Source organism: Streptomyces sp. NPDC101165 (assembly GCF_044768135.1).
Lineage (GTDB): Bacteria > Actinomycetota > Actinomycetes > Streptomycetales > Streptomycetaceae > Streptomyces.
Genome location: NZ_JBIWPG010000018.1, coordinates 145,369 through 200,341 on the forward strand (window position 1 = coordinate 145,369; position 54,973 = coordinate 200,341).

General features: G+C 72.2%; 54 protein-coding genes and 3 pseudogenes (1 of these 57 cut by a window edge). 30 read left to right on the forward strand and 27 right to left on the reverse strand.

The window, feature by feature from the left end; all coding sequences use genetic code 11:
• Positions 1-145 precede the first annotated feature (145 nt).
• Complete coding sequence (locus ACIRVH_RS33355; protein WP_403961058.1) at positions 146-430, forward strand: DUF6332 family protein; 285 nt, start codon at positions 146-148, stop codon at positions 428-430.
• On the opposite strand, the gene ACIRVH_RS33360 is transcribed toward ACIRVH_RS33355, so the two are convergent.
• The 3 genes from ACIRVH_RS33360 to ACIRVH_RS33370 form a co-directional block, all read right to left on the reverse strand.
• On the reverse strand, positions 391-1,056 hold the full coding sequence (locus ACIRVH_RS33360; protein ID WP_403961061.1) for a response regulator: 666 nt from the start codon (positions 1,054-1,056) through the stop codon (positions 391-393). The two genes, ACIRVH_RS33355 and ACIRVH_RS33360, sit on opposite strands and share 40 nt — an antisense overlap.
• Complete coding sequence (locus tag ACIRVH_RS33365; RefSeq protein WP_403961064.1) at positions 1,053-2,273, reverse strand: sensor histidine kinase; 1,221 nt, start codon at positions 2,271-2,273, stop codon at positions 1,053-1,055. Before ACIRVH_RS33365 ends, ACIRVH_RS33360 begins: the two co-directional genes overlap by 4 nt.
• Positions 2,274-2,364: 91 nt before the next feature.
• Positions 2,365-3,015 (reverse strand): TetR/AcrR family transcriptional regulator, encoded by a 651-nt coding sequence (locus ACIRVH_RS33370; RefSeq protein WP_403961066.1) that lies wholly within the window; start codon positions 3,013-3,015, stop codon positions 2,365-2,367.
• Between the two features lie 166 nt (positions 3,016-3,181).
• Between ACIRVH_RS33370 and ACIRVH_RS33375 the strand changes: the two genes are divergently transcribed.
• Positions 3,182-4,237, forward strand: coding sequence for a medium chain dehydrogenase/reductase family protein (locus tag ACIRVH_RS33375; protein WP_403961068.1), 1,056 nt, complete (start codon positions 3,182-3,184; stop codon positions 4,235-4,237).
• 29 nt (positions 4,238-4,266) lie between these two features.
• Here the strand turns inward: ACIRVH_RS33375 and ACIRVH_RS33380 are convergent, their stop codons facing one another.
• Positions 4,267-4,956: a TetR/AcrR family transcriptional regulator gene (locus tag ACIRVH_RS33380; protein ID WP_403961071.1), complete on the reverse strand. Its 690-nt coding sequence runs from the start codon at positions 4,954-4,956 to the stop codon at positions 4,267-4,269.
• A gap of 149 nt (positions 4,957-5,105) precedes the next feature.
• Between ACIRVH_RS33380 and ACIRVH_RS33385 the strand changes: the two genes are divergently transcribed.
• Complete coding sequence (locus tag ACIRVH_RS33385) at positions 5,106-5,561, forward strand: nitroreductase family deazaflavin-dependent oxidoreductase (protein ID WP_403961074.1); 456 nt, start codon at positions 5,106-5,108, stop codon at positions 5,559-5,561.
• On the opposite strand, the gene ACIRVH_RS33390 is transcribed toward ACIRVH_RS33385, so the two are convergent.
• On the reverse strand, positions 5,551-6,792 hold the full coding sequence (locus ACIRVH_RS33390) for a geranylgeranyl reductase family protein (RefSeq protein ID WP_403961076.1): 1,242 nt from the start codon (positions 6,790-6,792) through the stop codon (positions 5,551-5,553). The genes ACIRVH_RS33385 and ACIRVH_RS33390 overlap by 11 nt on opposite strands.
• A gap of 131 nt (positions 6,793-6,923) precedes the next feature.
• Between ACIRVH_RS33390 and ACIRVH_RS33395 the strand changes: the two genes are divergently transcribed.
• The 3 genes from ACIRVH_RS33395 to ACIRVH_RS33405 all read left to right on the forward strand — a co-directional run bounded on the left by ACIRVH_RS33395 (position 6,924) and on the right by ACIRVH_RS33405 (position 10,287).
• Positions 6,924-8,279, forward strand: a complete 1,356-nt coding sequence (locus ACIRVH_RS33395) for a dipeptidase (RefSeq protein WP_403961079.1) — start codon at positions 6,924-6,926, stop codon at positions 8,277-8,279.
• 234 nt (positions 8,280-8,513) lie between these two features.
• Positions 8,514-9,230 (forward strand): MBL fold metallo-hydrolase, encoded by a 717-nt coding sequence (locus ACIRVH_RS33400; RefSeq protein ID WP_403961081.1) that lies wholly within the window; start codon positions 8,514-8,516, stop codon positions 9,228-9,230.
• 10 nt (positions 9,231-9,240) lie between these two features.
• Entirely contained in the window at positions 9,241-10,287 is a 1,047-nt protein-coding gene (locus tag ACIRVH_RS33405; RefSeq protein WP_403961084.1) for a protein kinase family protein, read from the forward strand.
• Between the two features lie 134 nt (positions 10,288-10,421).
• Here the strand turns inward: ACIRVH_RS33405 and ACIRVH_RS33410 are convergent, their stop codons facing one another.
• A complete protein-coding gene (locus ACIRVH_RS33410) occupies positions 10,422-11,477 on the reverse strand; it encodes an NUDIX domain-containing protein (RefSeq protein ID WP_403961087.1) in 1,056 nt (351 codons plus the stop codon).
• A gap of 143 nt (positions 11,478-11,620) precedes the next feature.
• Positions 11,621-11,812: a hypothetical protein gene (locus ACIRVH_RS33415; protein ID WP_403961092.1), complete on the reverse strand. Its 192-nt coding sequence runs from the start codon at positions 11,810-11,812 to the stop codon at positions 11,621-11,623.
• 207 nt (positions 11,813-12,019) lie between these two features.
• Between ACIRVH_RS33415 and ACIRVH_RS33420 the strand changes: the two genes are divergently transcribed.
• Positions 12,020-12,373, forward strand: a complete 354-nt coding sequence (locus ACIRVH_RS33420) for a hypothetical protein (protein ID WP_403961095.1) — start codon at positions 12,020-12,022, stop codon at positions 12,371-12,373.
• Positions 12,374-12,582: 209 nt separating this feature from the next.
• Positions 12,583-14,607 carry an NPCBM/NEW2 domain-containing protein gene (locus ACIRVH_RS33425; protein ID WP_403961098.1) on the forward strand — a complete coding sequence of 675 codons (2,025 nt, stop codon included), beginning with the start codon at positions 12,583-12,585 and terminating at the stop codon, positions 14,605-14,607.
• A gap of 466 nt (positions 14,608-15,073) precedes the next feature.
• Here the strand turns inward: ACIRVH_RS33425 and ACIRVH_RS33430 are convergent, their stop codons facing one another.
• A complete protein-coding gene (locus tag ACIRVH_RS33430) occupies positions 15,074-16,027 on the reverse strand; it encodes an ROK family protein (RefSeq protein ID WP_403961101.1) in 954 nt (317 codons plus the stop codon).
• A gap of 287 nt (positions 16,028-16,314) precedes the next feature.
• Between ACIRVH_RS33430 and ACIRVH_RS33435 the strand changes: the two genes are divergently transcribed.
• On the forward strand, positions 16,315-17,301 hold the full coding sequence (locus tag ACIRVH_RS33435) for a LacI family DNA-binding transcriptional regulator (protein WP_403961104.1): 987 nt from the start codon (positions 16,315-16,317) through the stop codon (positions 17,299-17,301).
• Between the two features lie 7 nt (positions 17,302-17,308).
• On the forward strand, positions 17,309-18,049 hold the full coding sequence (locus tag ACIRVH_RS33440; protein ID WP_403961107.1) for a hypothetical protein: 741 nt from the start codon (positions 17,309-17,311) through the stop codon (positions 18,047-18,049).
• A 144-nt stretch (positions 18,050-18,193) separates the two neighbouring features.
• On the opposite strand, the gene ACIRVH_RS33445 is transcribed toward ACIRVH_RS33440, so the two are convergent.
• Positions 18,194-19,723, reverse strand: a complete 1,530-nt coding sequence (locus ACIRVH_RS33445; protein WP_403961110.1) for a reprolysin-like metallopeptidase — start codon at positions 19,721-19,723, stop codon at positions 18,194-18,196.
• 232 nt (positions 19,724-19,955) lie between these two features.
• Complete coding sequence (locus ACIRVH_RS33450) at positions 19,956-21,254, reverse strand: DUF6986 family protein (RefSeq protein ID WP_403961113.1); 1,299 nt, start codon at positions 21,252-21,254, stop codon at positions 19,956-19,958.
• Positions 21,255-21,448: 194 nt separating this feature from the next.
• On the opposite strand from ACIRVH_RS33450, the gene ACIRVH_RS33455 reads away from it, so the two are divergent.
• Positions 21,449-22,354: an endonuclease/exonuclease/phosphatase family protein gene (locus ACIRVH_RS33455; RefSeq protein ID WP_403961116.1), complete on the forward strand. Its 906-nt coding sequence runs from the start codon at positions 21,449-21,451 to the stop codon at positions 22,352-22,354.
• A 57-nt stretch (positions 22,355-22,411) separates the two neighbouring features.
• On the opposite strand, the gene ACIRVH_RS33460 is transcribed toward ACIRVH_RS33455, so the two are convergent.
• The 4 genes from ACIRVH_RS33460 to ACIRVH_RS33475 form a co-directional block, all read right to left on the reverse strand.
• Entirely contained in the window at positions 22,412-23,374 is a 963-nt protein-coding gene (locus tag ACIRVH_RS33460; protein ID WP_386575116.1) for an electron transfer flavoprotein subunit alpha/FixB family protein, read from the reverse strand.
• A gap of 56 nt (positions 23,375-23,430) precedes the next feature.
• Positions 23,431-24,219 carry an electron transfer flavoprotein subunit beta/FixA family protein gene (locus ACIRVH_RS33465; protein ID WP_403961120.1) on the reverse strand — a complete coding sequence of 263 codons (789 nt, stop codon included), beginning with the start codon at positions 24,217-24,219 and terminating at the stop codon, positions 23,431-23,433.
• 218 nt (positions 24,220-24,437) lie between these two features.
• Positions 24,438-24,947: a flavin reductase family protein gene (locus ACIRVH_RS33470; protein WP_403961123.1), complete on the reverse strand. Its 510-nt coding sequence runs from the start codon at positions 24,945-24,947 to the stop codon at positions 24,438-24,440.
• Between the two features lie 253 nt (positions 24,948-25,200).
• Positions 25,201-25,614: a thioredoxin family protein gene (locus ACIRVH_RS33475; protein WP_403961225.1), complete on the reverse strand. Its 414-nt coding sequence runs from the start codon at positions 25,612-25,614 to the stop codon at positions 25,201-25,203.
• A gap of 75 nt (positions 25,615-25,689) precedes the next feature.
• Between ACIRVH_RS33475 and ACIRVH_RS33480 the strand changes: the two genes are divergently transcribed.
• Both ACIRVH_RS33480 and ACIRVH_RS33485 read left to right on the forward strand, forming a co-directional pair.
• Positions 25,690-26,106 (forward strand): DUF4395 domain-containing protein, encoded by a 417-nt coding sequence (locus ACIRVH_RS33480; protein ID WP_403961126.1) that lies wholly within the window; start codon positions 25,690-25,692, stop codon positions 26,104-26,106.
• Positions 26,107-26,295: 189 nt separating this feature from the next.
• Positions 26,296-27,024, forward strand: coding sequence for a lysophospholipid acyltransferase family protein (locus tag ACIRVH_RS33485; RefSeq protein WP_403961129.1), 729 nt, complete (start codon positions 26,296-26,298; stop codon positions 27,022-27,024).
• Positions 27,025-27,080: 56 nt separating this feature from the next.
• On the opposite strand, the gene ACIRVH_RS33490 is transcribed toward ACIRVH_RS33485, so the two are convergent.
• The 5 genes from ACIRVH_RS33490 to ACIRVH_RS33510 form a co-directional block, all read right to left on the reverse strand.
• On the reverse strand, positions 27,081-27,791 hold the full coding sequence (locus ACIRVH_RS33490; protein ID WP_403961132.1) for a B3/4 domain-containing protein: 711 nt from the start codon (positions 27,789-27,791) through the stop codon (positions 27,081-27,083).
• A gap of 10 nt (positions 27,792-27,801) precedes the next feature.
• Positions 27,802-28,395: a transglutaminase domain-containing protein gene (locus tag ACIRVH_RS33495; protein WP_403961134.1), complete on the reverse strand. Its 594-nt coding sequence runs from the start codon at positions 28,393-28,395 to the stop codon at positions 27,802-27,804.
• Between the two features lie 78 nt (positions 28,396-28,473).
• Entirely contained in the window at positions 28,474-29,544 is a 1,071-nt protein-coding gene (locus ACIRVH_RS33500; protein ID WP_403961137.1) for a threonine aldolase family protein, read from the reverse strand.
• Positions 29,541-30,332, reverse strand: coding sequence for an SDR family NAD(P)-dependent oxidoreductase (locus ACIRVH_RS33505; RefSeq protein WP_403961140.1), 792 nt, complete (start codon positions 30,330-30,332; stop codon positions 29,541-29,543). Before ACIRVH_RS33505 ends, ACIRVH_RS33500 begins: the two co-directional genes overlap by 4 nt.
• The gene (locus ACIRVH_RS33510) at positions 30,329-31,726 is read right to left on the reverse strand and encodes a DUF6421 family protein (RefSeq protein WP_403961143.1); all 1,398 of its coding nucleotides are present in this window, start codon (positions 31,724-31,726) and stop codon (positions 30,329-30,331) included. Before ACIRVH_RS33510 ends, ACIRVH_RS33505 begins: the two co-directional genes overlap by 4 nt.
• 405 nt (positions 31,727-32,131) lie before the next feature.
• Here ACIRVH_RS33510 and ACIRVH_RS33515 point away from each other — a divergent pair, with 405 nt between their 5' ends.
• A complete protein-coding gene (locus tag ACIRVH_RS33515; RefSeq protein WP_403961146.1) occupies positions 32,132-32,815 on the forward strand; it encodes a glycerophosphodiester phosphodiesterase in 684 nt (227 codons plus the stop codon).
• 27 nt (positions 32,816-32,842) lie between these two features.
• Here ACIRVH_RS33515 and ACIRVH_RS33520 read toward each other — a convergent pair whose 3' ends face one another.
• Positions 32,843-33,382, reverse strand: a complete 540-nt coding sequence (locus ACIRVH_RS33520) for a GNAT family N-acetyltransferase (protein ID WP_403961149.1) — start codon at positions 33,380-33,382, stop codon at positions 32,843-32,845.
• A 71-nt stretch (positions 33,383-33,453) separates the two neighbouring features.
• On the opposite strand from ACIRVH_RS33520, the gene ACIRVH_RS33525 reads away from it, so the two are divergent.
• On the forward strand, positions 33,454-33,846 hold the full coding sequence (locus ACIRVH_RS33525; RefSeq protein WP_403961151.1) for a VOC family protein: 393 nt from the start codon (positions 33,454-33,456) through the stop codon (positions 33,844-33,846).
• Between the two features lie 43 nt (positions 33,847-33,889).
• On the opposite strand, the gene ACIRVH_RS33530 is transcribed toward ACIRVH_RS33525, so the two are convergent.
• A complete protein-coding gene (locus ACIRVH_RS33530; protein WP_403961153.1) occupies positions 33,890-34,720 on the reverse strand; it encodes a class I SAM-dependent methyltransferase in 831 nt (276 codons plus the stop codon).
• Positions 34,721-34,904: 184 nt separating this feature from the next.
• On the opposite strand from ACIRVH_RS33530, the gene ACIRVH_RS33535 reads away from it, so the two are divergent.
• Positions 34,905-35,669, forward strand: coding sequence for a VOC family protein (locus ACIRVH_RS33535; protein ID WP_403961155.1), 765 nt, complete (start codon positions 34,905-34,907; stop codon positions 35,667-35,669).
• 78 nt (positions 35,670-35,747) lie between these two features.
• Here the strand turns inward: ACIRVH_RS33535 and ACIRVH_RS33540 are convergent, their stop codons facing one another.
• Together ACIRVH_RS33540 and ACIRVH_RS33545 are read right to left on the reverse strand one after the other, a co-directional pair.
• Complete coding sequence (locus ACIRVH_RS33540) at positions 35,748-36,407, reverse strand: MarR family winged helix-turn-helix transcriptional regulator (RefSeq protein WP_403961157.1); 660 nt, start codon at positions 36,405-36,407, stop codon at positions 35,748-35,750.
• Positions 36,404-38,070, reverse strand: a pseudogene (locus ACIRVH_RS33545) (FUSC family protein). The gene ACIRVH_RS33540 and the pseudogene ACIRVH_RS33545 overlap by 4 nt, the downstream one beginning before the upstream one ends.
• 179 nt (positions 38,071-38,249) lie before the next feature.
• Here ACIRVH_RS33545 and ACIRVH_RS33550 point away from each other — a divergent pair.
• The 6 genes and pseudogenes from ACIRVH_RS33550 (at position 38,250) to ACIRVH_RS33575 (ending at position 42,373) form a co-directional block, all read left to right on the forward strand.
• Positions 38,250-38,810, forward strand: coding sequence for a DUF5134 domain-containing protein (locus ACIRVH_RS33550; protein WP_403961160.1), 561 nt, complete (start codon positions 38,250-38,252; stop codon positions 38,808-38,810).
• A gap of 100 nt (positions 38,811-38,910) precedes the next feature.
• The gene (locus ACIRVH_RS33555) at positions 38,911-39,843 is read left to right on the forward strand and encodes a M56 family metallopeptidase (protein ID WP_403961163.1); all 933 of its coding nucleotides are present in this window, start codon (positions 38,911-38,913) and stop codon (positions 39,841-39,843) included.
• A gap of 211 nt (positions 39,844-40,054) precedes the next feature.
• Entirely contained in the window at positions 40,055-40,369 is a 315-nt protein-coding gene (locus ACIRVH_RS33560; protein ID WP_403961166.1) for a CU044_2847 family protein, read from the forward strand.
• Positions 40,370-40,439: 70 nt separating this feature from the next.
• A pseudogene (locus ACIRVH_RS33565) lies at positions 40,440-40,847 on the forward strand (phosphatase PAP2 family protein); the annotation flags it as partial.
• Positions 40,848-40,857: 10 nt separating this feature from the next.
• Positions 40,858-41,547, forward strand: a complete 690-nt coding sequence (locus tag ACIRVH_RS33570; protein WP_403961169.1) for an HAD family hydrolase — start codon at positions 40,858-40,860, stop codon at positions 41,545-41,547.
• 160 nt (positions 41,548-41,707) lie between these two features.
• Complete coding sequence (locus tag ACIRVH_RS33575; protein WP_403961174.1) at positions 41,708-42,373, forward strand: TetR/AcrR family transcriptional regulator; 666 nt, start codon at positions 41,708-41,710, stop codon at positions 42,371-42,373.
• A 36-nt stretch (positions 42,374-42,409) separates the two neighbouring features.
• Here ACIRVH_RS33575 and ACIRVH_RS33580 read toward each other — a convergent pair whose 3' ends face one another.
• Complete coding sequence (locus ACIRVH_RS33580) at positions 42,410-42,910, reverse strand: DUF6214 family protein (protein ID WP_403961177.1); 501 nt, start codon at positions 42,908-42,910, stop codon at positions 42,410-42,412.
• 195 nt (positions 42,911-43,105) lie between these two features.
• On the opposite strand from ACIRVH_RS33580, the gene ACIRVH_RS33585 reads away from it, so the two are divergent.
• The 3 genes from ACIRVH_RS33585 (at position 43,106) to ACIRVH_RS33595 (ending at position 46,441) form a co-directional block, all read left to right on the forward strand.
• Entirely contained in the window at positions 43,106-44,446 is a 1,341-nt protein-coding gene (locus tag ACIRVH_RS33585; protein ID WP_403961179.1) for an FAD-dependent oxidoreductase, read from the forward strand.
• Between the two features lie 134 nt (positions 44,447-44,580).
• Positions 44,581-45,942 carry a nucleobase:cation symporter-2 family protein gene (locus ACIRVH_RS33590; protein WP_403961182.1) on the forward strand — a complete coding sequence of 454 codons (1,362 nt, stop codon included), beginning with the start codon at positions 44,581-44,583 and terminating at the stop codon, positions 45,940-45,942.
• Between the two features lie 280 nt (positions 45,943-46,222).
• Entirely contained in the window at positions 46,223-46,441 is a 219-nt protein-coding gene (locus ACIRVH_RS33595; RefSeq protein ID WP_403961185.1) for a hypothetical protein, read from the forward strand.
• A gap of 46 nt (positions 46,442-46,487) precedes the next feature.
• Here the strand turns inward: ACIRVH_RS33595 and ACIRVH_RS33600 are convergent.
• Positions 46,488-46,964: pseudogene (locus ACIRVH_RS33600) on the reverse strand (GDSL-type esterase/lipase family protein); the annotation flags it as partial.
• Between the two features lie 121 nt (positions 46,965-47,085).
• Positions 47,086-47,844, reverse strand: a complete 759-nt coding sequence (locus ACIRVH_RS33605) for a PaaX family transcriptional regulator C-terminal domain-containing protein (protein WP_403961187.1) — start codon at positions 47,842-47,844, stop codon at positions 47,086-47,088.
• A 71-nt stretch (positions 47,845-47,915) separates the two neighbouring features.
• On the opposite strand from ACIRVH_RS33605, the gene ACIRVH_RS33610 reads away from it, so the two are divergent.
• Positions 47,916-49,580, forward strand: a complete 1,665-nt coding sequence (locus ACIRVH_RS33610; RefSeq protein WP_403961190.1) for an acyl-CoA dehydrogenase family protein — start codon at positions 47,916-47,918, stop codon at positions 49,578-49,580.
• A 189-nt stretch (positions 49,581-49,769) separates the two neighbouring features.
• Positions 49,770-51,746, forward strand: coding sequence for a HEAT repeat domain-containing protein (locus ACIRVH_RS33615; RefSeq protein ID WP_403961193.1), 1,977 nt, complete (start codon positions 49,770-49,772; stop codon positions 51,744-51,746).
• Between the two features lie 92 nt (positions 51,747-51,838).
• Here ACIRVH_RS33615 and ACIRVH_RS33620 read toward each other — a convergent pair whose 3' ends face one another.
• Positions 51,839-52,426, reverse strand: a complete 588-nt coding sequence (locus ACIRVH_RS33620; protein WP_403961228.1) for a hypothetical protein — start codon at positions 52,424-52,426, stop codon at positions 51,839-51,841.
• Positions 52,427-52,698: 272 nt separating this feature from the next.
• Between ACIRVH_RS33620 and ACIRVH_RS33625 the strand changes: the two genes are divergently transcribed.
• From ACIRVH_RS33625 to ACIRVH_RS33635, 3 genes are all read left to right on the forward strand, one after another.
• Complete coding sequence (locus tag ACIRVH_RS33625) at positions 52,699-53,784, forward strand: WD40/YVTN/BNR-like repeat-containing protein (protein WP_403961195.1); 1,086 nt, start codon at positions 52,699-52,701, stop codon at positions 53,782-53,784.
• 140 nt (positions 53,785-53,924) lie between these two features.
• Positions 53,925-54,602, forward strand: coding sequence for a uracil-DNA glycosylase (locus ACIRVH_RS33630; RefSeq protein ID WP_403961198.1), 678 nt, complete (start codon positions 53,925-53,927; stop codon positions 54,600-54,602).
• Positions 54,599-54,973: the 5' portion of an N-acetylglucosamine kinase gene (locus tag ACIRVH_RS33635; protein ID WP_403961200.1), read on the forward strand. The gene runs 600 nt beyond the window's last position; only the first 375 of its 975 coding nucleotides appear in the window; the start codon lies at positions 54,599-54,601; its stop codon lies off the right edge, out of view. The genes ACIRVH_RS33630 and ACIRVH_RS33635 overlap by 4 nt, the downstream gene beginning before the upstream one ends.

Genomic DNA, 54,973 nt, shown 5'->3' on the forward strand with positions numbered 1-54,973 from the left:
GGGGGGGGGGGGGGCCGCGCGGGGGGCGCGGCCCCCCGGGGGGGGGGGGGGGGGGCGCCGGCGGGGGGGGGGGGGGGCCCCCCGGGGGGGGGCGGGGGGGGGGGGGGGGGGCCCCCCCCGCCCCCACGTCTGTGAGACTGGCCGGATGGACACACACGGGGGACGGCGCAACAAGGCCGAGCAGGACGCGGCCACGGTGGAGATCGGATACGCACTGGTCAGCGCCACCTTCGCGGCGGCCGTGGTGTTCGGGGCCGTCGCCGGTCCCGCGCTGCTCTTCGATCTTCCGAAGCTGCTCGGTGCCACCTTGCTGCACCTCGGCCTGACGGTCGCTCCGGTGGTCTTCCTGGCCCGGGTGGTGAGTGTGCTGGTCCGCTTCCGGCGGGAGCGTCAGCCGAGCCAGCCGGGTCGTACCAGTCCCGACTCGTAGGCGAGGACGACGAGTTGGGCGCGGTCCCGGGCGCCCAGCTTGACCATCGTGCGGCTCACATGGGTCTTGGCCGTGAGCGGACTGACCACCAGGCGGCGGGCGATCTCCTCGTTGGACAGGCCGATGCCCACCAGCGCCATCACCTCCCGCTCCCGCTCGGTGAGCTGGGCGAGGGTGTCCGCCGCCGCGGGCTCCTTGGAGCGGGCCGCGAACTCGGCGATGAGCCGGCGCGTGACACCCGGGGACAGCAGCGCGTCCCCCTCGACCACCGCCCGCACCGCACGCACGAGTTCGTCCGGCTCGGTGTCCTTCACCAGGAATCCGGAGGCGCCCGAACGGATCGCCTCGAAGACGTACTCGTCGAGTTCGAAGGTGGTGAGCATGACCACCTTCACGTCCTTCAGCTCCGCGTCCCCGGTGATGCGGCGGGTCGCGGCCAGGCCGTCCAGCCGGGGCATGCGGATGTCCATCAGGACGACGTCGGGCCGCAGTTCGCGCACCCGGCGCAGGACCTCCTCGCCGTCGGCCGCCTCCCCGGCCACCTCGATGTCCGGCTGTGCGTCGAGCAGCGCCTTGAAACCGGCCCGCACGAGCGACTGGTCGTCGGCGAGCAGTACCCGGATCACTGGTCCTCCCTGGTGTGCAAGGGCAGTACGGCGAGCACCCGGAAGCCGCCGTCGGGGCGCGGGCCCGCCTCGATGGTGCCACCCAGCGCGGCGGCCCGTTCCCGCATGCCGGCCAGCCCGTTCCCGCTGCCGCCGGCGTCGGCTCCGGTCGCCGGCCCGTCGTCGTCGATGCGCAGCCGGAGTTCGCCACCGCCGTGCTCGAACCGCACGCGCGCGTGCCTCGATCCGGAGTGCCGCACGACGTTGGTCAGGGCCTCCTGCACGATGCGGAAAGCCGCGAGGTCGGCGCCGGGCGGCAGGTGCGGAGCCTCGCCCCGGACGTCGACCGTCAGTCCGGCGGCCGCCGCCTGTCCGACCAGCTCCGGTAGCCGGTCCAGGCCCGGCGCGGGGGTGCGCGGCGCGGCGCCCGGTGCGCGCAGCGTGTCGAGCACCTGGCGCACCTCACCGAGGGCCTCCTTACTGGCCGCCTTGATGGTGGTGAGCGCGGCGCGCGCCTGTTCGGGGTCGCTGTCCAGCAGCGCGAGGCCCATGCCCGCCTGGACGTTGATGACGGAGATGCTGTGCGCGAGTACGTCGTGCAGCTCGCGGGCGATCCGCAGCCGCTCCTCGTCGGCGCGCCGCTTGGCGGCCTGGGCGCGGTCCGCGCGCTCGCGCGCCCACTGCTCGCGGCGTACCCGGGCGAGTTCGCAGACCGCGACGATGGCCAGCACCCAGGTGGCGACGACGATCTCCTGCCCCACACTCGCCGCCGTGTCCCCCTTGGGCGGAAGCCACCGGTAGAGCCAGAGCGCGACCAGGGCGTGCCCGGCCCACAGCAGGCCGAGGGCGGCCCAGGCGGCCCGCCGGTGCCCGGCGACGACGGCGGTGAAGCAACTGACCGCGACGGCCAGGAAGACCGGGCCGTAGGGATAGCCCGCACTCAGGTAGACCAGCGCCGCAGCCGCCGTGCCGAAGACTACGGCCACCGGGTGGCGGTGCCGCCACAGCAGCAGGAGCGAGGCCAGGAGCAGCAGCACGCGCGCGTATCCGTCGAGCGGTTCCCGGTGCGGCTGCGAGTGTGCGGCGAAGTTCGAGCCGACGAGGACGAACGCGGTGATCAGCGCCGTGGAGCGCCAGGGCAGGCGGGCGGGGTGCGGCTCCGGTTCGTCGGGCCGGTGCCCCCACGGTGGCCCGTACCGCCACCACTGCGAGGGACCGCCTCGGCGCTGCTCTTCCATGCCCGCCACGCTAGACGCCGACGGGCCGCGCGGACGTCAGCCGGGCGAGGTGATCACGGGTACTCCCCGGGGAGTACGACCGCCCGTGCGCTCAGCGCCCACCGGTCAGGCTCTCCACCTCGGCGGTGAACAGCAGCTCGGGGTCGAAGCCCATGCCCGTGAAGTGGCCGGCGAGTTCGAGGGAGAGCATCCCGTGCAGCCGGGTCCAGAAGGCCAGGGCACGGCGCAGGACGTGCGGCGGGGCGGCGTGGTCGCCGGCCCACCGGCGGTGGTCGGCGAGGTGGGTCTCGAGCGCGTCGGGTGACGCGGTCCCGGGCTCCTCGGCCGCGCACGCGTCGAGCAGGGCCGCCATGATCTCCTGGGCGATCGCGGTGGTGTCCTCCGGCGCCTGGTAGCCGGGGATCGGCGTGCCGTAGACGAGGAAGTAGCGCTGGGGGTCCTCCAGCGCCCAGCGGCGCAGCGCTGCGGCCAGGCCGGGCAGCCCCGAGCCCGCGTCGGCCGCGGCGCGGAAGGTGTCGGCCAGGCTGCGGTAGGCGTCCCGGACCAGCTCCGTGATCAGGTCGTCCCGGCCACCGAAGTACCGGTAGAGCGCCGGGCCGCTCATGCCCAGTTCCTTGGCGATGGCGTTGAGGGACAGCCCCGACGCCCCCGCCGTGGCGATCTGCCCCCAGGCCCGCGCCTTGATCTCCGCCCGCACCTGGCTGCGGTACCGCTCCCGGGGACTTGCCGCGCCTGCCGCCATCGCCCTCACGCTCCTCGTCTTGGGAGTTTCAACCTATCACTGCCGAGAGAGGGCGTAACGAAGTTGCGGGCGAGAGCTTGACACCGAAGGAAAGGAGGGTCATTTTAGTTATAGCTTCTAACGCAAGCGAACAGATCTAGCACCCTTCTCCGACCCGGAGGTCGTCATGGAAAGCGTCAACACGGACAGCAAGGAACTCGTCGAGGTCGTCCTGCCGGGCACGGTCGAGCCGGAGGAACTGCAGCTCCGACGCCGGGACATGCCGCTGCCGGGAGCCGGGCAGATCGTGGTGCGGGTGGAGGCCACCGGCGTGTCCTTCGCGGAGCAGCAGATGCGCCGGGGCCGCTACTACGACCAGCCGCCGTTCCCGTTCGTGCCCGGCTACGACCTGGTCGGCACGGTCCTCACGGCCGGCACCGGCGTCACCCCGGGTCTCGTCGGCAAGCGGGTGGCGGCGCTGGTCAAGGTGGGCGGCTGGGCCAGCCACGTGGTGCTCGACGCGGGCGACGCGGTGGAGGTGCCGGCCGGGATCGGCGCCGTGGAGGCCGAGACGCTGGTGGTCAACGGGATCACCGCGTGGCAGATGCTGCACCGCAAGGCCCGGGTGCGCAGCGGTGGGACGATCCTGGTCCACGGCGCCAACGGCGGTGTCGGCACGGTCCTGGTCCAGCTCGCCCGGGCGGCGGGGCTGAAGGTGATCGGCACGGCGTCCGCTCGCCACCACGAGGCCCTGCGCGAACTGGGTGTCGTCCCCGTCGACTACCGCACCGAGAACGTCCCGGCCCGGGTCCGGGAACTCGCCCCCGGCGGGGTCGACGCCGTCTTCGACCACCTCGGCGGGCGCAGCGTCACCGACTCCTGGCGGCTGCTCGCCCCCGGCGGGACCCTCGTCTCCTACGGCAGCGCCACCACCCGGGACGACACGGGCTCCAAGCAGTGGCCCGTCCTGAAGATCCTCGGCCGGGTGTCGTGGTGGAACGCGCTGCCGAACGGCCGCCACGCGTACTTCTTCAACGTCTGGGCGGGTCGCGCCCTGAGCAAGGACCGCTTCCGGACCCGGCTGCGCGCCGACCTCACCCAGGTGTTCCACGCACTGCAGCGCGGCGAGGTCACCGCGCGGATCGCCGCCCGGCTGCCGCTCACCGAGGTCGCGCAGGCGATGCGGCTGGCGGAGTCCGGCACGGTGACCGGGAAGGTCGTCCTGATCCCGGAGGCTGAGTGAGGCCGGGAGCCGGGCTCGGACTCCGACCGTCAGCGGCGGAGTCCCACGCCGTGGGCGAGCCGGGCGGCCGCGTGCCGGAAGAAGGTCTCCCGGTCCTCGACCACCCGATGGAACTGCCCGAACAGCTCGAACCCGACCAGCCCGAACAGCTCGGCCCAGGCCGCCACCAGCGCCACGGCCACCTCGGGAGGCAGGTCGGGCACCAGGTCGGCCGCCATGCGCTCGGCCTCGGGGCGCAGCTCGGCCGGCAGGGGCAGGTCGGCGAGGCCGGGACCCTGGTGGGCGCCACGGACGATGCCGATGAGGAGCAGGCCGACACGGGAGGCGGCCGGGACGGTGGTCTCGGGGGCCGTGTAGCCGGGGACGGGCGATCCGTAGATCAGGGCGTACTCGTGCGGATGGGCGAGGGCCCAGGCGCGCACCGCCTCGCACACGGTCGTCCAGCGCCGCACGTGGTCCGTGTCGGCGACCGCCCCGTGCGCGGCCTCCGCAGCCTCGCCGAGAGAGTCGTAGGCGTCGATGATCAGCGCGGTCAGCAGCTCGTCGCGGCTCGGGAAGTAGCGGTAGAGCGCCGAGGAGACCATGCCCAGTGCGCGGGCCACGGCCCGCAGCGAGAGCTTGGCCGCACCCTCCGCCGCGAGCTGTCTGCGCGCCTCGTCCTTGATGGCGGCGGTGACTTCGATCCTGGCCCGCGCGCGGGCGCCCTGTGCGGTGCTCATACCAGCAGTGTGCCACGACGTAAGAGCAGTGCACACAAACGAGAGCGCCGAACAAAAACGAGAGCATCGCTCTTGCACCGACATGCCTGTCTCCCCCACACTGGAGGCAAGCGAGAGCACCGCTCTCCCAACAGTGGGGGTCAGTCACCATGTCGTCGTCTTCGCCGTTCTATGTGAAGAGCAGCCCGATGGCCGTGCGCATGAACGGGATCGTCGCCTGGCTCGCCCGGCACGGGCTCAGCATCGCGGGCTCCGCCGAGCTGTCCGTGCGCGGGCGCAAGAGCGGCGCGATGCAGCGCGTCCCGGTCAACCCGCACACGCACGAGGGCGAGCAGTTCCTGGTATCGGCGCGCGGCCACTCCCAGTGGGTGCGCAACATACGGGCCGCGAACGGCGGAGAGCTGCGGGTGGGCCGGAAGGTGCGCACGTTCACCGTGGTGGAGCTTCCCGACGAGGAGAAGCTCCCGATCCTGCGCACCTACCTGGAGAAGTGGGGCTGGGAGGTCAAGGACTACTTCGCGGGCGTCACGGCCAAGTCCTCCGACGCCGAGATCCTCGGGATCGCCCCCGACCACCCGGTCTTCCGGATCACCGTCACGAAGTGACGGGGTCCTCCACCGCCGTCGCCGGCCCCCGGTCCAGCGCGGTCAGGGCGCGCTGGGCGAGCGGGTGCGCCCGGACCAGCTCCCCCAGGGACGTCGAGCCCTGCGTGATGTCCCTGAAAGCCCGCCAGGCGGGGCGGAAGCCGGTGAGGGCCGCGTGGAAGATGCCGGGACGGCGCTCGAACGCGGCCAGCATGCGCTTGCCGACGCTCATCTCCACGCCGAGCCCCGCCTTGATGGCGAACGCGTAGTTCAGGGCCTGGCGACGGGTGTCGACGGCGTCGTGCGCCTCGGCGATCCGGACCGCCCACTCCCCCGCCAGCCGGCCCGAGCGCAGCGCGAAGGAGATGCCCTCCCGGGTCCACGGCTCCAGCAGACCCGCCGCGTCACCGCAGACCAGCACCCGGCCACGGGACAGCGGCGAGTCGTCGGCACGGCAGCGCGTCAGATGCCCGGAGGAGATGCTCGGCTCGAAGCCGGCCAGCCCGAGCCGGGCGATGAAGTCCTCCAAGTACCGCTTGGTGGCGGCGCCTTCGCCGCGCGCAGAGATCACACCGACCGTCAGGGTGTCGCCCTTCGGGAAGACCCAGCCGTAACTGCCCGGCATGGGACCCCAGTCGATGAGCACCCGGCCCTTCCAGTCCTCGGCGACCGTCTCCGGGACCGGGATCTCCGCCTCCAGGCCGAGGTCGACCTGGTCCAGCTTCACCCCGACGTGCGCCCCTATGCGGCTGGCGCTGCCGTCGGCACCGACGACCGCGCGGGCCAGGACCGTCTCCCCGCCCTGGAGCACCACGGCCACCGTGCGCCGGTCCGGCACCGCGGAGCCGTGCTGCTCGACACGCTGCACCGCCGCGCCCGTCCGCAGTTCGGCGCCCGCCTTCTGGGCGTGCTCGACCAGCTGCTGGTCGAACTCGGGCCGGTTGATCAGCCCGAACAGCATCTGCTTGGAGCGGCGGGTGCGGGTGAAGCGTCCGTTGTTCGAAAACGTCACCGCGTGCACACGGTCCTGGAAGGGCAGCTCGAAGCCGGGCGGCAACGCGTCGCGCGAGGGACCGATGATGCCGCCGCCGCACGTCTTGTAGCGCGGCAGCTCGGCTTTCTCCAGCAACAGCACGCGTCGCCCCGCGACCGCTGCCGCGTAGGCGGCCGAGGCCCCCGCAGGTCCCGCGCCCACCACGACGACGTCCCACACCCGCTGCACGTCGTCCGCCGAAGAGTTCTCGCCGCTCACGATGGTCTACTGCTCCGATCAAGCCGCTGCCGCACCTGTCCTCCGCATCCTACGGCGACCGTCGTCGCAGGCCACTGTGGGAGGATCGGTCTATCCAGCCGTACAACGTCGCACCCACGAGGAGCGTGCCCATGTCGTCGAATCCGGTCGCCGAGACCGTCGCCTCGCTGCTGCCCCGGGCGAAGGCGGAGCTGACCGAACTGGTCGCCTTCAAGTCGGTGGCGGACTTCGCGCAGTTCCCGAAGAGCGAGAGCGAGGGCGCCGCGAACTGGATCGCCGACGCGCTCCGCGCCGAGGACTTCGTGGACGTGGCCGTCCTCGACACCCCCGACGGCACCCAGTCGGTGTACGGCTACCTGCCGGGCCCCGAAGGTGCCAAAACGGTTCTGCTCTACGCGCACTACGACGTGCAGCCGCCGCTGGACGAGGCCGGCTGGGCCACCCCGCCGTTCGAGCTGACCGAGCGGGACGGCCGCTGGTACGGCCGCGGGACCGCCGACTGCAAGGGCGGGGCGATCATGCACCTGCTCGCGCTGCGCGCCCTGAAGGCGAACGGCGGCGTCCCCGTGCACGTGAAGGTGATCGTCGAGGGCTCCGAGGAGCAGGGCACGGGCGGCCTGGAGCGGTACGCCGAGCAGCACCCCGAGCTGCTGAAGGCGGACACGATCGTCATCGGCGACGCGGGCAACTTCCGCGTGGGCCTGCCGACGGTGACCACCACCCTGCGCGGCATGACGCTGCTCCGGGTCCAGATCGACACCCTCGCCGGCAATCTGCACTCGGGCCAGTTCGGCGGCGCCGCCCCGGACGCGCTGGGCTCGCTGATCCGCGTCCTGGACTCCCTGCGCGCCGAGGACGGCTCGACCACCGTCGACGGCCTCGACGCCACGGCGCGGTGGGAAGGTCTCGAGTACACCGAGGAGCAGTTCCGCAAGGACGCCAAGGTGCTGGACGGGGTCGGTCTGATCGGTGACGGCTCGGTGGCCGACCGTATCTGGGCCCGCCCGGCCGTCACCGTCCTCGGCATCGACTGCCCGCCGGTGGTGGGCGCCACCCCGTCGGTCCAGTCGAGCGCCCGCGCCCTGATCAGCCTGCGGGTGCCGCCGAGCGTCGACTCCGCCGAGGCCACCAAGCTGCTCCAGGCCCACATCGAGGCCCACACGCCGTGGGGCGCACGGGTGAGCACCGAGCAGATCGGCCAGGGCCAGGCGTTCCGCGCCGACGCCTCCAGCCCTGCCTACCAGGCGATGGCCGACGCGATGGCGGTCGCCTACCCGGGCGAGACCATGCAGTACGCCGGCCAGGGCGGCTCCATCCCGCTGTGCAACACGCTCGCCGGTCTCTACCCGGAGGCGGAGATCCTGCTGATCGGCCTGAGCGAGCCGGAGGCACAGATCCACGCGGTCAACGAGAGCGTGTCCCCCGAGGAACTGGAGCGGCTGTCGGTCGCCGAGGCGCTGTTCCTGCGGAACTACGCGGCGGGCTAGGTCCTGTCGTCAAATTCCCGTCGTCCGCCCGGAGGGCGGGCCTGGCGGCGTCTGGTGCGTGCGATCGCAAGGCGCCGGAGCGCCCTCGTGGCGGAGCCACGTGGACGGTTCGGCAACGCGGCGAGCGTGCGTGCCAGACGCCGCCAGGCAGGCGGGAATTTGACGGCAGGGCCTACTTCTGCCTACGGCAGAGCGCCCTCGCCCGACGGCGGGGGCGCTGCCTAGCGTCGGCGCATGGACGTCATCGAACTGCTCCCCCGCCTCCACCTCCTGCGCTTCCCGGTCGGCCAGGCCTACCTCTGGCACGACGGCGCGGAGTCCACGCTGATCGACGCGGGGGCGATCGGCGCGGGCCGCACGATCGCCTACGCGGTCACCGCGCTGGGGCGCGCCCCCGGGGACGTACGACGGATCGTGCTGACCCATTTCCACGAGGACCACGCGGGCGGGGCGGGTGAGTTCGCCGCGCTCAGCGGCGCCGAGGTGCTGGCCCACGACCTGGACGCACCGTTCGCCCGGGGTGAACTCCCCGGCCCGTCCCCGCGGTTCGAGGACTGGGAGCTGCCGATCCACACTGAGGTGTCCCGGCGCCTTCCCCAGGGCGAGCCGGTGCGCCCGCGGAGCGTCACTCCCGTGTCCGACGGTGACGTGCTCGACTTCGGCGGTGGTGCGCGGGTCGTCCATGCACCGGGGCACACGGACGGCAGCATCGCGCTGTTCCTTCCCGACGAGGGCGTGCTGTTCACGGGTGACACGGTGGCGGCCTCGCCGGTCGACGGTGCGGTGATGCCAGGCGTGTTCAACCTCGACCGGACCCAACTCCTCGGCTCTTTGCACCGGTTGGCGGACCTCGGCGCGGACGTGGCCTGCTTCGGGCACGGTGACCCGGTGGTGGGCAGGGCCTCGGCCGCACTTCGGAAAGCGGCGGACAGCCACCCGGCCACCGGCTGATCATGGGGGCATGACCGTCCCCGAACGCCTCGCCGCCCACACCCGCATCGCCCGTTCCCTCGCCCCGCTGGGCGACCGGGAGCTGGCCGAGCTGGTCGCGGCGGGCGAGCCGCTCGGCACGGGCATCGGCGGCAGAGCGGTACGCCTGCTGGTCGACGGCCGGCCGGTGTTCGTCAAGCGGGTGCCGCTGACGGACCTGGAACGGCTGCCCGGGAACGAGCGGTCGACGGCGAACCTGTTCGGCCTGCCGTCGTACTGCCACTACGGCATCGGCAGCCCGGGATACACCGCCTGGCGGGAGTTGGCCGCGCACACGCTGACCACGGAGGGCGTGCCGGCCGGCGGGTTCCCGGGCTTTCCGCTGCTGCACCACTGGCGGGTCCTGCCCGACGAGCCCCAGCCCCTGCCCGGCGAACTCGCCGACGTGGAGCGGGCCGTGGCCTACTGGGGCGCGGGAGTGCGCGAACGCCTCGAAGCTCTGCGGACGGCCTCCGCGAGCCTGACCCTGTTCCTGGAGCACGTCCCGTACACCCTGCACGACTGGCTGGACGCCGAACTCCGCACGGACCGCGCAGACGCGGCGTGCACCTGGGTGGCGGAGAGCCTGACGGAGCTGACCGATGCCCTGGAGTCGTACCGACTCCTGCACTTCGACGCCCACTTCCGCAACATCCTGACCGACGGCCGCAGCCTGTACCTCACCGACTTCGGCCTCTCGCTCGGCTCCACCTTCCAACTGGACGACGAAGAACGGGAGTTCCTCGCCCGGCACCGGCACTACGACCGCGTCTACACCGCCTGTCACCTGGTGATCCGGCTCATCACCGCGCTGTACGGGTACGGCCGGGAGGAGCGGGAGGAGTACATCCGGACGCTGGCCGCCGGTGCCCGGCCCGAGGGCATTCCTCAAGCCGCCGCCGCGCTGCTGACCCGGTACGCGCCCGTCGCCGCCGCCATGGGCGACTTCAGCCGGCCGCTCGTGCGGGAGAGCCGGCTGACCCCGTACCCGGACGCCGCGCTGAGCCGTGCCTACAACAGCTCGGTGCTCTCGGCGTAGTGGCAGGCCACCGGGTCTGCGCCGGGCGGATCATGGAGACCGGCTCGGTCGCGGACATCCGTAGGGTGCACCAGGACGAGATTCCCCGCCGACCTCGCGGACGCGGCGGGGATCCGGGGGTTCGTCAGCGTGCGTCAGGCGGCCTGTCCGGCAACCGGTACGCCGGCCTCCAGATAGAGCGCGGCGCCGCGTTCGCGGGCCCGCAGCGCCCAGCGCAGCCGCTCGTAGCGGACCGGCGGCAGCATGTCGGCTGCCTCCTGTTCGGTCGCGAAGCGCCAGGCGCGCAGTTCCGGCCCCGGCAGCAGCACCCGGGCCGCCTCGGCGGTGTCCAGCCGGCCGCCGTCGAAAAGCAGGCGCAGCCCGCCGAAACCGGGGGGCACGGGCCGCTCCCAGTCCACGACGAGCAGCCGGGGCACCTCCCGCAGCCGTATCCCGGTCTCCTCGGCGACCTCGCGCATACCGGCGCGGGCGGGGGCCTCGCCGCGCTCGACGACCCCGCCGGGGAACTCCCAGCCGGGCTTGTAGGTGGGATCGACGAGCAGCACCCGTTCCTGCTCGTCGAAGAGGAGCACACCGGCGGCGAGGGTCTCGGCGGTGGGTTCGGGGGTCTGCACGATGTCACAGGGGGGTACGGTGCCGCTGCCGACGGCGTCGGCGATGCGGACGGCGGTCTCGTACGGGGTGAGCGTGCTGGTGTCCACGAGGTGGGCGTCGGCGGTGAGCCAGGCGGCGAGGGCGGCCCGGTAGGGCTCGATGTGGTCGTACGCCCACTGCCGCTGGCGTATCTCGCCGTCGGGCAGGTCCGGCGGGATCTCCCGCCCGGCTATCCGCTCGCGCAGGATCGTTTCCGCCGGGGCGAGGAGCAGATGGCGTACGGGGATCCGGCGGGCGGCGAGACCACCGAAGATCTCGTCGCGGTACTCCTGGCGCAGCAGGGTCATGGGCACCACCAGGGTCCCGCCCAGCTCGGCGAGCATCGCGGCCACCGTGTCGATCACGAGCCGGCGCCAGATCGGCAGGTCCTGGAAGTCGCCGACCTCGGCGAGGCGCTTGGGCGGCAGCAGGTGCGAGAGCGCTCCGCCGATGACCTCGGGGTCGAAGAGCGCGCTGTTCGGGATCAGTTCGATCAGTTCCCGTGCGGTGGTGGTCTTCCCCGCACCGAACGCGCCGTTGATCCAGACGACGGTCACGGACTCCCCCTCTTCTGTTGGCCCCCTGTGGCTTGCCCGCTCCACCCTGCCACGGAAACCACATCCCGTTGAGGGTGCGCGCACCCCGTGCCGGTGCCCCTCGCCTCGGGGGCACCGGCACGGGGTGCGGGAACCGGGCCGGACTACTTCTGCCCCTGCGCGTGGTCGTCCACGGCGAAGCTGTCCTGGCTGACGATGTGGTCCACGTGGTCGAGGGCGCCGGAGACGTTGAGGTCACCGAGCGGTCCCTTGTCCGCGGCGTGCGAGGGGGTGACGGCGGCCACGACGAATCCGGCGGCGAGGGTGGCGATGGCGAGCATGCTGCGCTTCTTCATGCCCTGATCAACTGCGGAACCGTCCGGTGGTCACGCGGATCACGGCGATTCCCCGGCAAGGTCATGAAGACGGCGAACCCCACGGGAAGAGCGCCCCGGGAGCGGCGGTCCCACGCAAACCCCGTGGCCGTGGTGATCACGGCGCCGGTATCGTCCTGATCCCGGCCCGCCGGAAGCAGACGGACCACGACCAGGAGAACGACGGCCATGACCAGCCCCCGCCCGACGACCACCCTCTGGCGCCCCACCGGCCCCACGGAGCTGGACCTGGTCCGGGAGCTGGACTGGAGGGCCTGGCCGCCACGGCTGCCCGAGCAGCCGATCTTCTACCCCGTTCTCAACGAGGACTACGCGATCCGGATCGCCCGGGACTGGAACGTCAAGCACAGCGGCGCCGGGTTCGTCACACGCTTCGAGGTCGACGCGGAGTTCCTCGGCCGCTATCCCGTCCGACAGGCCGGCGGCGAGACGATCCTGGAGCTGTGGGTGCCCGCCGAGGAGCTGGACGAGTTCAACAGCCACATCGTGGGCCGGATCGAGGTCGTGCACGAGTTCCGGTGATGCCCCGGGAAGCCCGGCGATCCAACAGAACCGAACGCCCGGGCTCTCCACCATTTCCCAAAACGTCCCGCCGTCAAGGGTGGTGACGGAATATCGAACAACTCCGACGCACCTCTTCCAACACAGTCCGACACGTCCTACCGTAAGCGCGCACCGGTGACACGTACATGCCGTCATCCCACCTTGCGCGAGTCGGAGGAACGTCAACGATGCGTCACCCTCACCCCCGCACCACCCGTCGAAGAGTGGCCGGAGCGCTCACCGCAGGGCTGCTGTGCACGGCGGGCCTGGCCGCCCCCGCCGTCGCGGCCCCCGCCCGGCACCCCGTCGCCGCACCCTCGCCGGCCGACGGCCTCGCCCTCACTCCGCCCATGGGGTTCAACAACTGGAACTCCACGCACTGCCGTGCCGACTTCAACGAGGCCATGGTCAAGGGGATCGCGGACCTCTTCGTGGCCAAGGGCCTGAAGGACGCCGGCTACCAGTACGTGAACCTCGACGACTGCTGGGCCCTGCCGAACCGGGACGCCGACGGCAAGCTGGTGCCGGACCCGGCCCGCTTCCCGAACGGGATCAAGGCCGTCGCCGACTACGTCCACGGCAAGGGCCTCAAGCTCGGCATCTACACCAGCGCCGGCTTCAAGACCTGCAACAGCGCGGGCTTCCCGGGTGCGCTCGGCCACGAGTCCAGCGACGCGCAGCAGTTCGCCGACTGGGGCGTCGACTACCTCAAGTACGACAACTGCAACAACCTGGGCGTCGACGCCAAGCTGCGCTACCGGACCATGCGTGACGCGCTCGAGGCGACCGGCCGGCCCATCGTCTACAGCATCTGCGAATGGGGCGAGAACAAGCCCTGGGAGTGGGCGTCGGACGTCGGTCAGCTGTGGCGGACCACCGGTGACATCAGCGACAGTTGGGGTTCGATGCTGTCGATCCTCAAGCAGAACCTGCCGCTCGCGCCGTACGCCGGGCCCGGCCACTGGAACGACCCCGACATGCTGGAGGTCGGCAACGGCGGGATGACGGACACCGAGTACCGCTCGCACTTCTCCCTCTGGTCCGTCATGACCGCGCCCCTGCTCATCGGCACCGACCTGCGCAAGGCCTCCCGGGCGACCTTCGACATCCTGGACAACAAGGAGGTCATCGCCGTCGACCAGGACCCGCTGGGCAAGCAGGGCACGGTCGTCTCCTCCACCGGCGGACGCTGGGTGATCGCCAAGGAGATGAAGGACGGCAGCCGGGCGGTCGCCCTGTTCAACGAGTCCGGCTCCGCCCAGCGGATCGCCACCACCGCAAGCGCCGTCGGCCTGCCCGACGCCCCGGCCTACACCCTGCGCGACCTGTGGCAGCACCGTAGCTACAACACCGCGGGCACCCTCGCGGCCACCGTCCCGGCCCACGGCACGGTCCTGCTGCGGGTCGCGGCCGACCCGGACTGGGCCGCCAACCCGCCCGCCGCGGAACTCGGCCTGGACGGAAGCCCGTTCGTGGAGGCGGGAACCCCGGCGGCTCTGACCACCAGCGTCACCGACCTCGGCCGGACATCCGCGCGCGGGGTGTCCGTGTCACTCACCGGCCCGGACGGCTGGACCGTACGCGCCACCTCGGCGACCACGGCCGCCGCCCTCGCCACGGGCAAGTCGCTGCGCACGGGCTGGCGGGTCACCGCCCCCGCAGGCACGCCGACCGGCTCCTACGGCCTCACCCTCAAGGCGAGTTACCGCTCACCCACCGGAGAGAGCGTCACCGGCGCCCTCCCGCTGACCGCGACCGTCGTGCTGCCGCCACCCACCGGGACGTCGTACCTCAGCGATCTGCCCTGGCTGTCGGCGACGAGCGGCTGGGGGCCGGTCGAGCGCGACACGAGCAACGGGGAGAGCGCCGCGGGCGACGGTCACCCCATCACCCTGGGCGGCGTCGTCCACGCCAAGGGACTCGGCGTCCACGCGGAGAGCGAGGTCTCCTTCTACACCGGCAAGGCCTGCGAGAAGGTCACCGCGGACATCGGCGTGGACGACGAGAAGGGCCTGAAGGGCACCGTCGCCTTCGAGATCTGGGCGGACGGCACCAAGGCCGCCTCGACCGGTGTACTGAACAACGCACAGCCCGCCCAGCCACTCACCGCCGACGTCACCGGCGCCCAGGTGGTCCGCCTCGTCGTCACCGACGGCGGAGACGGCATCGACTCGGACCACGCCGACTGGGCCGACGCCCGGCTGAGCTGCTGACCGCGGCTCGGAACGCGCGCACGCCAGGCCGCGTTGCCGACCGCGGCTCGAATCGCGAGCGCCACGCTCAGGTGCTGACCGCGGCTCGAATCGCGGGCGCCAGGCTCAGCTGCTGACCGCGACTCCGAACGCAGGCGCCGGGCTCAGCTGCTGACGGTGGCTTGGAACAGGGTCGCCAGGCTCAGCCGCTGACCATGGCTCCGCACGCGCACGCCGAGCTCAGCCGCCGAACCGCCCCCAAACCCCTGCCGCGGTCGCGTCCGGCCTACGGGCCGACGCGGCCGCGGCGGCACCGCCAAGACCCGCGCCCATACCCCTGCACGCGGCCTGACCTTCAGCCGCCCGACCGCTCTCACCCCCGCCGCAGTCGCGTCCGGGCCTAGAGCCAACGCGGCCGCAGCAGCGCCGACCAGACCCGCATCCCTACCCACCCGCGCAGGCGTCACCGCCAGCCGCCCGGCCGCCCTCAAACCCCCGCCGCAGTCGCATCCGGCCTGAGAGCCAACGCGGCTGCGGCAGCGCCGACCAGACCCGCATCCGTACCCATCTGCGCAGGTGTCACCGTGAGCCGCTGGACGAAGGAGAGGGTCGCGTAGTCGGCGAGGGCCTTGCGCAGGGGTGTGAAGAGGATGTCGCCGGCCTTGCCGACGCCACCGCCGATCACCGCGATGTCGATCTCCACCAGGGTCGCGGTGGCCGCGATCCCGGCCGCCAGGGCCTGGGCGGCCCGCTCGAAGGAGGCCACGGCGACCGGGTCGCCCTCCCGGGCGGCGGCGGCCACGGCCGCGGCGGAGGTGTCGCCGTCCGGGCCGGGCCGCCAGCCCTGCTCCAGGGCGCGGCGGGCGATGTTGGGACCGCTGGCGATGCGCTCGACGCAGCCGCGCGAGCCGCACGGGCACAGGTCGCCGTCGAGGTCGACGCTGATGTGCCCGATGTGCCCGGCGTTGCCGGTCGGGCCGGGATGCAGCTGCCCGCCGAGGACCAGGCCGCCGCCGACGCCGGTGGAGACCACCATGCAGAGCGCGTTGTCGTGGCCGCGGGCGGCGCCCTGCCAGTGCTCGGCCGCGGTGATGGCCACCCCGTCGCCGATCAGCTCGACCGGCAGCCCCCCGGTGGTTGTGCGCACCCGCTCGACCAGCGGAAAGTCACGCCAGCCCGGCACGTTCACGGGACTGACGGTGCCCGCCGAGGCGTCCACCGGGCCCGCACTGCCGATGCCTATCGAGCCGGCGCGTCCCCACAGGGGCGAGCCGGCGAGGTCGCCGAGCACCCCCTCGACGGCCCGCATGACCGTTTCGCCGTCCTGCTGCGCGGGCGTCGCACGCTGTGCGCGTGCCTGGATCCGTCCGTGACCGTCCACCAGAGCGCCGGCAATCTTGGTACCGCCGATGTCCAGGGCCGCCACGAGGTCGGTGTACATCAGTGTCAGATCTCCCCGTTGAACCTTGAATAACCAGAAAGAGGCAGGCCGGTCCAGCGGTGGGGGCGCAGGCCGGAGACAGCGGTGGACAGTCTCTCGCGCATCTGACAACGTTGTCCAGGCTCTATGCTCGACGCCACATCCTCATACAAACCACGGATCTGTGCACCACCCCCGTGGACAACCCGGACGACAGGACAGGACGCCGCATCGTGCCCCAGAGCAGCCGCCGCGCAGATCGCCCCGCAGACCGTCACTCCGGGTCGCGCTACGGCAACCGTCCCACGATGAAAGATGTGGCCGCGCGCGCCGGGGTCGGCCTGAAGACGGTGTCCCGCGTGGTCAACGGCGAGCCCGGCGTCACCCCGGACACCGAGCGCCGCGTCCAGGAGGCGATCGACGCACTCGGCTTCCGCCGCAACGACAGCGCACGCGTCCTGCGCAAGGGCCGTACGGCCAGCATCGGCCTGGTCCTCGAGGACCTCGCCGACCCGTTCTACGGCCCGCTGAGCCGCGCGGTCGAGGAGGTGGCCCGGGCCCACGGCGCCCTGCTGATCAACGGTTCCAGCGCCGAGGACCCGGACCGGGAGCAGGAGTTGGCGCTGGCGCTGTGCGCCCGGCGGGTGGACGGTCTGGTGGTGATCCCGGCCGGTGACGACCACCGCTACCTGGAGCCGGAGATCCGGGCGGGCGTTGCCACCGTGTTCGTGGACCGTCCCGCCGGGAAGATCGACGCCGACGTCGTGCTGTCGGACAACTTCGGCGGTGCCCGCGACGGCGTCGCCCACCTGATCGCACACGGTCACCGCCGGATCGGGTTCATCGGCGACATGCCCCGCATCCACACCGCGGCCGAGCGCCTGCGCGGCTACCGGACCGCCATGGAGGACGCCGGGATACCGGTCGAGGAGCGGTGGATGTCGCTCGGGGCGACGGATCCGGTGCGGGTGCGCCGGGCGGCCGAGGAGATGCTCTCGGCCCCCTCCCCCGTCACCGCGATCTTCGCGGGCAACAACCGGGTGACGGTCACCGTGATCCGGGTCCTCGCCGAGCAGTCCCGCCCGGTCGCCCTCGTCGGCTTCGACGACATCGAGCTGGCCGATCTGCTCCAGCCGGGCGTCACGGTCGTCGCCCAGGACGCGGCCGCCCTCGGCCGCACCGCCGCCGAGCGCCTCTTCCGCCAGCTGGACGGCACCCTCGTCGCGCCCGAGCGCATCGAGCTGCCGACCCGGCTCGTCACCCGCGGCTCGGGCGAGCTGCCGCCCGCGGACTGAGCCGCCCGTGACCGATGACGTCGGCCGCACCCTGACGGAGCTCGGCCTCGCCGAGGCACCCCGCGACCATCCGCTGACCTATCCGGGCGCCTGGCCCGCCGACTCCGGGCTGCTGCACGGCGACCGGATGCTCCCGCTGGACCGGTTGGTGCACGAGGACCGGACGCCGGTCCTCGCCGTCGGCTCCAACGCCTGCCCTGGCCAGCTGCGCCACAAGATGGACGAGTCCGGGATCGGCGCGGCCATCCCGATGGTGCGGGCGCGGGTGACCGGCATCGAGGTGGGCGTCTCCGCCCATGTGAGCCGGTTGGGCTATGTCTCCGCCTCTCCCGTCAAGTCACCTCGCTGCTTACGGGAGTTGTTCGTCATCTGGCTGGATCCGCGGCAACTGGCGGTGATCGACGCCAGCGAGCCGAACTTCTGGCGGGCCTGGCTGCCCGCACCTGACGTGCGGATCGAGCTGCCGGACGGCTCGGCGCTGACCGGTGCGTACGCCTACGTCAACCGGCACGGTGTGCTGCACGACGGCACGGGCGCACCCCGCAGGCATCCCGGGCAGCGCCCGCTGCTCACCGAACTCCTCGTGGCGTCGGCCCTGTTGCGCGAGTTGTTCGGGGTCACGCCGGAGGAGTTCTGCGCGCGGGCCCGCGCCGACGCCGCGCTGTGCGCGCGGGGCACCCGGCTGTTCGCGGCGCACGCGTGGGTGACGGAGTCGGGGCTGGAGTCGTACGCGCACGGCCGGCCGTAGCCCGCGCCTTGCCGTCGGCGCACCCGGCCCGGAGTCCGAGGGGCGGCTCCCACCGCCGGCCGTCGGCCGTCGGCCGTGTTCGGTACGGCCGACGGCTGCTCGGGGTGATGCCCGCCGGTCAGCTGTGACGGGGCGGGCGTGGGCTCACGGGGCCCGGTTGAAGAGCGCGACGACGCTGCGGTTCTTGTCCATGGTGATCTGGTAGTTGGCCGTGGTGTCGCTCTGCTTCACGCCGTCGACCTCCCAGCCCGCGAACACGTTGCCGGCCGCCGGGTGGGCGGTGAGCGTCACCTGCGTGCCGGGGTCGTAAGGGCCGAACTCGCTGACCGTGATGCTGCCGCCGCCTGCCGGGGAGACGGACATCGTGAGGTCGTGCCGGTTGGTCACCTTCGAGGCGCGGTAGTCGGACACGAGCGGGGTGGCGAGCTGGGCGATGCCTGCGTTGTTGTTCTTCGCGTCGCCGAGAATCTTGCCATCGGCGGTGTGGTTGACGGTGTTGGAGTACTGGTTGATGACCTTGCAGGTGGGCAGACAGGGCGTGTTGTACGCCATGAGCGTGTGGTACTTGTTGTCGGACGTGATCCAGCCGAAGTTGGTGTCGTTCGGTCCCGGCGGCGTCTCCCCGTTGTTCGCCACGGTCTTCCGGTCGTGCCGCATGCCCAGGTTGTGGCCGATCTCGTGGCCCAGGTTGTCCCACTCCTTCACCGACAGGACGCTCGTGACCGAGTAGGCGCTCTCGCTGGTCCTCGAGCTCACGGGAATCGGCAGATCGGCCGAGCCGGAGCTGTTCTGGATGGGGATGGAGGCGAGCAGCGCCACCAGGTCGGCGCCGTAGAGATCCCGGTTCGCGTGAGCCACGGAACCGAGCGTCAGGTCGTTGCGGTTGTTGACCTTGGCGAGCAAGGCGCTGGCGGACTCGTCGGCCCCACCGAACGGCGTGGTCTGGTACGAGTGGACGGTGTGCACGCTGGCCGGCACATGGCTGGTGGCGAGAGCCTTGTTGAGCTGGCTCACTCCGTAGCGCATCCGGGCCTCCACCTCCGGCACCCCGCCGAGCTCGGTGACGGCCGCGGGGGTGTAGGCGACGAGGAGGTCGATGGCGACCGGGTTGTTGTTGTCGGCCCTGGGCGTCTTCTCGGCGTGACCGGGACGGCCGGCTCGCTTGGGCAGGGTCACGGTGTCGCCGGGCTTTCCGCTCGGCGGCAGTTTCAGCGTGTCGATCTCCTGCAGGCGGTACTTGCCCGGCTGCTTGGGCAGGGGGGTGAACACGTAGTCCTTGGTGCCGACCTCGATGACGCCGTCGAGGGTGACGTGGCCGCCGCCGCGCGTGCACGCTCCGATGATGGACAGGGACACCGTGTTCTCGGGCTTCTTCGGGTCGTGCCCGTCCCAGTAGACGGTGCCGTTCGCGTCCTTGTGGTAGTAGTCCCGCATCGCGGTGATGCCTCGGCTGCCGGGGAAGAGCCGGAACGTACGGTGTTCCGGCACGCCTTCCTTCTGCTTGAGGCACAGGGGCGCGAACTCCTTGGCGTCGGCGCGCAGCACGGCGGTGCGCACCACCCAGGGCTCGTCGTGGTCGGACCCGCCGTTCGCGTGCGGCGTGGCCATGGCCAGGGGAAGAGGGACGAGAAGAGCGGTCGCCGCGGTACAGGCGACCAGCAGGGAACGACGCATTGGGGACGTCGCCTTTCTGTGGGGGAATGTGCCCCATGATCAGCGTCTGTTCGCGTCATCCCGTCGAGCGCGGGGTCGCGGGAGCGATGTCGCCCGGAGGTTCATCCAGTCAGCCGCCTGCGGACCCGACCGGGGGTCGTGCGCCGCCGGGGGGCCGCCGCCCGGACACGCAGCCGCCCCCGTCGCCCTTCTCGGCGGGCACCGGGGGCGGCTCGTCCTGCGCGGGACGCCGCTACTTGGCCGAGGCCGTCAGGTCGCCGCGCCGGGGCGCCGCGAAGCCCTCCAGGTCGGCCCGGGTCAGACCGGTGAGGCGGGCGACCTCGGCGATGTCGAGGGCGCCGCAGTCCAGGCCGCGCAGCAGGTAGCCGCCGAGGGCCTTGGCGGTGGCGGGCTCGTCCATGACGTCGCCGCCGGCGCGATTGGCGTAGCGGGCGAGTCGGGCGGCCGCCTGCTCGAAGCCTTCGCGGTAGAAGGCGAAGACGGCGGCGTAGCGGGTCGGGATGTGGCCGGGGTGCATGTCCCAGCCCTGGTAGTAGGCGCGGGCCAGCGCGCGCCGCGTCAGGCCGTAGTGCAGGCGCCAGGCGTCGTGGACCTTCGCGGTCGGGCCGACCGGCAGGACGTTGGTGGAGCCGTCCGAGACGCGTACGCCGGTGCCCGCGGCGGCGACCTGCATGATCGCCTTGGCGTGGTCGGCTGCGGGGTGGTCGCTGGCCTGGTAGGCGGCTGAGACGCCGAGGCAGGCGCTGTAGTCGAAGGTGCCGTAGTGCAGGCCGGTGGCGCGGCCCTCGGCGGCCTGGATCATGCGGGCGACGGTCGCGGTGCCGTCGGTGGCCAGGATGGACTGGCTGGTCTCGATCTGGATCTCGAAGCCGAGCCGCCCGGACTCCAGACCGTGCACCTTCTCGAAGGCCTCCAGGAGGCGTACGAACGCGCTGACCTGCTCGGCGTACGTCACCTTCGGCAGGGTGAGCACCAGCCCCTCGGGCAGGCCGCCGGCCTCGATCAGCGCGGTGAGGAAGACGTCGAGGGTGCGGATGCCCCGGTCGCGTACCGCGGCCTCCATGCACTTCATGCGGATGCCCATGTACGGGGCCGCCGTGCCGTTCTTGCGGGCCTCGGCGATCAGGCGGGCGGCGCGGGCGGCCGTCTCGTCCTCCTCGGCGTCCGGACGGGGGCCGTAGCCGTCCTCGAAGTCGACGCGCAGGTCCTCGATCGGCTCGCGCTCCAGCTTGGCGCGGACCCGGGAGTAGACGGGCTCGGCGAGGTCGTCGGACAGGCCGAGGACGGCCGCGAACGCGTCCGCGTCCGGGGCGTGCTCGTCGAGGGCGGCGAGGGCCTGGTCGCCCCAGGAGCGGATGGTGTCGGCGGCGAAGGCGTCACCGGGGACGTACACGGTGTGGACGGGCTGCCGGGTGCCGGGGTCTCCGGGGTAGCGGCGCTCCAGTTCCGCGTCGACCGGCGCGAGGGAGGCACTGATCTCCTCGCTGACGGCGCCCGCGAGGCTCGTCGCCACCTTCTCCTGCTGACCCATCCCACACCCTCCATGTTTCCGCTCTACGGAATCAACAATCCGTAGAATGAAGTTATCCGGGGACCTTCGAGATGGTCAACACCATGTCCATGGGACGCCGCTCCGACACCTCGCCCTGTTCACGTCCCTCCCAGGGCGCGGTGTCACACTTTCCCTCGCACGACTCGCCCGGCCGTTCCACCGAAGGAGCCTCCGTGCCGAACCGCAGCCGAGTCACGCGCCGTCTGGGTCTCAAGGCCGCACTGCTCGCGGCCGTCACCACTCCCCTGTCCAGTACAGCACTGCCCGCCCCGTCCGCCTCGGCGCAGGAGCACCGGGGCCGCCCACTGGGGATCATGTCCTTCAACCTGCGCTTCGCGAGCACCGCCGAGCCCAACAGCTGGACCGTCCGCAGACCGGTGATGAGCACCTTGCTGCGCCATGAACAGCCCCATGTCATCGGCACCCAGGAAGGCCTCTACCAGCAGCTGCGCGACATCGACGCCGACCTCGGGCCGCACTACGACTGGATCGGCACCGGCCGCGAGGGCGGCAGCCGAGACGAGTTCGCGGCGATCTTCTACGACACCCGCCGCCTGTCCCCGGTCGAGCACTACACCTTCTGGCTGTCCGACACCCCGGAGGTGATCGGTTCCAACACCTGGAGAGCCGCGTTCCCGCGCATCGTCACCTGGGTCCGTTTCCACGACCTGCACGACGGCGGACGGGAGTTCCACGTCCTGAACACCCACTTCGACCACGCGAGGCAGTCGGCGCGCGACCGTAGCGCCGCCCTCATGGCCCAGCGGATCGCCGGCCTCGACCGCACCCTGCCGGTCGTGGTGACCGGCGACTTCAACGTCGCCGCGCACCGGAACCCGGTCTACGACACGATGCTCGGTGCCGGTCTCGTCGACACCTGGGAGACCGCCGCCGAGCGCGGCGCGCTGTACGGCACGTTCCACGGCTACAAACCGCTCCTCCCGAACGGCGACCGGATCGACTGGATCCTGTCCACGCCGGGGGTCACGACCCGGCGGGCAACGATCAACACCTTCTCCAGGAACGGCCAATTCCCGAGCGACCACCTGCCCGTGCAGGCCTGGATCGTTCTGGGATGAACAGAGGCCCCCGTGACCGGCGCGCGGTCACGGGGGCCTCGTACAGCCTGGCGGCGATCAGCCCTTGCGGGTCTTGATCTCCTCGGTGAGCTGCGGGACGACGTCGAAGAGGTCGCCGACGACGCCGTAGTCGACCAGGTCGAAGATCGGGGCCTCGGGGTCCTTGTTGACCGCCACGATCGTCTTCGAGGTCTGCATACCGGCACGGTGCTGGATCGCGCCGGAGATGCCGTTGGCGATGTACAGCTGCGGCGAGACCGACTTACCGGTCTGGCCGACCTGGTTGGTGTGCGGGTACCAGCCGGCGTCCACCGCGGCACGCGAGGCGCCGACGGCCGCACCGAGCTGGTCGGCGAGCGCCTCGATGATCGAGAAGTTCTCGGCACCGTTGACGCCACGGCCACCGGAGACCACGATCGCGGCCTCGGTCAGCTCCGGACGACCCGTCGACTCACGGGCGGTGCGGCCGGTGACCTTGGTGCCGGTGGCCTTGTCGGAGAAGGACACGGCCAGGGCCTCGACGGCGCCGGCGGCCGGGGCGGCCTCGACGGCGGCCGAGTTCGGCTTGACCGTGATGACCGGGGTGCCCTTGATGACGCGGGACTTGGTGGTGAAAGACGCGGCGAACACCGACTGGGTGGCCACCGGACCCTCGTCGCCGGCCTCCAGGTCGACGGCGTCGGTGATGATGCCGGAGCCGATGCGCAGCGCCAGACGGGCGGCGATCTCCTTGCCCTCCGCGGAGGACGGGACCAGCACGGCGGCCGGGGAGACGGCCTCGTAGGCGGCCTGCAGGGCCTCCACCTTCGGGACGACCAGGTAGTCGGCGTACTCGGACGCCTCGTGCGTCAGGACGCGGGTCGCGCCGTGCTCAGCGAGCGCGGCGGCCGTGTCGGCGGCACCGTTGCCCAGCGCGACGGCGACGGGCTCGCCGATGCGGCGGGCCAGGGTCAGCAGCTCAAGGGTGGGCTTGCGGACGGCACCGTCCACGTGGTCGACGTAGACGAGAACTTCAGCCATGGGAACGGATCTCCTTGCGGATTACGAAGTCTGAGGGGCGGTCAGGCTGTCGAGCCTTAGATGAACTTCTGGCTCGCGAGGAACTCAGCGAGCTGCTTGCCGCCCTCGCCCTCGTCCTTGACGATCGTGCCGGCCGTGCGGGCCGGACGCTCGGTCGCGGTCTCGACCTTGGTCCAGGCGCCGTCGAGGCCGACCTCCTCGGCGTCGATGTCCAGGTCGGACAGGTCCCAGGACTCCACCGGCTTCTTCTTGGCGGCCATGATGCCCTTGAAGGACGGGTAACGCGCCTCGCCCGACTGGTCCGTGACGGAGACGACGGCCGGCAGGGAGGCCTCCAGCTGCTCGCTCGCGGCGTCGCCGTCGCGGCGGCCCTTGACCGTGCCGTCCTCGACAGAGACCTCGGAGAGCAGGGTGACCTGCGGGACGCCCAGACGCTCGGCCACCAGGGCCGGGACGATACCGGCGGTGCCGTCGGTGGAGGCCATGCCGGAGATCACCAGGTCGTAGCCGGCCTTCTCGATCGCCTTGGCCAGCACCAGCGAGGTGCCGATGGCGTCGGTGCCGTGCAGGTCGTCGTCCTCGACGTGGACGGCCTTGTCGGCACCCATGGACAGCGCCTTGCGCAGCGCGTCCTTGGCGTCCTCCGGGCCGACCGTCAGGACGGTGACCTCGACGTCGTCGTCCGAGTTCTCGGAGATCTGCAGCGCCTGCTCGACCGCGTACTCGTCCAGCTCGGAGAGCAGACCGTCCACGTCGTCGCGGTCGACGGTCAGGTCATCGGCGAAGTGCCGGTCGCCAGTGGCGTCGGGCACGTACTTCACAGTGACAACGATCCTCAAGCTCACGCCGGCTCTCCTACTGCATCGTCATTTCCGGGCTGCCTCTTGCAGGCAGCATAGGCGCCTCAATCGGCCGATCCCGATCGGGGCGTCCAGGGGCTCCGACCGAAATATTACTCGTCAGTACACCCAGTTCGTGCCCGCTAAGCAAGCGCTTTGAACTGTGACCTTCGCAACGCAGCGTAACCGGAACTCGACGGCTTCGCAGGGCGGGAGAGGCGTGATCAATCCCGCAGGCCGTTGAAGCGGCCCTGGTGGTAGAGGAGAGGACGCCCCGCGCCCGTGGAGTCGCCGAGGACCACCTCGGCGACCACGATGCGGTGATCACCGGCCGGTACACGGCCGACGATCCGGCAGACCAGCCACGCCAGCACGTCGTCCAGGACGGGTACGCCGTTCGGGCCCTCCCGCCAGGCCGTGGGCGCGCCGAAGCGGTCGGCGCCGCTGCGGGCGAAGGTGGCGGCCAGGTCGCTCTGGTGCTCGCCGAGTATGTGGATGCCGACGTACTCGCTCTCGGCGACGGCGGGCCAGCTGGAGGCGCCCGTGCCGATGCCGAAGGAGACGAGCGGGGGTTCGGCGGACACGGAGGTGAGGGAGGTGGCGGTGAAACCGACCGGACCCGAGGCACCGCGCGCAGTGATCACCGCGACACCGGCGGCGTGCCGGCGGAAGGTGGAGCGCAGCAGGTCGGGCGAGGCGAGCTGGAAGGTGCCGAGGTCGGGCGAGGCCGTCATGGAGTTGTCCTTCTGCGAGGGGGGACATGAGGGTCCCCCCGCTCGAGCGGAGCCGAGAGTGGGGGAGGGTCCGGTGCTGTTCAACAGCGCGGACAGCGCGCGCTCGACGTGCGGACCAGGGCGCCTTCATGAAGGTGTCCCCGCTCGAAGAGAAGGAGTTCGGTCGGCATAGGGTCAGGCTGACGATAGGTGGCGTGCGCAGTCAAGTTCGTTCCGGGATCTGGGAGATGCCTCACCGTGCTCCCGGGGGACCTCACACCGCCTCCCCCAGGGCCGCGATCACGTCGGCCCTGCGGGGCTGTCCGGTGGCGCGTCGCACCACCCGGCCGTCCGCGTCGAGGACCAGCACGGTGGGCGTTTTCAGGATCTCCAGCTCGCGTACGAGGTCCAGGTGGGCCTCGGCGTCGACCTCGACGTGTGTGACGCCGGGGACCATACCGGCGACCTCGCCGAGCACCCGCCGGGTGGCCCGACAAGGCGCGCAGAAGGCACTTGAGAACTGCACGAGCGTGGCCCGCTCGCCCAGTTCACCGCCCAACTCGGCCGCTCCGAGCCGCCTGCCGCCGTCTCGCCCGCGCACCCGCACTCTCCCACTCCGCCGCTTGTGCAGCACTCCGTAGGCGCTCGCCGCCACGAGCACCGCCACGCACACCACCAGTCCGGTCATCATCCGCACCAGCATTCACGAGACTGCAAAGATTCCCGCCTCCCGATGGAGTTTCCGTTGCGGAATGCTTGATTCATGGAGATCGATGCGAGGGGTCCCCGCTTCGCGGCGGCCGTGACGACCGTCGTGCTGGCGGCGGCGCTCATCACGCAGAGCGCCTGGGTGCTGGGCTGGCAGACCCTGGCGTTCGCGTTCGGTGCGGCGGGCGGGGTGGGCCGGTCGCCGTACGGTCGGCTGTTCCTGACGGTGATACGGCCGCGGCTCGTGCCGCCGACGGAGTTCGAGGCCCCGGAACCGCCGCGGTTCGCGCAGGCGATCGGGCTGGTGTTCGCCGGGCTCGGCCTCGTCGGGTTCGCGCTCGGTCCGGCCTGGCTGGGACTCGCGGCAACAGGGGCCGCGCTCGCCGCCGCCTTCCTCAATGCCACGTTCGGGTACTGCCTCGGGTGCGAGTTGTTCCTGCTCCTGAAGAGAGTCACGGTACACGCGAAGTGAAGGGGATCCGACGACCGAGGTGAGGCACTAGGCCGACGTGACGAGGATCTCGCCGCCGCGAGGCACCAGGACTGGCTACCTGTCCGTTCTTCGGGCACGATCGGCGAGACGCCGTAAACCTACGGCTGCGTAACTTTCCCGCCGGGAGCCCCCCTTTCCCGAGCAGAGCAGAAAGGGCCCACCCCGCCCATGGCAGAGCTGGTCTACCGTCCCGTCGTCGGTCTCGCCAAGACGCTGTTCAAGGCCTGGGACCTGAAGATCGACTGCCAGGGCTCGGAGAACATCCCGCACTCGGGCGGTGCGGTCCTGGTGAGCAATCACATCAGCTACCTGGACTTCATCTTCAACGGCCTGGCGGCCCTGCCGCAGAAGCGTCTGGTGCGCTTCATGGCGAAGGAGTCCGTCTTCCGGCACAAGGTGTCCGGGCCGCTGATGCGCGGGATGAAGCACATCCCGGTGGACCGCAAGCAGGGCGAGGCCGCCTTCGCGCACGCGCTGGACTCGCTGCGCTCCGGCGAGGTCATCGGGGTGTTCCCGGAGGCCACGATCTCGCAGTCCTTCACCCTGAAGAGCTTCAAGTCGGGTGCGGCCCGCCTCGCCCAGGAGGCGGGCGTCCCGCTCGTCCCGATGGCGGTGTGGGGCACGCAGCGGCTGTGGACCAAGGGGCACCCGCGCAACTTCAAGCGCAGCCACACGCCGATCACCATCCGGGTCGGCGAGCCGGTCGAGGCCCCGCGCGACCAGTACGCGGGCGCCATCACCCGCCGTCTGCGCGAGGGCGTCCAGGAATTGCTGGACGCCGCCCAGCGCGCCTACCCCGCACGTCCGAAGGGCGCGGACGACTCCTGGTGGCTCCCCGCCCACCTCGGGGGTTCGGCGCCCACGGTCGAGCAGCTGCGGGCGGCCGAGGCGCACTGACGACTGATCCCCCGTCACTCACGACCGGGGAATCAGCGAGTGCCAAGAGGTGCCGGTCAGGCGGGAGCGCCGGCCGGCGTCGGGGCGTGCACCTCGATGCGGGCGCCCGGGCTGAACTTCTCCAGCAGCTCGGCGAGTTCGGTGGCCGCCGCCTCCGCCTCCGGGACCGGCATCGGGGCGAGGGTCTCCAGCAGGAAGAGGCCCGAGACCGTCTCTTCGGTGAGACGGGTGCGCGGGCCCTGGCGCCAGTTCCAGCGACGGCAGGTCACACCGGCCTCGTCGCGCCACACGACCTCGCCCGCGTCGGGGTGTTCGACGACCTCCTCGCCGCCCGCGACCGTCACGAAGTCCTCTTCGCCCGTGGCGCGCACGAGCCGCATCCCGCCCTGGATCCGGTCGATGTCCTCGCCGCCGACGGGGACCAGGTGGGCGACGCTGATGGCGTTGTAGAGGTCCACGAGCAGGTTGATCCGGGGCAGGCCGCCGTCGGCCAGAGCCCGCTTGGCCAACGCCTCGGCCGAGTTGCGGGTGCGCGACGGCTTGGAGCCGAAGGCGGTGTACACCTCCCGCCAGGCGACCATGTGCGGGTCCTCGTGCGGCACTCGTCCGTCCAGGCGGGCGGCCAGCCGGCGGGCCGCATCGTCCAGCAGCGCCGAACTCGCTTCGGTGCTGGGTCCGTTGACCAGGTCGTACGCCTCGATGACGACATGGGTGAAGCCGGGCGCGAGCGCACGGACCTTGTCGGACACGGTGAGCGTGAGCGTCATCTGCCTCGCCTCAGAGAGTGCTGGGGAGCGTCTTCCACAGGGCCGAACGGTCCGGGGCCGCTGTCAACGCGCTGAGGACGGCCGGGTGCGGTTCAGCATACAAGGCTGGGTAGTCCACCTCATTGGACGCCGGGTCGGGGATCCAGGCCAACCGCTCTCCGTCCAGGGAGAACTGGGCGTCCACGCCGGGCTTGTTGCCTCGCGGGTCCTGCCGGTGCCACGCCCCGTGGAAGCGTATGGCGACCAGGCCGTGCGCGGCGTGACCGCTGCCGTCGTCGTGCATGAGCCGCTGGTAGCACAGGGCGGTGGGGATGTCCTCGGCGCGCAGCAGGGCCGCCAAGGCGTGCGCCTTGGCGTAGCAGATGCCTGTGCGCTGCTCCAGCACGTCCGAGGCACGCCAGGTGACGCGCGGGTCGTCGGCGTCGGCGGAGTGCGGGACGCTGTCGCGGACGAACTCGTAGGCGGCACGCGCATAGGCATACGAGTCCGCGACCCCCTCGGCCAGCTGGGCGGCCGTCTCCCGCACCACGGGATGGTGATGGTCGATGACCTCGTCGGCGGCCAGATAAGCGGACAGGTCGGCGGTGTTCTGGATCAGCTCCATGGCCGCAGAGCATAGGAATGCGATCACCCGACAGTCAATGACTTTTCAGATGACCGCATACCTATGCACATTCGGGGGCTAGCGCGCCATCTCCTCCTTGAGCGCCGCCACGAACGTGTCGACGTCCTCCTCCGTGGTGTCGAAGGAGCACATCCAGCGCACGACGCCGGCCCCCTCGTCCCAGAAGTAGAACCGGAACCGCTTCTGCAGCCGCTCGCTCACGTCGTGCGGGAGCTTGGCGAAGACGCCGTTCGCCTGCACCGGGTAGAGGATCTCCACCCCGTGTACCGCGCGCACGCCCTCGGCCAGCCGTTGGGCCATCTCGTTGGCGTGCCGTGCGTTGCGCAGCCACAGGTCCTTGGCGAGCAGCGCCTCCAGCTGCACCGACACGAAGCGCATCTTGGAGGCGAGCTGCATGGACATCTTGCGCAGATGCTTCATACGGCCGACGGCGTCCTGGTTGAGGACCACGACCGCCTCGCCGAACAGGGCGCCGTTCTTCGTCCCGCCGAGCGAGAGGATGTCGACGCCGACCGCGTTGGTGAACGTCCGCATGGGCACGTTCAGGGACGCGGCCGCATTGGCTATCCGCGAGCCGTCCAGGTGCACCTTCATGCCGTGCGCGTGGGCGCGCTCGCAGATCGCCCGGATCTCCTCGGGCGTGTAGAGCGTGCCCAGCTCCGTGCTCTGGGTGATCGAGACGACCTGCGGCATCGCGCGGTGCTCGTCCTCCCAGCCCCAGGCCTGCCGGTCGATCAGCTCGGGCGTGAGCTTGCCGTCGGGCGTGGGCACGGTGAGCAGCTTCAGGCCGCCCATGCGCTCGGGGGCGCCGCCCTCGTCGACGTTGATGTGCGCGCTCTCGGCGCAGATCACCGCGCCCCAGCGGTCGGTGACCGCCTGGAGCGCGACGACGTTCGCGCCGGTGCCGTTGAAGACCGGGAAGGCCTCCGCGCCGGCCCCGAAGTGGCTGCGGATGATCCGCTGGAGGTTCTCGGTGTAGTCGTCCTCGCCGTACGCCACCTGGTGGCCGCCGTTGGCCAGGGCCAGGGCGGCCATCACCTCCGGGTGCGCCCCGGCGTAGTTGTCACTGGCGAAACCGCGGACCTGCGGGTCGTGGTGGCGACGCGCGTCGGTCTTGGGAGGGTTCACGGCTTCTCGGTCAGCCACAGACGGTTTCCGTTCACTTCGGCGGCGGACTTGCTCCAAACGCCCTCGATGGCCTCGGCCAGGTCCTTGACGTCCGTGAAGCCCGCGAACTTCGCACTGGGGCGTTCGGCGCGCATCGCGTCGTGCACCAGCGCCTTCACCACCAGGATGGCAGCCGCCGAGCGCGGACCCCCCTCGCCCCCGGCCTTGCGGAAGCCGTCGGCCATGGCGAGCGTCCAGGCTTCCGCGGCGGCCTTGGCCGCGGAGTACGCGGCGTTGCCCGCGGTGGGCTTCGACGCGCCGGCGGCGCTGATCAGCACGTACCGTCCGCGGTCGCTGCGCTGCAGGCCGTCGAAGAAGGCCAGGGAGGTGTGCTGGACGGTGCGGACGAGCAGCTTCTCCAGCAGGTCCCAGTCGGCCATGTCGGACTCGGCGAAGCTCGCGCTGCCGCGCCAGCCGCCGACCAGGTGGACCAGGCCGTCGACGCGGCCGTGGTCCTTCTCGATGCGCGCCGCCCACTCACGGGTCGACTGCAGGCTGAGCAGGTCGACCGTCTCGCCGGTGACCGTGGCACCGCCGCCCGCGTAGCGGGCCGCGTCCACGGCCTCCGCCAGGCGCTCGGGGTTGTTGTCGGCACCGACGACCACCGCGCCGGCCTCGGCGAGCCGGACCAGCGCCGCGTGCCCGGCGGGTCCACCCGCGCCGGCCACCGCGATCACCGCACCGCTGAGAGACCCGTTGTTCCCCACGTTCTTCCCCTCTTGAACAGTGTTCTGGACGCGGTCGCTCACGCGGCGAGCCGCTCGGCGCTGTCCGCCGTGATGCCCTTGGTGGAGGCGATCACATTCTTCAGCTTCTTGGACAGGGCCTCAAAGAACATGCTCAGCGGAAACTCGTCCGGAAGCACGTCGTCCACGAGCTTGCGCGGCGGCTGGGTCAGGTCCAGGGCGTCGGGACCCTTGGCCCACTTGGAGCCCGGGTGCGGGGCGAGGTAGGTGGAGACCAGCTCGTAGCCCGCGAACCAGTGCACCAGCTTGGGGCGGTCAATGCCGTCCCGGTACAGCTTCTCGATCTCGGCGCACAGCTGGTTGGTGACCTGCGGGGCGCGCTCCCAGTCGATGGTGAGCTTGTTGTCGGTCCAGCGGATGACGTCGTGCTTGTGCAGGTAGGCGAAGAGCAGCTGGCCGCCGACGCCGTCGTAGTTGCGCACGCGGTCACCGGTGAGCGGGAAGCGGAACATGCGGTCGAAGAGCACCGCGTACTGCACGTCACGGGCCTGCGGGACGCCGTCCGCCTGGAGCTTCACGGCCTCCTTGAAGGCGGTGAGGTCACAGCGCAGCTCCTCCAGGCCGTACATCCAGAACGGCTGGCGCTGCTTGATCATGAACGGGTCGAACGGCAGGTCGCCGTGGCTGTGGGTGCGGTCGTGGACCATGTCCCACAGCACGAAGGCCTCCTCGCAGCGCTTCTGGTCGTGGACCATCGCGGCGATGTCCTCGGGCAGCTCCAGGCCGAGGATGTCGACGGCGGCGTCGGTGACCCGGCGGAAGCGGGCGGCCTCGCGGTCGCAGAAGATGCCACCCCAGGAGAATCGTTCCGGCGCCTCGCGCACGGCGATGGTCTCCGGGAAGAGGACGGCCGAGTTGGTGTCGTAGCCGGCCGTGAAGTCCTCGAACTTGATGCCGCAGAAGAGCGGGTTGTCGTAGCGACTGCGCTCCAGCTCGGCCAGCCAGTCCGGCCACACCATGCGCAGCACGACCGCCTCGAGGTTGCGGTCCGGGTTGCCGTTCTGCGTGTACATCGGGAAGACGACCAGGTGCTGCAGGCCGTCCGCGCGGCCCGCCGCGGGCTGGAACTCCAGCAGGGAGTCGAGGAAGTCCGGCACCTCGAAGCCCCCCTCGGCCCAGCGGCGCAGGTCCTTGACGAGGGCCTCGTGGTAGGCGACGTCGTGCGGAACCAGCTCGGAGAGCTGCTGGACCCCGGAGACGACACGCTCCACGACCGCCTCGGCCTCGGCGCGCTGCGGGGCGCCCTCGGCCTCGAAGTCGATCGATCCGTCCTTCGACTGCCATGGCCGGATCTGCTCCACGGCATCCTTGAGCTCGGGCCAGGCCGGGTGCTCAACAACCCTGGTCAGCGAAGGAACCTGTCCCTCGGTACCCGCCTGCACAAGAATTTCCGTCATGTCCCATCCTCTACGGGAGAACCTCGCGTAAGGACACCGTATGCATACCCCGTTTCTCCCAGCAAGAGGCAGCTCGGGAAATTATTCTGCCGAGCCGCATGGTCACCGACATTTTTCCTGTCTGAAACCGTGATGACGGTCACTTTCGCCGCGAACGCGAGAGATGGACGACCTCGGGAGGGCCGATCAGATCCAGCCGGTCAATGCCGTTGGGGACTCGCCCACCCCCGGGTGACCGCACAGGCGCATCCGAGCCAGGTGTCCCATGCGCCGCGCCCCGATCCGCCGCGCAGGTGCGGGTCCATCGCGGGAGCAGGCCATTAGGCTGCGACCTTGCCGCGTGGACACCGACGTCCCGTCGGGTTCGCGGGCGCCGAGCCGCCATCGACGGAAGCGAGTTGAACCTTGAACTTCCTTACCATCGGTCACCGCGGGGTCATGGGTGTCGAGCCCGAGAACACCCTCCGTTCCTTCGTCGCCGCGCAGCAGGCCGGCCTCGACCTGATCGAACTCGATCTCCATCTGAGCAAGGACGGCGCCCTGGTCGTCATGCATGACGCGGAGGTGGACCGCACGACCGACGGCACCGGCCCGATCGCCGAGAAGACCCTCGCGGAACTGCGCGCCCTGGACGCGGGCCGCGGGGAGCGGGTGCCGGTCTTCGAGGAGGTCCTGGACGCGGTGAAGACGCCCTTGCAGGCGGAGATCAAAGATGTGGCGGCGGCCAGGGCGCTCGCCGAGGTCATGCACCGGCGGGACCTCGTCTCCCGGGTGGAGGTGTCCTCGTTCCACGACGAGGCGATCGCCGAGATCGCCCGGCTGGTGCCGGGCGTGCGCACCGCGCTGATCGCGAGCCGCTACGGCACCGACGTGGTGGAGCGCGCCACCGAGGTGGGTGCCGGGTCCGTCTGTCTCAACATCCGCCGGCTGACCCTGGAGGTCGTCGAACAGGCGCGCGCGGCCGATCTGAGGATCATCGGCTGGGTGGTCAACACGCAGGACCACCTGCGGCTCGTCCGCGCGCTCCAGCTGGACGGGGCGACGACCGACTACCCGGAGATCAAGCGCACGGGCCGGTTCACCGCCTGACCCGGCGCGCGATCTCCGGGACCAAGGTCACGCCAGCGGCTTGACCAGCAGCTCGAACTGCAGGTCGTCGCGCTGCGGGATGCCGAAGCGCTCGTCGCCGTACGGGAAGGGCGTCATCTCTCCCGTACGGCGGTAGCCGCGGCGCTCGTACCAGGCGATCAGGTCGTCACGGACCGAGATCACGGTCATGTGCATCTCGGTCACGCCCCAGGTCCGCCGGGCCAGCCGCTCCGCCTCCGCGATGACGACCTTGCCGAGTCCCGCACCCTGCAGCGTGGGGCTGACCGCGAACATGCCGAAGTAGGCGTGCCGGCCGCGGTGTTCGAGCTGGCAGCAGGCGACGATCCGGCCGTCCTGCTCAACGATCATGAGCCGGCTGTCCGGGGACTTGATGACGTCGAGCACGCCCTCCGGGTCGGTCCGCTGCCCCTCCAGGATGTCCGCCTCGGTGGTCCACCCGGCCCGGCTGGAGTCGCCCCGGTACGCCGACTCGATCAGCGCGACCAGCGCGTCGACATCGGCGTCGGTGGCGTCTCGGAAGGTCGGTCCGGTGGTGGTGGTGTCCATGGGGGCGGTCTCCGATCTCGGGCGCGGCTGAGCCAGGGATGAGGGTAACTCTGCCACTAGAGTCCGGATGCATGGTGCACGTACTGAGCAGCCGGACCCTGCTGCGCCCCAGCGACCCCGAGCGCTCCCGCGCCTTCTACGGCGAGCAGTTGGGCCTGGCCGTCTACCGCGAGTTCGGTACGGGTCCGGAGCGCGGGACCGTCTACTTCCTCGGCGGCGGCTTCCTGGAGGTCTCCGGCCGCTCGCCGGCCCCGCCGTCGCCCACGGTCCGGCTGTGGCTGCAGGTCGAGGACGTGACCGGCGCGCACGAGGAGCTGCTGGGCAAGGGCGTCGAGATCGTGCGGCCGCCGGTGAAGGAGCCGTGGGGCCTGGTCGAGATGTGGATCGCCGACCCGGACGGCACCCCGATCGTGCTGGTCGAGGTGCCGTCGGACCATCCGCTGCGGTACCGGCCGGGGATCTAGGCAGTGCCTTCCGGATCGGGCCGGCGACCTGATCCGGACGCCCCTAGGCCCTGCTGCCCGCCGTGAGCAGGTGGCCGCTGATGCCGAGCAGTGACGGCTCCGACTCGGTCCGCCGCAGTGCGCGCAGGACCAGGTCGCGGCGGGCGGGGTCGTCGAGCCAGTCGGGGACGTCACCCATCAGCCAGGCGGCGCCCTCCAAACCGTACTGACCGTGCGGTGTCAGGCCGGCGTCCGAGAACTCGGCCGGAACGTCGGCGGGCTCGTGGAAGTAGGCCGTCGTGAACAGGGACTTCGGCCCGCCGGTCGGTCGCATGCGGCCGTCGCCGACCGCCGCCTCGATCTGCGGCCGGCGCTCCGCGTCGAAGTACAGCCCCGTGCTCAGGTTGTCGTGCAGGGCCGCGTACCGGTTGATCGTGGCGGCCACCACGAGGCCTCCGGGCCGCACCACCCGGCGGGCCTCGGCGAGTGCCCGGACCCGGTCCTCCCGCTCGGGCAGGTGGTAGAGGGGGCCGAGGAGCAGCACCACGTCCACGGACGCGTCCGGCACCGACAGGGCCCGGGCGTCGCCGACGTGCGCGCTCACGCCGGGCAGGCGGGCCGCGTGTGCGACGTGCAGGGGCACCGGGTCCACGAGTTCCACCGCGTGGCCGTCGGCGGCGAGCCACTGCGCGTGGACACCGCTGCCGCCTCCCACGTCCAGGACCCTGGCCGGAGCGGGTGGCAGGAGACGGCGCAGGACGTCCTGGGTGCGCCAGAGCTCCAGGCGTCCGGCGCCCGAGCGCAGCCGCCCGTCCTCCCCGTCCCGCTCGTAGTACTCCGCGATCTCCTCGGCGAGCGTGGGAGCCCCGGCTCCCGCTGCGTGATCCGTCTCCATCCCCGCAGCCTCCCGTCCCGTGCCGGGATCGGCCAACCGATTTCCGTGTCGGCGCCTCGGCGGTCGGCGCGGGGAAGGGGAAGCGGTCTCCGGATGGCCGGTGCCCGTGGCCGCGACTAGCGTGCGAAAGGGAGCCCTCCTCGGTCTCTCGCACAGCGGGCCGGGGCGACCGGAAGGAGCTGTGATGAAGTTCGACAAGCCGGTGATCGGCGGCCCCTGCTGGACCGAGTTGGGGACCAGCGACCTGGAGAGGGCCAAGGGGTTCTACACGGAGCTGTTCGGCTGGCGGCCGGAGACGGATCCACGGCAGGAGGCGGGCGGGTACACCGTGGCGCACGTGGGAGACGCCGCGGTCGCCGCACTCACCCCGCTGTACCAGGAGTCCCAACCGGTCGCCTGGAACGTGTCGTTCGCGGTCGCGGACGCCGACGACGCGGCACGGCGTGTGGAGGAGGCCGGCGGGACGGTGATCCTCGGCCCGATGGACGTCTTCGACGTGGGCCGGTTCGCGGTGGCCGTCGACCCGACGGGCGCGGCGTTCCAGCTGTGGCAGGCGCGGGCCTTCCCGGGCGCCGGTCTGTTCAACTCCCCCGGCACGCTCGGCTGGGTGGAACTGGCGACCCGGGACACCGACCGGGCCCGGGACTTCTACACCACGGTGTTCGGCTGGAGCGTCAACGCCTCGGAGTGGTACACGCAGTGGGGCATCGACGGGGAGGACTTCGGCGGGATGGCCGACATGGGCGACCGGTTCCCGCCCGAGGTACCGCCGCACTGGCTGCCGTACTTCGCGGTGGACGACGTGGACGCGACGGCCCAGGTCGCCGAGCAGGCAAACGGCACCGTCGTCATGCCTGCCACGTCGGTCCCCGACGGCCCCCGGATCGCGGTGCTGCGGGACCCGCAGGGCGCGGCGTTCGGCGTGTACAAGGCAGGCGAGGAGGGCTGAACGGCGGCGCGGCGTCGAAGCGCACGTGCCGGCCAGGGGCCGCAGGGGTCGAAGGCCGACACCGCATGGAACATGCGCTCACGCCCGCAACGGACCCATCCGCCCCTCCAGGCCGCTGAGCAGGTCGGCGAGGAGCGCGGCCAGTTCGCCCTGGCCCTCCGAGGTGAGGACGGTCAGTACGGCGGTCTCGTACGAGAGTTGTTCGGGGAGGATGCCGTCGACCAGGTCGCGGCCGGTGTCGGTGAGGCGGAGGTGGGCGACTCGGCGGTCGCGGGTGTCGCCGCGCCGCTCGACCAGGCCGCGTTCGGTCAGATGCTTGAGCCGCTTGGTGACCGCGGCCCCGGAGGAGAAGGTCTCCCGGGCAAGGTCCCCCGGGGTCAGCTCGTGACCGGTGCGGCGCAGCGCGCCGAGCAGGTCGAACTCCGCGCGGCTGAGCCCGGCCCGGCGCAACGGGGCGTCCTCGGCCTGCTGGAGGAGAGCGGCACAGCGGTTGATGCGGCCGATGACCTCCATGGGCCCGGTGTCCAGCCCGGGGTGCACGGCCCGCCACTGTCGGACGACCTCGGCGACGGTGTCCCGCTGCGCCGGGCCGGGTCCGGCCTCGCTCTCGTTCCCCGGCTGCCCGTCGGCCCGGGAGTCCGCGACCGCCGGACTCCCCTCGACCGTGCCGCCCCCGGCCTCCGCCTGTCCCCCGCCCGCCGCGTCCCCGGCCGGCGGTCGTCCGTTCGTCGGCGTCATGGCCGTACGTCCTCCGTTGTCCTGCCCGTGTCGTGGTCCAGGGGTGCGAGCCCCCGGTGTCGTGCCGTCGCGGCGAGCGTACGGTGTCCGGACTGTTCGGCGAGCACGACCCGCTCCGTGGGCAGGGCGCGCTGCCACCACTCGCCGGAGGCGGCGTCGGCCGTGGCGCGCAGGTCGACCAGTGCGGCGGCGAGGGTGCGGCCCGCGGTCTTCAGGGCGCGGGGTTGCGGGTGCGGCTCGGCGAGCAGGCGGGTGGCGCGCTCGCGGGCGCGTTCGACCGCGGTCAGCGCGTGCTCGATGCGGTCGCCGGCGCGCCGGTTGGTGACGGCCACGGCCGCGGCGAAGCCGACCAGCGCGCCGACGAGGGTGTCCGCGATCCGCTCGGTGATGAGCCGTCCGGGGTCCTGGCTGCGGGCGAACTCGGTGACGAGCAGGGCCATCGGCGTGACACACACACGCTGCCGAGCCAGTAGTTGCGGCTGATCAGCGCCTCGGCGCCGAAGTTGAAGGCGAGGCAGAGCAGCACCAGGGCCGCCGGGTGCAGATGGGCGAGCGGAGTGACCGCGGCGAAGACGAGGACGCCGACGAGATTGCCGACGACCCGCTGGATGCCCCGGCTCCAGGTGAGGGTGACGTTGGCCTGGTAGAGGGAGGCCGCGGTGACCAGCGCCCAGTAGGGGCGTCCGACGCCGAGGGTCAGGGAGGCGTATCCGGCGAGGGCGCAGCCGATCGCGGTGCGCGCGGCAATGGGCGCGAGCGGGGCGAGCCGGTGCCGCAACGGGCGGCGTGGGAAGGCGAGTTCGGTGTCCACGCCGAGCAGTTCGCCGGTCGGGTCGTGGGGGGACTCGATCCCGGAGACCGGGCCCGCTCCGCGCAGGTCCCGGGCCCAGGCGCACAGCCGTTCGGGGTCGGTGTCGGCGGGGGCGGCCAGGGCGACCTCGGCGCGGATCAGGAGCCGTTCGAGGATGCGCCGGGTGCGGTCGGGGCGGGCGCCTGCGGCGAGCAGGGACTGCCAGGCCGTGTGGACGGCGGCGGCGCTCGCTGCGCGGGCCCGGGCGTGGCCCTCGGCCGTACCGCGCGTGGCGGCGTAGGCGGAGGCCGCGTCCAGGGCCTGGGCGGTGGCGCGGCGCTCGGGGCCGTGCGGGCGCAGCAGCCCGGGTGCCATCCCGACCAGCCAGGCCCAGGCACCGGCGGCGAGCGCCAGCCCGACATGGCCGGGGACCTGGCCGAGGCTCTGTGGTGCGAACAGGGAGGCGGAGCTGATGAAGGTGAGGACCACGTTGCCGGGCGGACCGATGCGGGTGGCGTCGCACACCGCCTTCTGCAGGGCCGCCATCAGGGCGCCGACGGTGACCAGCACGACGGCGTCGGTGGTGAGCGACGCCGCGAGCAGGGCGACGGCGAGCCCGCCGACCATGCCGAGCACCACCCAGGCCAGGGCCCGGGCCCGGGCGGCGTAGGGCCGGTTGTGGCCGTAGAGCGCGCACAGGGAGCCCGCCATCGTGTACATGGCGAGGTCGAGACGGCCGAGCGCCAGCAGGGCCAGGTTGGGCGGGGCGGCCGCGGCGACCGCGCTCAGCGCGGGCTTGAACCAGATGTCGGAGGGCCGCCCGAGGCGGAGCACGCCGGCGAGGGGAAGGCGGTGGCGGGTCGTCCTGCTCATACCATCAATTTAGCATGTGTTTTACTAGTAAACGATATGCCCTGGCGGCATCGGTGACCTCCGTCCTCACCTGCTGTGCTCCGGCGAATGCTCCCCGTGTACATCCTTGCGCTCGTATGCGCCCCGCGTGCCGTGGGCATCGCATTCCTCGACCGACCGTCGAGCGGGGAGGTGGGCGCGTGCACGGACCGGTGTCGGCCGCCTGGCTGCTGGTCGCGCTGTGCGCGGCGACCGGGGCGTACTGCCTGCTGCGGATGCGCAGCGGGGTCGAGGAGCAGCGCCGCTCCGCGGGCGGCGAGGCGCTCATGGGGTTCGGCATGGCCGCGATGGCCGTGCCCGCCGCGGTGTTCACCCCGCCGGGCTGGGCGTGGCCGCTGTACGCGGCCGTGTTCGGCGCGGCGGCGCTGCGCGCCCTGTGGGCCGCGCGCAGCGGCCCACACCATCTGCACCATATGGTGGGTACGGCGGCGATGGTCTACATGTCCCTCGTCATGGCGGCCTCCCCCGCCTCACCCGCCGCCCACCACCACCCGCACATCGGCGCCGGAGTACCCCTGGTGACGGGTGCGCTCCTGCTCTACTTCACCGGCTATGTGCTGCTGTCCGGCGCCCGCCTGGTGCCCGCCGCCGCCACGACGGGCGGAACGAGCTCCGTGCGCTGGGGCGACCGTCCGGAACTGGCACGGGCGTGCCGGCTGTCGATGGGAATCGGGATGGTCGCGATGCTGCTGACGATGTGAACCGCCGGTCCTCCATGGAGGAAAACGCAAACGTTGCCTGCGTCACTTCGGCACAAGGGACCGTACCCGTGAGCGGCTCCGCGCTCATAGGGTGCTGCCCATGATGGTCCCCGTGGCACTGCTGCTGCTCGGCGCCGTGACCGCCGTCGTCGCCCCGCGCCTGCTCGCCCGGGCCGACTGGCGGGACCGTGAGCCGGTGGTCGCCCTGTGGGTGTGGCAGTGCGTGGTGGCGGCCGTACTGCTGTGCTGTGCGCTGTCGATGACGCTCAGTGCGGCTGCGGCCTGGGCGGTGCGGGGGCATGTCTTCGGTACGGCACCGCGCGCGGTGGTGGACGCGTACGCACTCGGTACCGCCGGGCCGTGGGCGGCGACCGTCGCGGTGACGCTCGCCTGCGGCGGACTGTGGAGCCTGGCGATGCTGGTGCGCGAGGTCGTACGGGCTCGGGCACGACGGCACCTGCGGCGGGCCGAACTCCTCGTGCGGGCCCCGCTGTTGCCGGGCGAGGAGCCGGCCAGTGACCGGCTGGTGGTGCTGGAGGGCGAGCGTCCCGACGCGTGGTGGCTGCCGGGTACGGCACCCCGACTCGTGGTCACGACGGCCGCCCTGCGTCGGCTGAAAGGGCGGCAGCTCGACGCCCTGCTCGCCCATGAGCAGGGCCACGACCGGGCCCGGCACGACTGGCTGCTGCACTGCTCGGTCGCGCTGGCGGGCGGCTTCCCGCAGGTGCCGGTGTTCGCCGCCTTCCGCGACGAGATGCACCGGCTGGTCGAGTTGGCCGCCGACGACACGGCCTCGCGGCGCTTCGGCCGGCTGACGACCGCGCTGGCCCTGGTCGAACTCAACGAGGACCGAGGCGTGTTCGGCCCCTCCCCCACCCCGCACGCGCACGTCCCGCAGCGTGTACACCGCCTCCTGACTCCCCCGGACCGTCTCCCGGCCCTGCACCGCCTGCGCCTGACGGCGGTGGCCGCGCTGGTGCCGGCGATCCCGGTCCTGGTGGCGCTGGTGCCGGGGCTTCGGGCCTTGGGGTAGAGGGGCGGGCGCGGCACACAGGCGTACAACCCGACTTGCGGAACGGGGAGTTCACGCTCCTGTGGCAACACTGGTGCCGGGCACGCCTATTGGCGCGGCCGGATTCGAGTGCGCGAAGGGTGCATTTCCGACGTCTGCGTCGACTCATGATCACGATCGGCGACGCAGCACCCCGATGCCACGGCTGGAGGAACGATGCCGGAAGTCGTCCGTGTCCCGCTCGACGGCGGGGGGGGATCTCCGCATCGAGGTCGACGTGCGCGACGAGAACGGCTGGACCCGCGCCGGGCGCGCGCAGGACGCCGCCGAGGCCGTCAGCCGGACCCTCCATGAGGCTCTGGCGCCGATCCGGCCGGGGATGCAGGCGATCGTCGACCACCTGCGCGGCGGCATCACTCCCCCGGACACCATCAAGCTGGCGTTCGGGATCAAGTTCTCCGCGGACGCCGGCGTGGTGGTGGCCCGTACCGCGGCGGAGGCGAACTTCTCCGTCGCGGTGGAATGGAACCGCCCGTCCGATCGGTGACCGCCATGACCACCGGTGAGTCCGCGCTGTTCGGCGCCGTCGTCCGGATCCGGCGTCCGGGCGGCCCCGCCGCCGCGCGGCCTGGTGGACGGCGCTGTGGCTGACGGTCTCCGTCGCCCTGGCCACGGTCGTGCAGCAGTCGGTGAAGGCCGCTGTCGGCCGGCTCCGTCCGATCTGGCCGGATCCCGTCGACAGCGCGCACTGCGCGGCGTTCCCGTCCGGGCACGCCATGACGGCCACCGTGGTCTGCGGGCTCCTGCTGTGGCTGCTGCACCGCCACGGCGCGGGCCGTGTCCTGTGGCGTGCGGCCGTGTCCCTGGCCGTCGTCTCGGTGGCCGGCGTGGGTCTGACCCGGGTGTGGCTGGGCGTCCACCGGCCTTCGGACGTCGTGGGCGGCTGGCTGTTCGGGGGGCTGGTGGTGGCGGTGGCCGTGCTCGTGTACGAGTGGCCTCGGGTCGGGCGATCGGCGCGCGGGTAGAGTCCGGTGCATGGCTGCCGTGCTCTTCGATTTCTCGGGAACCCTGTTCCGCGTCGAGTCCACCGAGTCCTGGCTGCGGGCCGTGCTGGAGGAGACCGGCATGACGCTGTCCGAGCCCGAACTCGCCGACACCGCCAAGGCCTTGGAGGCGGCCGGTGCGCTGCCGGGCGGGGCGGAACCCGTCGAGGTGCCGGCGGACCTCGCCGGTCTGTGGGCGGTGCGGGACGAGAGCGCCGAGCTGCACCGGGCCGCCTTCACCGGACTGTCGCGGCGCGTCCCGCTGCCCGCCCCCGGCCTGCACGACGCGCTGTACGAGCGGCACATGTCCCCCGCCGCCTGGTCGCCGTACCCGGACACCGCCGAGGTGCTGCGCACGCTGCGCGAGCGCGGGATCCCCGTCGGCGTGGTCAGCAACATCGGCTGGGATCTGCGCCCGGTCTTCCGCGAGCACGGTCTTGACGCGTACGTGGACGCGTACGTGCTGTCGTACGAACACGGTGTGCAGAAGCCGGACCCGCTGCTGTTCTCGGCTGCCTGTGCGGCGCTGGACGTCGATCCGCGGCGGGTGCTGATGGTCGGCGACAGCAGGGTGTTGGACGGCGGCGCCGCCGCACTGGGCTGCCGTGTGCACTTCGTGGACCATCTGCCGGTGACGCGGCGGCCCGACGCGCTGCTTCCGGTGCTGGATCTGGTGGGCTGACCCGAACCCGCCCGGCGTCTCGGGCACACACGCGCCGTCCGTCTGAGACGATCCCCCGCGTCGCCCCAGACGGACGGCAGCCCTGAGCAGGCGCCGCACGCAGCGGTGCCACCGCGTTGAGTATAGTTGGCTGGCAGCCAGTCAACGCAGGAGTTACAGGATGTCCCCGCGCAGCGCCTCGGTCAATGAAGAGTTGCGCCGCCGTTCCAGGGAGCGGCTGCTCCAGGCCGCCGTCGAGCTGGTCGACGAGCACGGGTTCGAGGCGACCACGCTGGCCGACATCGCCGACCGGGCGGGTTCGGCGCGCGGACTGGTGTCGTACTACTTCCCCGGCAAGCGCCAGTTGGTGCAGTCCGCCGTGCACCGGCTGATGCACCGCACGCTGGAGGAGGCGCTGGAGCGGGAGCCGCACACCGACGACGGCCGGGAGCGGCTGGCCCGGGCCATCGACGCGATCCTGGGCCTCGCCCACGACCGGCCGGTGCTCATGCGGCAGCACATGGCGGGGCTGCTCCAGGCCGAGGGCTTCGTGCAGTGCCCGGAGCAGCGGCGCCTGTCGGAGCTGCTGGGCGACACGGTCGCCCGGTACGGCTCCCAGGACGTGACGGCCGACTATCCCCTGCTGCGGGCCCTACTGATGGGGGCGGTGTACGCGGCACTGGTGCCGGGGGTGCCGATGCCCGTGCCGGCGCTGCGGGCCGAGCTGTTCCAGCGGTACGGGCTCGACTGGGAGCTGGGCGTGCCGCCGGGGAGCGACCCGGACGCCGGGGCGGGTCAGACGCAGGACCTGTCGCGATTCTTCGCGACCGAGGAACGGGCCGAGTAGCGGGTCTCCGGACCCGGCTGTCGGTCGACTTGCCTTTCAGCGCCTTGCGTGACGAGGTGTCAGAAGACCGGCGTCCCGCGCCTGGGCGATCAGCCTGAGGGAGCTCCGGCGGCCGTGCCCGGTCGCGCACATCACGGCGAGGACCGGGTCGACGCCGCCCTCCTGGGCCGCCCGGTACTCCTGGGCGATCAGTCGGGACCCCTCGATGCCCCGAGGCCAGGCGGGGCGGGCGCGCCGCGGGCGCGCGTACGCGACGACCTCCTCGCCTCGGCCGCCTTCTCGCTCACGGCCCCCTTCGTACGACTCCTCCGGCCCCCGGCACGCCCGGAACAGCGGTCCCTCGATCCAGTCGGCGAGCACCGTCAGGTCGGCCAGGGACAGCGCGGGCTGCGCCTTGACGTCCTCGAGGGAGACGCACCCCTCGTTCACCACGGCCAGGGCGTCGACCCGTGCACCGTCGGGGAAGGCCAGCCGGACATGGAACCAGGACGTGACGCTCCCGTGCTCCTGCACCTCCCACGCGGGCCACACGAACACCGCGCCGTCCTCCGCGGGACGATCAGAAAGATTAAGAAAGGATGCTTCTAGCACACACGCAACGTAACCGCATCATCACATTCCATGAGAAGGGACACGCGCCGGATCACCCTGCCGGCCTCTGCCGTTGCACGCCCGGCGGTGCCATGCTGGAGCCGTCCGCACACCCTTCTCCTTCGGGCAAGGAGTACCGCCGTGCTGCGTGTCGCCGTCGTCGGATCCGGGCCGAGCGGGTGCTACACCGCCCAGACCCTGGTCCAGCTGGATCCCGAGGTGCGCGTGGACGTACTGGACCGGCTGCCGTGCCCCTACGGGCTGGTGCGCTACGGCGTCGCCCCGGACCACGAGAAGATCAAGTCCCTGCAGGGCAACCTGCGCACGGTGCTGGAGCACGACCGGGTGCGCTTCCTCGGCGGGGTCCGGGTGGGCGGACCCGGCGGGCTGTCCGTGGCACGGCTGCGGACGCTGTACCACGCGGTCGTGTACTGCGTGGGCGCCGCCACCGACCGCCACCTCGGGATCCCCGGCGAGGAGTTGCCGGGCAGCTGGTCGGCGACCGAGTTCGTGTCCTGGTACAGCGCGCACCCGGACGCGACCGACGCGGGGTTCGTGCGCGGGGTCCGGTCCGCGGTGGTCATCGGCGTGGGCAACGTGGCTGTCGACGTCACGCGGATGCTGGTGCGGGGCGCCGGTGAGCTGCGCCCGACGGACATGCCGCAGGCGGCGCTGGACACGCTCGCGGCGAGCGGGGTCGACGAGGTCCACATGGTCGGCCGGCGCGGCCCCTCACAGGCCCGCTTCACCACCAAGGAGCTGCGCGAGCTGGGCGCGCTGCCGGACACCGAAGTGAGCCTGGATCCCGCCGAGTTGGAGATGGACGCCGGATACGTCGACTCCGCCGCGCTGCCCGCGGTGCAGCGTCGCAACGTGGAGGCGATGCGCGGCTGGGCGACGGCGCCGGCCCGGCAGGCGGCCCGCCGGATAAGGATGCGGTTCTTCCTGCGGCCGGTGGAACTGCTCGCGGACGGCGGCCGGGTGGGCGCCGTGCGCTTCGAGCGGACGGCGCCGGACGGACGCGGCGGCATCACGGGCACGGGACGGTACGAGGACTTGGCGGCCCAGTTGGTGCTGCGCTCGGTCGGCTATCGCGGCGTGCCGCTGGAGGGACTGCCGTTCGATGCGACGAGCGGCACCGTGCCGCACGCGGAGGGCCGCATCCTGCGCGACGGCGCCGTTTCCCCCGGCGAGTACGTCGCCGGCTGGATCAAACGCGGCCCCACCGGCGTCATCGGCACCAACCGGCCGTGCGCCAAGGAGACCGCGACCTCCCTGCTCGCGGACGCGCCCGCGCTCGTACGCCGGGAGGTGCCGGAGGACTCGCTCGAAGCGCTGCGGGCGGCGGGTGTCGAGCCGGTGCCCTGGGCGGGCTGGCAGGCGATCGAGCGCGCAGAGGCCGCACTGGGCGCGCGGCTCGGCCGGGGTGTGGTCAAGCTGTCCGACTGGGACACGCTGCTGGGGGCGGCGCGGTCGGCCTAGGGCCCGTCGGAGTCGGCGGCTCCCGGCTGGGCATGACACACACCGACAACGCGATCGAAATCAACAAACTGTTCAAGGACCCTACGGTCTCGTGCTGTTCGGATGCCACTCCCACCCGCCGCTCTGGAGTCCCCATGGCCACGACCGCAGATGTGCACCCCGTCGACGAGGTACCACCGGTACGCCGGCTCGCGGCCTTCGGACTGCAGCATGTGCTCGCGATGTACGCGGGCGCCGTCGCGGTGCCGCTGATCGTGGGCGGCGCGCTGAAGCTGTCGCCCTCCGACCTGGCGTATCTGATCACCGCCGATCTGCTGGTGTGCGGCGTCGCCACGCTGATCCAGTGCGTCGGGTTCTGGCGGTTCGGGGTCCGGCTGCCGATCATGCAGGGCTGCACGTTCGCCGCCGTGTCGCCGATGGTGCTCATCGGGACGACGGGCGGCGGACTGCCCGCGATCTACGGCTCGGTGATCGTCGCGGGGCTCGCGATAGTGCTGCTCGCGCCGGTCTTCGGCCGGTTGCTGCGCTTCTTCCCGCCGCTGGTCACCGGCACGGTGATCCTGATCATCGGCGTCTCGCTGCTGCCGGTCGCGGGCAACTGGGCCGCCGGCGGTGTCGGTGCGAAGGACTTCGGGGAACCGAAGAACCTGGCACTGGCGGCCTTCGTGCTGGCGGTCGTGCTCGGCGTGCAGCGGTTCGCGCCGGTGTCCCTCAGCCGGATCGCCGTGCTGATCGGCATCGCGGTGGGCCTGGCGGTCGCCGTGCCGTTCGGGTTCACCGACTTCGGCGGGGTCGGGGACGCGGACTGGGTGGGGATCAGCACGCCGTTCCACTTCGGGGCGCCGACGTTCAGGGCGTCCGCGATCGTGTCGATGCTGGTGGTGGCCCTGGTGACGATGACGGAGACGACCGGTGACCTGATCGCGGTGGGCGAGATGACCGGCCGCCGGGTCGAGCCGCGCTCGCTGGCCGACGGCCTGCGCGCGGACGGCCTGTCGACCGTCCTCGGCGGGGTGTTCAACACCTTCCCGTACACGGCCTACGCCCAGAACGTGGGCCTGGTCGGGATGACCCGGGTGCGCAGCCGCTGGGTGGTCGCGGCGGCCGGCGGCATCCTCGTCCTGCTCGGTCTGCTGCCCAAGCTGGGCGCGGTGGTCGCGGCGATCCCTGCGCCGGTGCTCGGCGGGGCCGGTCTGGTGATGTTCGGGACGGTCGCGGCGAGCGGGCTCAGGACGCTGGCCCGCGTCGACTTCAAGGGCAACGACAACCTGACGGTGGTCGCCGTTTCGGTGGCCGTCGGCATGCTGCCGGTGGGCGTGCCCACGGTGTACGCGAAGTTCCCCGACTGGTTCCAGACGGTGATGAACAGCGGTATCAGCGCGGGCTGCCTGACGGCGATCGTCCTGAACCTGCTGTTCAACCACCTTCCGATGAAGGCCGGTCCGACCGGAGCGGCGGAGGTCGGTGCGGGAGTCGCCGACGAGAACGCCGCCTGAATATCGCTGACTTGACGTCTCCTCAGGAGGGCCAGGGGCTAGACTCGCCCTGCACGGTCGGCTTCGCCGGCCGCGACGGGAATGGGTCCGGCGTCCCTGTCGGGCGTGACCGCCGAGGTGTTCGGCGGTCCGTCAATCGTGACAACTTCACACGCGGCCTGCACGCCGGCAGGGCCTCAGTTGATCACCGTCATTCGGGGTGGTCGACCTGAGACACCTGCCATCCTGCAAGAGGCTCGCGCTCGGTTCGGCCATCCGCCATTCTCCGGAGGGGCCGAGCATGGAGTCACAGATCGTCCTGGGGATCCTGGGTACGGCAAGCGTCGCATCGGTGTTGGTCTACGTCCTGAAGGGACTCCTCGACCAGATCCCGGATCTCATCCGCTCCTGGCGCCGGGTCGTGCGCGAGGCCAGGACCTTTCGTCGCGGCGATGCGGCCGGACCGGACGAGACCGGCGCGGCCGCTGCGGACCCCGGGAGCCGGCGCACCCCGTCCTGACCGGCACCCGGTGCCGCCCTCATCTCCTCAGGAACAGTTCGGCGGGTACCGCCCGGTCGAAGTCGATCACCGCGTCGAAGTGGCCGGGGGTGCGGATCCAGGCGTTCACGCGCTCACGGGACGCCTCCCGCTCCCCCGCCGCGTCGTCGTAGAGGGTGTTGCCCCCGAACGGTGTCAGGGTCGCGCCGTAGACGCGGATGCCCTGGGCGTGGGCACGGACGACGATCTGCCGGTACCCGGCGAGCAGGTCGTCGGTGACCGCGCGCTGGGCCTCGGGGGTGGCCTCGGCGGTACCGATGTCGTTCACGCCCTCGAAGAGGATCAGCCAGGCGACCCCGCTGCGGGACAGGACGTCACGGTCGAGGCGGGCCAGGACGTTGGGGCCGAGCCCGTCGTTGAGGACCCGGTTGCCGCCGGCGGCCTGGTCGAGGACGGCGATGTCCGCGGTTGCGGCGCGGGTACGGACCCGGTCGAAGAACTGGTCCGGCCGGCGGTCGTTGCCGTTGGTGGTGGACCCGCGGCCGTGCGGACGACGGCCCTCGCACCTTCCGTGCGCGATCCTCGACGTGCCCCGGCCGGCCCTCTCCGTGCCCTCCAGGTGCACGGCCGACGAATCCGGGTTGTTCGCTTCGCCGTGCCAGGGCTCAGTGGTCCCCGAGCGGCCCCACCGACGCGGCCAGTTCCTCCTCGTAACCCGAGTAGGCCGTGCGCAGGGCCTCCCCCGGCCAGTCCGGCGGCAGGAGTGCGGGCGGGAGGACGGGGTCGGTGAGCAGGTGGCGTACGGCCGCGGCGAAGGCGGTGAGGCGGCCGGCCGGGTGGTGGGCGCCGGCCGCGTGGGCGAGCAGGGTGCGCGTGGTGGTGGCCCAGGCGTCCAGCGGCCACAGACGGGCGACCAGGTCGTGCGGGGAGCCGTCGGGGTGTGCGGTGTAGGACTCGGCCACGCGCGCGAGGTCGTCGTGCAGGGGCCGGGCGAGGTTGGCGGGGCGCAGCCACACGCCCTCGCGGAGTTCGGCCAGACGCAGGGCGGCCAGCCGGGCGCGCAGGTCGGCCCGTTCGGCGGGGCCGCGGCCGGTGGCCGTGATCACCACCATCTCCCAGTCGCCGTCCCACGCGCGCGTACGGGGATGCAGCGCCTCGTCCTGGCGGCGCTGACGGGCCAGCAGCCGGTCGCTGAGCCCGTAGACACCGTCCGTGCGGCACAGGTCCCCGGCGGCCACCATCCGGCTCAGCGCGGCCCGCAGGGTCGAGCCGCCGACGCCGAAGGGCTCCACCAGCCGGACCAGGTCCTTCACCGGCAGCTCAGGGGGATGCGCGCCCAGCAGCAGGCTCAGCACCACCGACCGCGCGGACAGCGGCCGCAGACCGGCGGCCTCACCCGCCTCCGCCGACACGTTCATGCGCATGGGCACGTACTGTACGTGCGCCTCCTTGTTGCATCATTGCTACAGCCGCAGGAAGAGTGCAACATAGCGGTATGGACTCGACACCCGTGCAGTCGCCGCCGCAGCAGTACGCCACCCACGACGTCACCAACCAGGCCCCGCCCCTGGCCCCCTACGACGCCTCCGACGACCGGGCCCTGCTGGAGGGACTGCGCCGGGAGGGTGCCGAGTGGGCGGAGGACGGCATCCGGCGGCTGGGGCTGCGGGCCGGCAGCGAAGAGGCCCAGGAGTGGGGCGAGCAGGCGAACCGGCACGAGCCGGAACTGCGCACCCACGACCGCTACGGCCACCGGATCGACGAGGTCGAGTTCCACCCCAGCTGGCACCGTCTGATGCGGACCGCGGTCGCCGAGGGCCTGGCCGGCGCACCGTGGGCGGACGACCGACCCGGAGCCCATGTGGCCCGTACCGCGGGCGGACTGGTGTGGGGGCACACGGAAGCCGGACACGGCTGTCCGACGTCGATGACGTACGCCGCCGTCCCCGCGCTGCGCACCCAGCCGGAGCTGGCCAAGGTCTACGAACCGCTGCTCACCAGCCGCGCGTACGACCCGGAGCTGCGTGTCCCCACCGAGAAGCCCGGGCTGCTCGCCGGGATGGGCATGACCGAGAAGCAGGGTGGCTCGGACGTCCGCACGAACACCACCACGGCCACGCCCACCGGTGAGCCGGGCGTGTACACGCTGCGGGGCCACAAGTGGTTCACGTCGGCGCCGATGTGCGACGTGTTCCTGGTGCTGGCGCAGGCGCCGGGCGGCCTGTCCTGCTTCCTGGTGCCCCGGATCCTGCCGGACGGCAGCCGCAACACCTTCCGTATCCAGCGACTGAAGGACAAGCTCGGCAATCGGTCCAACGCCTCCTCCGAGCCAGAGTTCGAGCGGACGGTGGCCTGGCTGGTCGGACCCGAGGGGCGGGGCGTGAAGACCATCATCGAGATGGTCAACTGCACCCGCCTGGACTGCGTGATGTCCTCGGCGACCCTGATGCGCAAGACGCTCGTCGAGGCGGGCCACCACGCGCGCCATCGCAGCGCGTTCGGCGCCCGGCTTATCGACCAGCCGCTGATGCGCAACGTCCTGGCCGACCTGGCGTTGGAGTCGGAGGCGGCGACGACGCTGACCCTGCGGCTCGCCGGTGCGGCGGACCGGGCGGTGCGCGGGGACGCCGGCGAGCGCGCCTTCCGCCGGATCGCCACCGCCGTCGGCAAGTACTGGGTCACCAAGCGGGGCCCGGCGTTCACCGCGGAGGCCCTGGAGTGCCTGGGCGGCAACGGGTACGTCGAGGATTCGGGCATGCCCCGCCACTACCGGGAGGCCCCCCTGCTGTCGATCTGGGAGGGCTCGGGGAACGTCAACGCGCTCGATGTACTGCGCGCCCTGGGTCGGGAACAGGACACGACCGAGGCCCTGTTCGCCGAACTCGCCCTCGCGCGCGGGGCGGACGCCCGGCTGGATACGGCCGTGGTCGGGCTCAAGGAGCAGTTGGCCGAAACCGATCAGGTGGGCGCGCGCCGGCTGGTCGAGCGGATGGCCCTGGCCCTTCAGGCATCGCTGCTGGTCCGGCACGCCCCGCACGCGGTCGCGGACGCCTTCTGCGCGAGCCGGCTGGGCGGTGACTGGGGGCACGCGTTCGGCACGCTGCCCGCGGGGACCGACCTGGACACGATCCTGGAGCGGGCCCTTCCCGGCCGCGACTGATCCGGGCCCCGGGCGACCGGGGCGGATCCCGCCGCGTGGCCGGTGACAGCCGACGGGCGACCGGGGCGGATCCCGCCGCGTGGCCGGTGACAGCCGACGGATCGCACACAGTCAGCGCGTGACTTCGCTTCGTTGTCAGTGCCGTGGTGCAGACTCGCGATCAGGTGGTACCGGCCTGGGGAGGACAACGTGTTATCGGGGATCGACGAGGTCGACTGGGCCTCGCTGCACCACGCGTACGGCAGTGCGGAGGACGTGCCCGGATGGTTACGGGGACTGGCCTCCGCGGACGCCGCCGAGCGACAGACCGCGCTCGACGGCATGTACGGCACGGTGCACCACCAGGGGAACGTGTACGACTCGACGCTGGCCTGCGTTCCCTTCCTGTGCTCGCTCGCGGCCCGCGAGGCGGTGCCGGACCGGGGCTGCATCGTCGAACTGCTGGTCAGCATAGGGGCGGAGAGCGGGGACACACACGCGCGTGAGGCCGTGCGCGCGGGCTCCGAGGTGTTCGTGCCCCTCCTCGGGGACCCGGACCCGGGAGTGCGCCGGACGGCGGCCGGAGCCGTCGTGCGGTTCCTGGACGGCCCGGAGCGCGTCCTGGACCTGATACGGCAGCGGATCCAGGTCGAGCGGGACGGCAGGGTCCTGCTCGCGCACACCGAGGCCCTCGGCCTGTTCGTTCGGCGGCATCCGGCGCACTCCACCGCCGCGGTGGATCTGTTGGCCACGCAGAGCGCGCCGCCCTACGAGCCCGGGCTGCGGCTCGCCGCGCTCGGACAGCTCGCCCTGGGTGCCCCGGAGCTGCTCCCGGCCGACCTGGTACCGACGGCCGTCGAGCTGCTGCGGGACAGGTCCGCGCGCCGTGCCCGGGTACCGGAGCCGTCCGGGAACGACACACTCGTGGGCCGGATACGGCGGCTGCGCCCCTCGGACGAGGAGGGTGCCCAGCTGCTGCGTACCCTGCACACCGCGCTCGGCGACCGCACCGCCGACCGGATCGCCCTGCTCACGGGGCAGTTGACCAGCCCGGGCCCGATGGACCGGTGCAATGCCGTGAGCATGTCGGCGGCGCTGTTCCGCGGCTGGCGGGCCGACTGTGCCGGGCCCGTGGCCCTGATCGGTGCCCAACTGGACACGGAGCAGGAGCGGTTGCGGGATGCGGCGGTCTCGGTCCTGGTGGAGCTGTACGGCCTGGCCGCGCCCGCCGCGGACGACCTGTACGCCCTGGTGACCGCCCGGCCCGACCTGTGGACGCACCGCTGGGAGCGCGGCTCGCCCACCCTCGGCGGACCGCTCAAGGCCCTGGCCCGGACCGGCGATCCACGGACGGTCCCGGTTCTGGCCCAGGTGCTGGCCGGCCCGGTCGTGCCCGGCGGCCTGGGGCACGAGATCGCGCACCTGGGTCCGGCCGCGGCTCCCCTCGCCCCCGCGCTGCGGCACCATCTGGCCCGTGTCCCCCTGGACTCCCCCGCCGCCGACACTCTGGCCACTCCTCTCCTTGCCGCGTTCAGAGCCGTGGGCGACCGGCATGCGGTGCCCGAGGTGCTGCGGCTCCTGTCCGGGGCACCGGAGGGTCTCGGGGCACGGGAGAGACTCGTCGGACCGGCCATCGAGACGCTGGACGCCCTCGGGGCAGCCGCACAGGCGGCACCCGTCCTCCGGGACCTGCTGCACACCCGGCACGCGGCCGCCGCTGCGGGCGCCCTGTGGTCGGCGGGGGATCCGGTCTCCGCCGTACTGCCCGTCCTTCTGGAGGAGTTGACGCGGGGCGAGCCGGGGAGCCGCCGACTCGCCGCCCGGCAGCTGGGCAGGCTGGGTCCGGCCGCCCGCGCGGCCCTGCCGGCACTGCGCCGGACGGCCCGTTCGGGCCAGGTCTGGCAGCGGACGTCGGCCGCGTGCGCGCTGTGGCAGATCGGCCGGGACCCGGAACCCGTACTGCCGGTGTTCCGGGCCGCGTGGTCGCAGAACCCCTACACGCGCGGCCCGATCGCCCAGTGCCTCGCAGCCATGGGCCCGGCGGCCGCACCGCTGCGGGACCTGGTGACCGCCGAACTGACCGACCCCCGGCGCCACACGGCCGGCGAGGGCGGGTACGGCAGCCAGGACATCGCCAAGGACGAGGCGTTGCTCAGGACCTGCGGGGAGGTGCTGGCGGGGCTGTAGCCACGCGCCGGAGCGCCCGGCCTGTCATGGACGCAGAGCCTGTCATGGGCGCAGGGCGTCACGGGTGCAGGGGGCCACGGGTGCAGGGGGCGTCACCATTTCATCCGACCCCACTGCGGCCCCAGTCGGGCCCACTCCGTGTCCCAGCGGTCCATGCGGCGACGTTCCAGGCGACCGCGCAGGACGCGGCCGCCGACGAAGGGGACGGCGGCGGCACTCACGCCGACCAGGCCGCCTATCAAGGTGGCCCGGAAGGCGGCCTCGGAGACGGTGGTGGGGCGGGTGACCAGGTGACCCTCCGGGTCGGTCCACACGGTGACCGGGGCCCCGGCCTTGCTGCCCGGCGCGACCCGGGCCTGGCCGGTGTGGGCCGAGCCGTCGCCGACGGTCCAGCGGACCTCGGCCCAGACCCGCTCTCCGCCGGTGCCGGCGGCGGTGGCCCTGCCGGGTGCCCGGGCGACGACGTGGGCGACGGCGGGATGCCAGGCGGCGCGTTCCCGGGCCAGTCCGTGCTCCACCGAACGGGCCGCCGCGAGCCCGGCCAGCACCCCGGCCAGGACGGTCAGCAGCCAGACGGCGAGCACCACCCAGGCCTCCACCACGTCGGCGCGGCGCCGGAGCGGATTGCGCCGCCAGCGCCACAGCCACACCTTCGGACCACGCAACGCCTTCAAAGGCATCCTCCTCACGAGCGCACCGACAGGCCGGACCGACCTCCCATACGGGCAGGGCCGTCCCGTTGCTCACGACGAGCCGTCACCTCGACGGTCGCACGAGACACCCCCATCGCGCAGGCGCATGCGACAACGCACCTTGCCGATCTCTACGACAGGCCGACGGCACCGCCGTGACCTGCACGGACGCCACGCCCGGGGCCGACTGTCAGTGGCGGGGTGCAGACTGGCCGGTATCTGACGACTACCTGGACAAAGACGTCCCGGAGGTGATCGGCATGACCGAGGTCCTGCTCGCCGTGGGCACCCGCAAAGGCCTCTTCATCGGGCGGCGGCGCGGCGGCGCCTGGGAGTTCGACGACAGCCCCTACTTCAACGCCCAGGCCGTCTACTCGGTCGCCATCGACACCCGCGGCGGCACCCCGCGGCTGCTCGCGGGCGGCGACAGCGCGCACTGGGGGCCGTCGGTGTTCCACTCCGACGATCTCGGCCGCACCTGGACCGAACCGGCCCGGCCGGCCGTCAAGTTCCCCAAGGACACCGGGGCTTCGCTGGAGCGGGTGTGGCAGCTGCACCCGGCCACCGCGGAGCCGGACGTGGTGTACGCGGGCACGGAACCGGCCGCGCTGTACCGCTCCGAGGACCGCGGGGAGAGCTTCGAGCTGGTGCGGCCCCTGTGGGAGCACCCGAGCCGATCGCAGTGGGTGCCGGGCGGCGGCGGTGAGGGCCTGCACACGGTGCTCACCGACGCGCGCGACCCGCGGGCGGTGACCGTCGCTGTCTCCACCGCCGGGGTGTTCCGCACCACGGACGGCGGGGCGAGCTGGGCGCCCGCCAACTCCGGTGTCTCCGCGGTGTTCCTGCCGGATCCGAACCCGGAGTTCGGCCAGTGCGTGCACAAGATCGCCAAGGACGCCCACGACCCGGACCGGCTGTACCTGCAGAACCACTGGGGGGTGTACCGCAGCGACGACGCGGGCGGGCGGTGGACCGACATCGGCGCGGGCCTGCCGTCGACGTTCGGGTTCGCGGTGGCGGCCCACCCGCACCGCGGCGACACCGCGTACGTCTTCCCGATCAACGCCGACGCCGACCGGGTGCCCGCCGACCACCGCTGCCGGGTCTTCCGCACGGCCGACGCGGGCAAGAGCTGGGAGCCGCTGTCGCACGGGCTGCCGGCGGAGGACCACTACGGCACCGTATTGCGCGACGCGCTGCGGACGGACGACGCGGATCCGGCCGGGGTCTACTTCGGCAACCGCAACGGCGAGGTGTACGCCTCGGCCGACGACGGTGACAGCTGGCAGCAGCTCGCCTCCCATCTGCCGGACGTGCTGTGCGTGCGGGCGGCGGTGATCGACTGACGCGGCGGGCCGCCCCCGAGGCCCACGGGAAAGGAGGCGAAGGGCGAAAACGGTCATTCGAGCCGACGGTCCGATCATCCTCGGTCGCCCGCCGGTCGCAGCTTGATCGCCGACCGGTGTACGGCAGTAGGGTGACGCCCGTGGCACCACGACCCTTGCATGAAATCGTCGAACCGGGCTGGGCGAAGGCCCTGGAACCCGTCGCCGGACGGATCGCCGCGATGGGCGACTTCCTGCGCACGGAGATCGCCGCGGGACGCACCTACCTCCCGGCCGGACCGAACGTCCTGCGCGCCTTCCAGCAGCCCTTCGACGACGTACGCGTCCTGATCGTCGGTCAGGACCCGTATCCGACACCGGGGCACGCGGTCGGCCTGTCGTTCTCGGTCGCGCCCGAGGTGCGTCCGCTGCCGCCGAGCCTGATCAACATCTTCCGCGAGCTGAACACCGACCTGGGACTGTCCCAGCCGTCCAACGGTGACCTCACCCCGTGGACGCAGCAGGGCGTGCTGTTGCTCAACAGGGCGCTCACCACGGCGCCGCGCAGCCCGGCCGCCCACCGCGGCAAGGGCTGGGAGGAGGTCACCGAGCAGGCGATCCGGGCCCTGGCGGCGCGCGGCAAGCCGCTGGTGTCCGTGCTGTGGGGACGTGACGCCCGGAACCTGCGTCCGCTGCTGGGCAGTCTGCCGGCCGTGGAGTCCGCGCATCCCTCGCCCATGTCGGCCGACCGCGGCTTCTTCGGGTCGCGTCCGTTCAGCCGGGCCAACGACCTGCTGATCCAGCAGGGCGGACAGCCGGTGGACTGGCGTCTGCCGTGACCGTCCCCGGTTACCTGGCGGTGGACTCCGGGGGCTCCGGTCTCCGGGTCGCCGTCGGCATGCCGGGGCAGGCGCCGTCGGCCCGGCGAGCGTCGGGAGAGCCGGTCCGTACCGGTGCGCGGGGGATCGACCCCGCCCACCTGATGACGCAACTCGTCCCCCTCGCCCGCGCGTTGGCGGCGGAGGCCGGGGTGGGCGAACTGGACACAGCCGTCGTCGGCGCCGCCGGGTTCTCCTCCCTGGGCGACGCCCTGCGCGCCGAACTGCCGGGCGCGCTCGCCCGGGAGCTGGGCGTACGGAACGTGGCGCTGGCGGCCGACGCCGTGACGGCCTACGTCGGAGCCCTCGGACCGCGGCCGGGCGCCGTGGTC

Bases quoted from the DNA above. Each gene is read 5' to 3' on its own strand.
- ACIRVH_RS33355 (WP_403961058.1), top strand. From the start codon at position 146: ATGGACACACACGGGGGACGGCGCAACAAGGCCGAGCAGGACGCGGCC.
- ACIRVH_RS33365 (WP_403961064.1), bottom strand. From the start codon at position 2,273: ATGGAAGAGCAGCGCCGAGGCGGTCCCTCGCAGTGGTGGCGGTACGGG.
- ACIRVH_RS33370 (WP_403961066.1), bottom strand. From the start codon at position 3,015: ATGGCGGCAGGCGCGGCAAGTCCCCGGGAGCGGTACCGCAGCCAGGTG.
- ACIRVH_RS33375 (WP_403961068.1), top strand. From the start codon at position 3,182: ATGGAAAGCGTCAACACGGACAGCAAGGAACTCGTCGAGGTCGTCCTG.
- ACIRVH_RS33380 (WP_403961071.1), bottom strand. From the start codon at position 4,956: ATGAGCACCGCACAGGGCGCCCGCGCGCGGGCCAGGATCGAAGTCACC.
- ACIRVH_RS33385 (WP_403961074.1), top strand. From the start codon at position 5,106: ATGTCGTCGTCTTCGCCGTTCTATGTGAAGAGCAGCCCGATGGCCGTG.
- ACIRVH_RS33395 (WP_403961079.1), top strand. From the start codon at position 6,924: ATGTCGTCGAATCCGGTCGCCGAGACCGTCGCCTCGCTGCTGCCCCGG.
- ACIRVH_RS33400 (WP_403961081.1), top strand. From the start codon at position 8,514: ATGGACGTCATCGAACTGCTCCCCCGCCTCCACCTCCTGCGCTTCCCG.
- ACIRVH_RS33405 (WP_403961084.1), top strand. From the start codon at position 9,241: ATGACCGTCCCCGAACGCCTCGCCGCCCACACCCGCATCGCCCGTTCC.
- ACIRVH_RS33415 (WP_403961092.1), bottom strand. From the start codon at position 11,812: ATGAAGAAGCGCAGCATGCTCGCCATCGCCACCCTCGCCGCCGGATTC.
- ACIRVH_RS33420 (WP_403961095.1), top strand. From the start codon at position 12,020: ATGACCAGCCCCCGCCCGACGACCACCCTCTGGCGCCCCACCGGCCCC.
- ACIRVH_RS33425 (WP_403961098.1), top strand. From the start codon at position 12,583: ATGCGTCACCCTCACCCCCGCACCACCCGTCGAAGAGTGGCCGGAGCG.
- ACIRVH_RS33430 (WP_403961101.1), bottom strand. From the start codon at position 16,027: ATGTACACCGACCTCGTGGCGGCCCTGGACATCGGCGGTACCAAGATT.
- ACIRVH_RS33435 (WP_403961104.1), top strand. From the start codon at position 16,315: ATGAAAGATGTGGCCGCGCGCGCCGGGGTCGGCCTGAAGACGGTGTCC.
- ACIRVH_RS33445 (WP_403961110.1), bottom strand. From the start codon at position 19,723: ATGCGTCGTTCCCTGCTGGTCGCCTGTACCGCGGCGACCGCTCTTCTC.
- ACIRVH_RS33450 (WP_403961113.1), bottom strand. From the start codon at position 21,254: ATGGGTCAGCAGGAGAAGGTGGCGACGAGCCTCGCGGGCGCCGTCAGC.
- ACIRVH_RS33460 (WP_386575116.1), bottom strand. From the start codon at position 23,374: ATGGCTGAAGTTCTCGTCTACGTCGACCACGTGGACGGTGCCGTCCGC.
- ACIRVH_RS33470 (WP_403961123.1), bottom strand. From the start codon at position 24,947: ATGACGGCCTCGCCCGACCTCGGCACCTTCCAGCTCGCCTCGCCCGAC.
- ACIRVH_RS33475 (WP_403961225.1), bottom strand. From the start codon at position 25,614: ATGACCGGACTGGTGGTGTGCGTGGCGGTGCTCGTGGCGGCGAGCGCC.
- ACIRVH_RS33480 (WP_403961126.1), top strand. From the start codon at position 25,690: ATGGAGATCGATGCGAGGGGTCCCCGCTTCGCGGCGGCCGTGACGACC.
- ACIRVH_RS33485 (WP_403961129.1), top strand. From the start codon at position 26,296: ATGGCAGAGCTGGTCTACCGTCCCGTCGTCGGTCTCGCCAAGACGCTG.
- ACIRVH_RS33490 (WP_403961132.1), bottom strand. From the start codon at position 27,791: ATGACGCTCACGCTCACCGTGTCCGACAAGGTCCGTGCGCTCGCGCCC.
- ACIRVH_RS33495 (WP_403961134.1), bottom strand. From the start codon at position 28,395: ATGGAGCTGATCCAGAACACCGCCGACCTGTCCGCTTATCTGGCCGCC.
- ACIRVH_RS33510 (WP_403961143.1), bottom strand. From the start codon at position 31,726: ATGACGGAAATTCTTGTGCAGGCGGGTACCGAGGGACAGGTTCCTTCG.
- ACIRVH_RS33520 (WP_403961149.1), bottom strand. From the start codon at position 33,382: ATGGACACCACCACCACCGGACCGACCTTCCGAGACGCCACCGACGCC.
- ACIRVH_RS33525 (WP_403961151.1), top strand. From the start codon at position 33,454: ATGGTGCACGTACTGAGCAGCCGGACCCTGCTGCGCCCCAGCGACCCC.
- ACIRVH_RS33530 (WP_403961153.1), bottom strand. From the start codon at position 34,720: ATGGAGACGGATCACGCAGCGGGAGCCGGGGCTCCCACGCTCGCCGAG.
- ACIRVH_RS33535 (WP_403961155.1), top strand. From the start codon at position 34,905: ATGAAGTTCGACAAGCCGGTGATCGGCGGCCCCTGCTGGACCGAGTTG.
- ACIRVH_RS33540 (WP_403961157.1), bottom strand. From the start codon at position 36,407: ATGACGCCGACGAACGGACGACCGCCGGCCGGGGACGCGGCGGGCGGG.
- ACIRVH_RS33555 (WP_403961163.1), top strand. From the start codon at position 38,911: ATGATGGTCCCCGTGGCACTGCTGCTGCTCGGCGCCGTGACCGCCGTC.
- ACIRVH_RS33570 (WP_403961169.1), top strand. From the start codon at position 40,858: ATGGCTGCCGTGCTCTTCGATTTCTCGGGAACCCTGTTCCGCGTCGAG.
- ACIRVH_RS33575 (WP_403961174.1), top strand. From the start codon at position 41,708: ATGTCCCCGCGCAGCGCCTCGGTCAATGAAGAGTTGCGCCGCCGTTCC.
- ACIRVH_RS33590 (WP_403961182.1), top strand. From the start codon at position 44,581: ATGGCCACGACCGCAGATGTGCACCCCGTCGACGAGGTACCACCGGTA.
- ACIRVH_RS33595 (WP_403961185.1), top strand. From the start codon at position 46,223: ATGGAGTCACAGATCGTCCTGGGGATCCTGGGTACGGCAAGCGTCGCA.
- ACIRVH_RS33605 (WP_403961187.1), bottom strand. From the start codon at position 47,844: ATGCGCATGAACGTGTCGGCGGAGGCGGGTGAGGCCGCCGGTCTGCGG.
- ACIRVH_RS33610 (WP_403961190.1), top strand. From the start codon at position 47,916: ATGGACTCGACACCCGTGCAGTCGCCGCCGCAGCAGTACGCCACCCAC.
- ACIRVH_RS33620 (WP_403961228.1), bottom strand. From the start codon at position 52,426: ATGCCTTTGAAGGCGTTGCGTGGTCCGAAGGTGTGGCTGTGGCGCTGG.
- ACIRVH_RS33625 (WP_403961195.1), top strand. From the start codon at position 52,699: ATGACCGAGGTCCTGCTCGCCGTGGGCACCCGCAAAGGCCTCTTCATC.